Origin of the sequence: Rubripirellula obstinata (assembly GCF_001642955.1) — a bacterium.
GTDB classification, from domain to species: domain Bacteria; phylum Planctomycetota; class Planctomycetia; order Pirellulales; family Pirellulaceae; genus Rubripirellula; species Rubripirellula obstinata.
The window spans coordinates 1-43604 of the sequence record NZ_LWSK01000045.1 but is presented as its reverse complement, the minus strand read 5'-3'; the positions used below and the strand labels follow the sequence as shown (position 1 = coordinate 43604).

Annotated in this window: 40 protein-coding genes; 16 read left to right on the top strand and 24 right to left on the bottom strand. The window is 54.4% G+C overall.

Translation table 11 applies throughout. The annotated features are described in order from the left end of the window. Positions 1-248: 248 nt before the first annotated feature. From RC85_RS12880 to RC85_RS12870, 3 genes are read right to left on the bottom strand one after another with little or no spacing between them, the layout of a single operon-like run. On the bottom strand, positions 249-749 hold the full coding sequence (locus tag RC85_RS12880) for a 6-pyruvoyl trahydropterin synthase family protein (RefSeq protein WP_068263286.1): 501 nt from the start codon (positions 747-749) through the stop codon (positions 249-251). Between the two features lie 16 nt (positions 750-765). Further along, positions 766-1605, bottom strand: coding sequence for a triphosphoribosyl-dephospho-CoA synthase (locus RC85_RS12875; protein ID WP_068263283.1), 840 nt, complete (start codon positions 1603-1605; stop codon positions 766-768). Next, on the bottom strand, positions 1602-2513 hold the full coding sequence (locus RC85_RS12870; RefSeq protein WP_068263315.1) for an alpha/beta fold hydrolase: 912 nt from the start codon (positions 2511-2513) through the stop codon (positions 1602-1604). The genes RC85_RS12875 and RC85_RS12870 overlap by 4 nt, the downstream gene beginning before the upstream one ends. A 222-nt stretch (positions 2514-2735) precedes the next feature. On the opposite strand from RC85_RS12870, the gene RC85_RS12865 reads away from it, so the two are divergent. The 5 genes from RC85_RS12865 (at position 2736) to RC85_RS12845 (ending at position 9034) form a co-directional block, all read left to right on the top strand. Next, positions 2736-3632 carry a class I SAM-dependent rRNA methyltransferase gene (locus RC85_RS12865; RefSeq protein WP_068263280.1) on the top strand — a complete coding sequence of 299 codons (897 nt, stop codon included), beginning with the start codon at positions 2736-2738 and terminating at the stop codon, positions 3630-3632. A gap of 244 nt (positions 3633-3876) precedes the next feature. Further along, complete coding sequence (larE, locus tag RC85_RS12860) at positions 3877-4713, top strand: ATP-dependent sacrificial sulfur transferase LarE (protein WP_235033139.1); 837 nt, start codon at positions 3877-3879, stop codon at positions 4711-4713. 141 nt (positions 4714-4854) lie between these two features. After that, positions 4855-6375: a serine/threonine-protein kinase gene (locus RC85_RS12855; protein ID WP_068263277.1), complete on the top strand. Its 1521-nt coding sequence runs from the start codon at positions 4855-4857 to the stop codon at positions 6373-6375. Positions 6376-6636: 261 nt separating this feature from the next. Further along, entirely contained in the window at positions 6637-6927 is a 291-nt protein-coding gene (locus tag RC85_RS12850; RefSeq protein WP_068263274.1) for a hypothetical protein, read from the top strand. Positions 6928-6967: 40 nt separating this feature from the next. Continuing rightward, the gene (locus tag RC85_RS12845) at positions 6968-9034 is read left to right on the top strand and encodes a hypothetical protein (RefSeq protein ID WP_068263272.1); all 2067 of its coding nucleotides are present in this window, start codon (positions 6968-6970) and stop codon (positions 9032-9034) included. Between the two features lie 14 nt (positions 9035-9048). On the opposite strand, the gene RC85_RS12840 is transcribed toward RC85_RS12845, so the two are convergent. From RC85_RS12840 to RC85_RS12775, 14 genes are all read right to left on the bottom strand, one after another. Further along, entirely contained in the window at positions 9049-9726 is a 678-nt protein-coding gene (locus RC85_RS12840; protein ID WP_157593922.1) for a hypothetical protein, read from the bottom strand. A gap of 183 nt (positions 9727-9909) precedes the next feature. After that, positions 9910-11253, bottom strand: a complete 1344-nt coding sequence (accC, locus tag RC85_RS12835) for an acetyl-CoA carboxylase biotin carboxylase subunit (RefSeq protein WP_068263269.1) — start codon at positions 11251-11253, stop codon at positions 9910-9912. Between the two features lie 3 nt (positions 11254-11256). Next, positions 11257-11739 carry an acetyl-CoA carboxylase biotin carboxyl carrier protein gene (gene accB, locus RC85_RS12830; RefSeq protein ID WP_068263266.1) on the bottom strand — a complete coding sequence of 161 codons (483 nt, stop codon included), beginning with the start codon at positions 11737-11739 and terminating at the stop codon, positions 11257-11259. Between the two features lie 73 nt (positions 11740-11812). Next, complete coding sequence (locus tag RC85_RS12825) at positions 11813-12934, bottom strand: M24 family metallopeptidase (RefSeq protein WP_068263263.1); 1122 nt, start codon at positions 12932-12934, stop codon at positions 11813-11815. Positions 12935-12941: 7 nt separating this feature from the next. Then, entirely contained in the window at positions 12942-13580 is a 639-nt protein-coding gene (locus RC85_RS12820; protein WP_068263260.1) for a hypothetical protein, read from the bottom strand. Between the two features lie 126 nt (positions 13581-13706). After that, complete coding sequence (locus RC85_RS12815) at positions 13707-15254, bottom strand: CehA/McbA family metallohydrolase domain-containing protein (RefSeq protein WP_238383129.1); 1548 nt, start codon at positions 15252-15254, stop codon at positions 13707-13709. Positions 15255-15287: 33 nt separating this feature from the next. Continuing rightward, the gene (locus RC85_RS12810) at positions 15288-16622 is read right to left on the bottom strand and encodes a protein kinase domain-containing protein (RefSeq protein ID WP_068263257.1); all 1335 of its coding nucleotides are present in this window, start codon (positions 16620-16622) and stop codon (positions 15288-15290) included. Between the two features lie 43 nt (positions 16623-16665). Then, positions 16666-17634 (bottom strand): UDP-glucuronic acid decarboxylase family protein, encoded by a 969-nt coding sequence (locus RC85_RS12805; protein WP_068263254.1) that lies wholly within the window; start codon positions 17632-17634, stop codon positions 16666-16668. A 44-nt stretch (positions 17635-17678) separates the two neighbouring features. Continuing rightward, entirely contained in the window at positions 17679-18554 is an 876-nt protein-coding gene (gene panC / locus RC85_RS12800; protein ID WP_338060580.1) for a pantoate--beta-alanine ligase, read from the bottom strand. 1 nt (position 18555) lies between these two features. Next, positions 18556-18969 carry a bifunctional nuclease family protein gene (locus tag RC85_RS12795; RefSeq protein ID WP_068263251.1) on the bottom strand — a complete coding sequence of 138 codons (414 nt, stop codon included), beginning with the start codon at positions 18967-18969 and terminating at the stop codon, positions 18556-18558. Positions 18970-19246: 277 nt separating this feature from the next. Next, on the bottom strand, positions 19247-21526 hold the full coding sequence (glgB, locus tag RC85_RS12790) for a 1,4-alpha-glucan branching protein GlgB (protein ID WP_068263248.1): 2280 nt from the start codon (positions 21524-21526) through the stop codon (positions 19247-19249). A 92-nt stretch (positions 21527-21618) separates the two neighbouring features. Then, the gene (locus RC85_RS28255; protein ID WP_420821386.1) at positions 21619-22296 is read right to left on the bottom strand and encodes a ribonuclease H family protein; all 678 of its coding nucleotides are present in this window, start codon (positions 22294-22296) and stop codon (positions 21619-21621) included. Positions 22297-22654: 358 nt separating this feature from the next. Next, on the bottom strand, positions 22655-23914 hold the full coding sequence (locus RC85_RS12780; protein WP_235033137.1) for a protein phosphatase 2C domain-containing protein: 1260 nt from the start codon (positions 23912-23914) through the stop codon (positions 22655-22657). Between the two features lie 194 nt (positions 23915-24108). Further along, positions 24109-24723: a nitroreductase family protein gene (locus RC85_RS12775; RefSeq protein ID WP_068263242.1), complete on the bottom strand. Its 615-nt coding sequence runs from the start codon at positions 24721-24723 to the stop codon at positions 24109-24111. Positions 24724-24774: 51 nt separating this feature from the next. Here RC85_RS12775 and RC85_RS12770 point away from each other — a divergent pair, with 51 nt between their 5' ends. Both RC85_RS12770 and RC85_RS12765 read left to right on the top strand, forming a co-directional pair. Beyond that, positions 24775-26250, top strand: a complete 1476-nt coding sequence (locus RC85_RS12770; protein ID WP_238383128.1) for an aldehyde dehydrogenase family protein — start codon at positions 24775-24777, stop codon at positions 26248-26250. 229 nt (positions 26251-26479) lie between these two features. Next, positions 26480-28060 (top strand): phytoene desaturase family protein, encoded by a 1581-nt coding sequence (locus RC85_RS12765; RefSeq protein ID WP_068263239.1) that lies wholly within the window; start codon positions 26480-26482, stop codon positions 28058-28060. 95 nt (positions 28061-28155) lie between these two features. On the opposite strand, the gene RC85_RS12760 is transcribed toward RC85_RS12765, so the two are convergent. The 4 genes from RC85_RS12760 to msrA form a co-directional block, all read right to left on the bottom strand. Beyond that, positions 28156-28443 (bottom strand): hypothetical protein, encoded by a 288-nt coding sequence (locus RC85_RS12760; RefSeq protein ID WP_068263236.1) that lies wholly within the window; start codon positions 28441-28443, stop codon positions 28156-28158. A 261-nt stretch (positions 28444-28704) separates the two neighbouring features. After that, complete coding sequence (locus RC85_RS27470; protein WP_160148045.1) at positions 28705-28854, bottom strand: hypothetical protein; 150 nt, start codon at positions 28852-28854, stop codon at positions 28705-28707. Between the two features lie 9 nt (positions 28855-28863). Next, a complete protein-coding gene (locus tag RC85_RS12755) occupies positions 28864-29220 on the bottom strand; it encodes a hypothetical protein (protein ID WP_068263233.1) in 357 nt (118 codons plus the stop codon). 2 nt (positions 29221-29222) lie between these two features. Next, the gene (gene msrA / locus RC85_RS12750; protein ID WP_084422611.1) at positions 29223-29888 is read right to left on the bottom strand and encodes a peptide-methionine (S)-S-oxide reductase MsrA; all 666 of its coding nucleotides are present in this window, start codon (positions 29886-29888) and stop codon (positions 29223-29225) included. Positions 29889-30031: 143 nt separating this feature from the next. Here msrA and RC85_RS12745 point away from each other — a divergent pair, with 143 nt between their 5' ends. Next, entirely contained in the window at positions 30032-30490 is a 459-nt protein-coding gene (locus RC85_RS12745; RefSeq protein WP_235033135.1) for a DUF4345 domain-containing protein, read from the top strand. 122 nt (positions 30491-30612) lie between these two features. Then, complete coding sequence (gene hemQ / locus RC85_RS12740; RefSeq protein WP_200836734.1) at positions 30613-31449, top strand: hydrogen peroxide-dependent heme synthase; 837 nt, start codon at positions 30613-30615, stop codon at positions 31447-31449. 464 nt (positions 31450-31913) lie between these two features. On the opposite strand, the gene RC85_RS12735 is transcribed toward hemQ, so the two are convergent. Then, positions 31914-33692 carry a hypothetical protein gene (locus tag RC85_RS12735; protein WP_068263230.1) on the bottom strand — a complete coding sequence of 593 codons (1779 nt, stop codon included), beginning with the start codon at positions 33690-33692 and terminating at the stop codon, positions 31914-31916. A 562-nt stretch (positions 33693-34254) separates the two neighbouring features. Then, a complete protein-coding gene (locus tag RC85_RS12730; protein ID WP_068263228.1) occupies positions 34255-35241 on the bottom strand; it encodes a hypothetical protein in 987 nt (328 codons plus the stop codon). 321 nt (positions 35242-35562) lie between these two features. Here RC85_RS12730 and RC85_RS12725 point away from each other — a divergent pair, with 321 nt between their 5' ends. From RC85_RS12725 to RC85_RS12715, 3 genes are all read left to right on the top strand, one after another. Continuing rightward, on the top strand, positions 35563-36231 hold the full coding sequence (locus tag RC85_RS12725; protein ID WP_235033134.1) for a HEAT repeat domain-containing protein: 669 nt from the start codon (positions 35563-35565) through the stop codon (positions 36229-36231). Between the two features lie 47 nt (positions 36232-36278). Beyond that, positions 36279-36539 carry a hypothetical protein gene (locus RC85_RS12720; RefSeq protein ID WP_068263222.1) on the top strand — a complete coding sequence of 87 codons (261 nt, stop codon included), beginning with the start codon at positions 36279-36281 and terminating at the stop codon, positions 36537-36539. A 274-nt stretch (positions 36540-36813) separates the two neighbouring features. Continuing rightward, the gene (locus RC85_RS12715) at positions 36814-38421 is read left to right on the top strand and encodes a 30S ribosomal protein S1 (protein WP_084422610.1); all 1608 of its coding nucleotides are present in this window, start codon (positions 36814-36816) and stop codon (positions 38419-38421) included. 141 nt (positions 38422-38562) lie between these two features. On the opposite strand, the gene RC85_RS12710 is transcribed toward RC85_RS12715, so the two are convergent. Continuing rightward, entirely contained in the window at positions 38563-39636 is a 1074-nt protein-coding gene (locus RC85_RS12710) for a calcium/sodium antiporter (RefSeq protein WP_068263220.1), read from the bottom strand. Positions 39637-39890: 254 nt separating this feature from the next. Here RC85_RS12710 and RC85_RS12705 point away from each other — a divergent pair, with 254 nt between their 5' ends. From RC85_RS12705 to RC85_RS12690, 4 genes are all read left to right on the top strand, one after another. Then, positions 39891-40439, top strand: coding sequence for a hypothetical protein (locus RC85_RS12705; RefSeq protein ID WP_068263217.1), 549 nt, complete (start codon positions 39891-39893; stop codon positions 40437-40439). 27 nt (positions 40440-40466) lie between these two features. Then, complete coding sequence (tmk, locus tag RC85_RS12700; protein WP_068263215.1) at positions 40467-41102, top strand: dTMP kinase; 636 nt, start codon at positions 40467-40469, stop codon at positions 41100-41102. Between the two features lie 118 nt (positions 41103-41220). Next, positions 41221-41799, top strand: coding sequence for a hypothetical protein (locus RC85_RS12695; RefSeq protein WP_068263212.1), 579 nt, complete (start codon positions 41221-41223; stop codon positions 41797-41799). Positions 41800-41844: 45 nt separating this feature from the next. Next, complete coding sequence (locus RC85_RS12690; RefSeq protein ID WP_068263209.1) at positions 41845-43347, top strand: aldehyde dehydrogenase family protein; 1503 nt, start codon at positions 41845-41847, stop codon at positions 43345-43347. Positions 43348-43604: the final 257 nt, after the last annotated feature.

Sequence of the window (43604 nt, the reverse complement as noted above, 5' to 3'; positions counted from 1 at the left end):
CTGAAAAATGTAAATTGACCAGCAAATACCGCTTCCCAAGAATTTTCAATTTGCAATGTTCATTTTGCAATTTGCAATGTTCGACTGGTTCGCGAATAACATCACCCACCGCATTTTCATCAGCCCACCGCATTGCCCGAGGCCTCACGGCCAGCGGCTCACCATTGCCTTTCCAATATCGATCTAATCGCCAAGCCGTTTAGCGGCCGTAAATGCACCAAGCATCGATGATCGTAAACCCTCTCCCTTTAGCTCTGCGGCCATGGCAGACGGCATACGCCCCATTGGCCTTGGTTTTCATCAACGGCGACTTCGATCCAGGTTAGCTTGTTGCCGAACGTCTCTTTGGTTCGCTCGACCACACGTTCCGCAATCACTCGTGCCATCTCTTCGGCAGTCGTGTTAACGACCGGCAAGATCACGCAGTCTTCGTTGGGGAAAACCCATCGACGGTCGCGAAAGGTTGCAGTCGTTTCTTTGTCGTCGGATGTGATTTTGATCTCGGCATGATCAGCCGGCAAAACGACGTGATGATCCAACTGTTGCGTCTCCGCCAACACCGCGTCTCGCAGAGCGATGAAATCGACCACGTATCGATTTTCGTCTAGCGGACCTTCGACACTGGCTCGAACGGCGTAGTTGTGACCGTGAATCCGCTCGCATATGTCGCCCGCAAAGGTAATGAAATGTGCAGCGGAAAAGATGAACTGTTCTTTGGTAACGTCAACGCGAAAAGTAGCTTGAGTCATGGCGCAAAATTCGGGGTCAAGAATTTGAATTGAGTAAAACAAACAGAGCGGCAGCGATCACATCAGCCGTCGTTCCAGGGTTAAGCTGTAGGCCTTCGGGATTACCATCCGGCCGCAGAAAGTCGTCCAATCGCTTTCGGGACATCGTGGATGAATGATCGACTTCGCTGGCGAGTTGTTGTACCTGCTTGGCAACCTCGCGTCCGAATTTTCGCTGAATCAACGAATCGGGACTCGATGCCAACAAACGCACATGAGCCTCGCTGATTCCCAACAACAGGTCACCGCGGTTCGTTATTGCATCCAACAGAATAGGAATCAGGTTGTCGTGCAGGTCGGTAAAGTCGCTGGCGTACTGCAAAGCAATACGGTCTCGGTCAGCGGCCAAGCGCATTGCCGCGACAACGTCAATCGTCTCGGAACTCGAATGAACATCCATCTGTTCAACTTCCCCCAAACCGCCCGCTCCGGCAACCTTGATTGCCTCAAAGATCTGCTGCCCGTCGCTTTGGTCGAGCGACGAAAGGACTTCACCAACACTGCGGCTGGTGTGAAACGAATCGGCGAGCGGCGCAAGAAGCAGCACGATCCCAAGATTCACGTTCGTTCCGGTAGCCGACCGACTTGACCGAACACAATCCAACATCCGTTGACCGATTGGTTGGTCAAATCGCGTCAAACAATCAGCGGTGATCTCGGCGGCCTGGACGAAGTGCGTGAAGTTCAGGTCTGCGAACGGGCGACCGGGATAGACGTTGCCCGCCTTGGGCGCGGTCGCTTCCAAGATGCACGCCCAGCGGATCGAATCCGACAGAGTATGGCAATGCTGGCCGATCGAGTTCAGTGACTCGGTCATGACGTTTCGGAAAGGAAACCTGCGATCGCTTCGATGGTTTCGCTCGGTGCATCCTCGATGACGTAGTGCCCAGCGTCAGCGATTTCCAAAGACTTTGCGTTGGGCCAAGCTTGCTGGAAACGGCGCAGGCATTCTGGTCGGAAACACCAATCCTTCATTCCCCAAACCAACAATGACGGCATGTCGGCAAGCGATGGAAGCGCGGACTCCAAATCGGTTAAGGTCTGGAACGTCGGATGCGATTTAGACATCGGAATGTCACGAACAAACGCATCAATCGCGACTCGGTTGTGCCAATTGTCATACGGCGCGAGCAGCCCGGCGGCGATTTTCGGATCCAGCTTGTTTCGCGACATCGCCATCGTGATCGCAGCTTTTGCAAACGCGTTCAGCCCTCGAACAGCCGCAGTTCCCAGAACGGGAAAACGGCAAGCCGCAATTCGCCAGGGAACATACGGTGGCGGAAACGCGGCCGTGTTCAACAACATGATTCGCTTAAAACGTTCTCGACGGGCCACCAGAGTCGATAACCCAATCGCACCGCCCCAATCATGTGCCAGCAAAGTCATTCGATCCAGATTCAGGTGGTCGATCAGCGATAGCATGTTGTCGCGATGCGCAGCCAACGTGTATTCAAATTCCGATTGGCTGGGTCGGTCGCTGCGGCCGCAACCCAAATGATCGACCGCAATGACTCGATGGGTTTCTTTGAAGCGTTCGACGACGCGGCGGTAATAGAAACTCCAGGTCGGGTTTCCGTGAACGCACAGAATCACATCCTTGTCCTCTGGCTCTTCATCGATGGGCTCTTCATCGCTGGGCCCTTCATCGATGTAACGAATCACGCCACCAGCTACCTGGTGCTGTTTCGATGCGTACGGAAAAACGTCCTGAGCCATAAATTTCATCGTCGCAGTTTGGCGGATCAACATCGATCCTGCAATCTGCCGGGCACCGGGCTTCCCAATGCATCCCGTTCCAGTGGCTCACCTGTTTGATGGTTTTCCGCTTTTTGTGTCCCCTGCCTTTGTGTTCCCTGTGCCCTTTGTGGCTAGAAAAACAAGAGCCTCCCAAAATCACCCCGCTGAATGTGGTCGTCGCGTTTGCCGACGATCTCTATACTTTATCAGATGACAGAAGAATCCGGCACCTATCAATTGATCGACTTTGGAAATGGCCGCAAGCTGGAATCGCTTGCTGGTTATGTGATCGATCGCCCCAGCCCGGCTGCGGATTTCGACCAACCTGAAGATCGCCGACTGTGGAATGACGTGGATGCGAGGTTTGACGGTGCGACCAAGCGATGGGAGTTTCGTCGGCCGTGGCCGAAGTCGTTGGTCATCGATTGTGACGGATTCATAATGCCGACGCGGCCAACACCGTTTGGTCACATTGGGTTGTTTCCTGAACAGGCGGACAACTGGCAATGGTTGCGAGGTCAGCCAAAATCCTATTCAGATGTCGCCAGCCATGAACCGCATCCGAAGGGCTTGAACCTTTTCGGTTACACCGGTGCCAGCAGCATGGCGATGTTGTCGGCTGGCTTTGAAGTTGCGCATGTCGATGCAGCAAAGCCCAATGTGGATGCAGCCGCCAAAGCCGCAGAACTGAACAACTGGCAAGATCGACCGATTCGATACTTGGTCGATGATGCAGCTAAATTTGTCGCTCGGGAAGTTCGCCGCGAACGCCACTATCACACCGTCGTTCTGGATCCGCCCGCCTACGGACACAGCCCCAAACAATCCCGTGGAAGTACAAAAACGTGGCGACTGGAACGCGATTTGTGGCCGCTGCTAGACAACGTGCTGCGAATCCTGGATCCATCCAGCGATGTGTCGCCGCGAATTTTGTTCACTGGGCATACCGAGTCGATTGGCCCAGACGAAGTGATTGGATTTCTGAAACAATCGCGTCTGATCGATACGTCAGGTTTGCGAATTGACGCATCCAGGTCACAATTAAGAACAGCATCGGGCCGGGAACTTGACGCAGGTTTTCAGGTTCGTTGCGTTTTTGAACGCTAGTGGTTGGAACCGGACCTGCGGAAGTAAAAAATGGGCAAAACGATGAAGGGGCAAAACGATGGTGCGCTGCACGCGAGGTAAAAGGCGGCGAGATTACTGCGCACCATCGTTTTGCCCCCCTCATCGTTTTGCCAAAAAAGCCTGGTTTCTACCGGACCTACTTCAAACGTCTTCACGGACCACCAAAACTTTCACTAGGAATTTATTCATTAACGATTCTCATTCCAATTCCGGTGCGACAGAATTGCTCGCTGAAAAACTGATCCAGCGAATCGCTTCGCTGGAGCGAGTCGTGGTTGCGTTTTCGGGTGGAGTGGATAGTAGTGTCGTTGCCGCCGCGGCTCACCGGGCTTTGCCGACGAATAGCGTAACCGTGACCGCCGTTTCGCCCAGCGTCGCAAGTTGGCAACGTGAAACGGCAACCAGAATCGCTGCGGAGATCGGGATCGAACATCAATGGATCGAAACCGACGAAGTAGACTTGGTTGATTACCGTCGCAACGACGCTCAGCGATGTTTTCACTGCAAGAAAACGCTCTATGGATCGATTGATGTCGCCGTGAAATCGATTCAATCGACCATGGCCGATGCAACGATTCTTTCCGGCACCAATGCAGACGACTTGGGCGACTATCGACCGGGTTTAAAGGCCGGTTCCGACGCGGGCGTTCAAACTCCGCTGGCGGACCTAGCGATCGGCAAGGCGGATGTTCGTTTGCTCGCCGCCTATTTCGGTTTGTCCAACGACGACCTGCCAGCGTCACCTTGCTTGTCCAGTCGCATTGCTTACGGAGTCGAAGTCACGCCCAAGCGACTCGAACGAATCGACAAAAGTGAATCTTGGTTGCGCGACCGCGGATTCGATGACGTGCGTGTTCGCTTGCTGAAAAAAGATGAAACGGAAATCGCTCGCGTCGAAGTACCATTGCCTGAACTGAATCGATTAACCGAATTGAGATCAGCGATGACTGTGCAGTTTGTCGCGTTGGGTTTTGATGAAGTGGTCATCGATCCGGCGGGACTAAGAAGCGGAAACCTAAACGAAGCTCTTGTCGCAGAAATTGGTATAAAACGTAGCTGATCCCGCCAGGGTTCAGTCCAGCATTGGTTCAGTCCAACATTGGTTCAGTCGATGGTCAGATCAGGCTCGACTGAACACCGTATCCCTCGCTTATGCGTTCGGGTTTAGAAAATTCACAGCAACACCGCGAAAGCAATTTTGATGAGCGAATCAAAACAGCCTGAAGATTTTAGTCCTACCAGTTTGGTCGGACGACGATTGGGTGACTACCAGATTCTGCGAAAGCTCGGTCGTGGCGGGATGGCTGATGTCTACGCCGCTCGGCATCTTTCGCTGGGCCGCGATGTTGCGATGAAGGTTCTGCGGCGTGACTTGGCCAGGGACGATGATTACGTCGCCCGGTTTCGCCGTGAAGCTCGTGCCGCCGCAAAGATCTCGCACCCCAACATCGTTGCCGTTTATGACGTCGGCAGTATCGATGACACCCACTTCATCGTCCAGGAACTGATCGACGGGCCCAACCTGCGCGAATCACTCGATCGTAATGGACCGATCAGCGTCGATGATGCAATTGAAATTTTGATGGCGGTTGGATCAGCGTTGGAAACAGCCGCCGACGCTGGGATTACTCACCGCGACATCAAGCCTGAAAACATCATGCGAGCGACGCGCGGCAGCATCAAGGTTGCGGATTTTGGGTTGGCCCGAATTGGCGTTGGCGATGACGAAAGCCGCGCGAACCTGACTCAAGTTGGCTTGACGCTGGGAACGCCTCGTTACATGAGTCCCGAACAGGTGCAAGGAAAGACCGTCGATGTACGAAGCGATTTGTACTCGCTGGGGGTTTCGATGTATCACTTGCTGGCTGGCCAGCCTCCGTTCATCGCCGACGAACCTTTGGCCCTTGCCGTGATGCATCTGCATGACACGCCAACGCCGCTTGATCGTTCACGATCGATTCGCGATGCATCGGGTAACCCCGATTTGCCAGAATGGTTGTTGGCGATCATTCAACGATTGATGTCGAAGCAACCTGATGACCGTTTTCAGACACCGACGCAACTGCTCGAAGCGATTCGTGGCCAAGCCGATTCCGGTGAAACAAATTTGGGATTTTCTTCTGCGACGATTCGTTTGCAGCGGGCCGCCGATGCCGCAGGGAAAGCACGTCGTCGCAAATGGATACATATCGCTGCGATGATTTGTTTTCCAATCATGGCAGCGTCGGCAGTCTATGCGTGGCAAGCGAATCGCCCTGACCAACCAGGCGTTGCGAAGTGGTTAGCGTCCGAGGAAGTCCCCATGGGAACGTCGGTTGAACATCAATACTTGATCGCCGCCAGCCGTAATGACGAAGCGGGATGGCGAAGCGTGGCCCAGCGATTTCCGCCGAGCGAAAGTCGGGCCAACGCTCGTTATCACAGCAAGTCGTTGTTGCAGCTTTCCCGGCTTCTGATCGCACAAGATCGACCGCAGGACGCCGCGGCGGTGTTGCAAGAATTGTTAAGCGATCCAAAAGCTGACAAGATTCATCAGGTCTTGGCGTTGGCACAGCAGTGCATGGCGGATCAGTCGATCGGCGACAACACCAAGCTGGCGAGTTCCAAATCAAAGCTCCGTGCTCTCGCCAAAGAAGTGATCCAGAACGACCCGCGTGCCGAAGACTTGCTAAAGCGAGCGATTGAAGCAGATACAAGGGCACAATTGGGGCTGGAAATTTAGGTTTACCGTGGTGCAGACACGCCAATCGGCAGACGTTTTTGTAGGCCGTAGCGAGTGGTGCGAGTTACGGCGTTTTGCGCCACCGCCGTAACTCGCTCCGCTCGCTACGGCCTACTTTACGATTTAGCTTGCCTGCGAGCGGTTGCCCTGGGTTTACCTGGGTTTACCCGGCTCGAAATTGCGTTTTTGCGAAGCGTCAACTATCCTGGGGTGACGAGTTCCGTTTCGAGACACCCATTCAGACCATCCCTGCGTTCTTCTATGCTCTATTTCATCGGTTGGGTAATTTTTTTGCTGGTCGTTGCACTTGCCATTCCGGTCGCGTCGTACTTGGAAAAACGCAAATACGCTGCCGCGAATCCGCCAGCAGCAACCGCGGACGACCAAGCGGTGTTTGATGAAGACGCTGCGGCCGAAGGGATGGAATCCGAGGATGGGTTTGGGCAAGACGCAAGTGATGAGTTCGGAGCAGGCGAGGATGAAGTCGAATTCGGCGAAGTCGAAGCGACCGGCGGTGACGATTTTTCAGCATTCGATGAAGAGTTCAAATGATGCTGATGGTTCTAATTCCGCTAATCTCACTGAATTAAATATGAACAAGTTCGCGAAACGGATTTCCACCTTGTCAGACTTCGATTTTCGATTCAGGCGATATGCACGCTTGATTGCTTTCTTCTTTGCTGCGTTGTTCATTGCAGTATCAACGAAACCCCTTGCCGCTGGTGTTAGCGGCGAGAACGTTGTCGTTGTCGTCAACGGTGATTCGGCGGATTCACGCACGCTGGCCAATCATTACGTGCTGTTGCGAAAGATCCCGTCCAACAACGTCATCGTGTTGAATGATGTCCCGACGGCGACCAACTGTAGCCTGGCCGATTTTCAGGCAAAGATACTGACGCCGGTGCTGGAACAGATCGACGCCCGCAAACTTGCCGCTCAAACCAAAGTCGTTGCCTACTCGCTTGGGTTTCCGCTATCAGTCGATGTCAGGTCACACCACAAACGCTTGAAGGATCCTGGGATGCGGAAGGTCCAACGCGGCACCGCTTCGATCACCGGCCTGACTTATTTCTACAACTTTCTGCAAGCCGATTCGGAAGGCTACCTGGGACTCGATGCAAACTTCTACGTTCGTGGATCCTTCAGCCGTCACTTTATCAATCCGTTTGGTAAGGCTGAACAACGTGAGATCTTTGAACAAGCCAACGACGATCGCGCCGCGGGTAAATTTGCGGAAGCTGCCGCAAAGTTTGAATCGCTATACGCCAAGTCGCCGCTGCAAGCACCACTTGCGATTCTGGCTGCCGAATGCCACGCCGAAAATGCGGACAACAAGGCATCGGCGCGAATGATCCGAACCGCCATCGCTGCGGGTTGGACCAGTGGTAAATACTTCGATGAAACGTCGCTGTTTAAGCCCGTCGTTAGTCAACCAGAAATCAAGCCGCTGATCGAAGCGCTTGAACGTTTTCCGACCGTATCGCAAGCACCCGTTGAATTTAGCTCGACGGTGTATTGGTCTCGCAATGGTTGGCCCAGCCTCAATCCTGCCGATGGCGTACGGCACCTGACCAGTTGCGTGCTTGGAATTGTCAACGAACGTGGCAGCACGATGGACTTGGCAATTTCGACTCTTAGACGCGCAGCATCAAGCGACCAAACTTTTCCCAAGGGTGAATTTTGGTTCACAAAATCGGGAGATGTCCGAACGAAAACTCGCTTTACCGGCATTCCCAACGCACTGCTTTGGCTTGGCCACCTTGGCAAGCAAGGTCGGATTACGAGGGGAGCGCTTCCGACACGCGAAGGGGATTGCGTTGGCCTGATGCTGGGAACACCCAACATGAAACTTGCGGGACGCAGGTTTAATCTGGTTCCCGGTTCGATCGCCGATAATCTGACCAGTCACGGCGGAAACTATCGAACAGATTCTCAAACCAAGATGACAGAACTATTGCACTGCGGCGCGGCGATGACATCCGGATCGGTGGCCGAACCGTTTGCGCTGCAGCAGAAATTTCCTCTGCCAGTGATGTACGGTTTCTATGCAGGTGGTTCATCGGCGATTGAATCGTTTTACCTTTCGATCGCATCGCCCTATCAAACACTGATTGTTGGTGACCCGATGACCGCTCCGTTCGCAAGCATCCCAAGCGATCGTGCTGGGTTTCGTCGCCGCCCCAGTGGTGATCAATTCTTGGTTGGCTGGAAACCGCAGGCGATGAGCGATCCAAAATCAAGAGCGGTCGCGTTGGAGTTGTACGTCAATGGAAAACTGCTGCGTCGATCGAAACCCGAGCGAACCAAGACCATCAACGTCAAAGGAATCCCAGACGGAAAATGGCCGCTACGCCTGACTTTGATCTCCGGTGACTCACTGCGCTCTCGCGCCGTTCACACCGATTGGATTGAATTCGGAAACTCGCCGTCGATCCCCTTTGCCATTCCAGACGAAAATAACGTTCGCGTATCCAGTGCTGAATCATCCAGTATCAAGCTGATGCACCACAGCGAGACTGTCGGCGAAATCGAAGGCAACGACGGAACCATTTCCATCGATGCAAAAAAGTGGGGCCGCGGCCCGCTAAGAGTTCGTCCGGTTGCCATCGTCGACGGCAAGCAGGTGTTCGGCAAAGACGTGGTGGTGAATGTTCCGTAAACGCGGGACGACACTCAACGCCAAAACCATTGGCGGAATCCGTCAGCAAGACGGTCTTGGTTGCCCAGGCTGTACCAGCACAGAATGGTGCCCATCAGTAACGCGGACACCAACATGCCAACGCCGCGACGCGTCGCGGGACGCGGCGATTCGCTCAGTTCACCGCGAAGGTTTCCCAGCAGCGTGTTCCAGAACTTCATCGAACCATTGGGCTGAAACGAAAGAACGCGACAATGATCGACGCCGCCGATCGTATCGATCCGTAGTTGGACGTTGAGCGTTGGTAATTGGATCTGCATGGTTTCCAAATCGCCGGTTGCTTGAGCGTCCATTCGTTTGGCCGCATTCAATAGGCCTGGGAAAGTTTCCTGAGCGGTCCGGCCATAGACCACCAACTTTGGCGTCGCCGTCAAGCAAACCAGCGCAAGTGTCAGTCCATAAAACGCGATTAGTGCCAACCAGACAATGCTGCCAAAAACCGTTGCTGCCGTTGCCGGAAAAAACAATTCGGCTGGACCAATCGCAATCAAACCAACGACCGCGATGCCAAGCGCAGCCAAATCCCGTGCTCCTGTCGTCACCAAAGCTCGACCCGAAAACCGAACAAACCCCAGCACCAACAAATAGCCGACTAGCGGCAAAAGCGCCAGCAGCAAAGCAAAGGGTTCGATTGTCTTCAGTAAGGGAAGCACGGGTACCTACTAACTAAAACCTGGAAACATCATTCTGTACACCAACATTCGCCTCCACCACGCAGCGGGCGAGGTCGGCCTCTCATGCACGGCAGGGGGTAGCGCATGCATCGAATGCGCTCTGCCCTCTCCCTCGCTTAGGCTCGACCTCTCCCGCGGGGCGGGAGAGGTGAAATGCAGTTCCTAAGGAAGAAATTCGCGTTCTACAAACTTGGTGTCGTGTTTTCCTGAAACAAATTCTGGATGCTGCAAAACCGCGTCATGGAACGAAGCGGTCGTCGAGATTCCTTCGACTTGCATTTCCGAAAGTGCCCGCCGCATCGTCGCGATCGCCAATTCGCGAGTCGGTTGGTGGACGATCAACTTTCCGATCATGGAATCGTAAAACGGTGGGACCGTGTAGCCGCCGTAGACATGCGAATCGAAGCGAACGCCAAAACCACCGGGTGCATAAAAATGAGTAATCTTCCCGGCACTCGGTTGGAAGTTTTTGTCTGGGTTTTCAGCGTTGATCCGACATTCAATCGCGTGACCGGTGCATTTGATGTCTTCCTGCGAAAACGACAACGGCTCGCCCGCGGCAACGCGAATTTGTTCCTTGATCAAATCCACGCCCGTGATCATCTCGGACACCGGATGTTCCACCTGGATCCGTGCGTTGACTTCGATGAAGAAGAAATCGTCGTTCTGATCGACAATGAATTCGACCGTTCCCGCGTTGCTGTAATCGGCACCGCGAATCATTCGCACGGCGGCTTCGCAGATTTCTTGGCGACGTGCTTCGGGCAGGTTTGGGCTGGGGGCTTCTTCGATCAGTTTTTGGTGGCGACGCTGCACACTGCAATCACGTTCCATCAAGTGACAGACGTTTCCGTGCGTGTCGGCGATCACCTGGACTTCGATGTGACGCGGTCGTCCGACGTAACGTTCTAAGTAAACGCCGCCGTTGCCGAATGCCGCGAGTGCTTCGTTGCGAGCCGCGTTGACGGCGGCGACCAACGAATCGCGATCCTCGGCGACTCGCATGCCTTTGCCACCACCACCGGCGGTCGCTTTGATCAAAACAGGAAAACCGATTTCGTCAGCCGCTTTGATCGCCGCTTCGTCGTCTTCGATCAATCCATCGCTGCCGGGAACAACAGGCACATCGTTGGCGATCGCCATCGAACGTGCGGTGTTCTTGTCGCCAAGCTTTTCCATCGCGGTTGGGCTGGGACCGATGAACTCGAACCCGCTTTCGCGACACATTTCGTTGAACTGCGCGTTCTCCGCCAGGAAGCCGTAACCGGGATGGACCGCGTCCACTCCGGCGACTTCCGCCGCGGCAATGATCTGGTCAATTTTCAGATAGCTGTCGGCTGAACGCGCGGTTCCGACGCAAAAGGCTTCGTCGGCCAATTTGACGTGCATCGATTCGGCATCCGCTTGGCTGTAAACCGCCACGGTACCGATTCCCATTTCTCGCGCGGCGCGGATAATCCGCACAGCAATCTCGCCACGGTTGGCGATTAGAATTTTTTCAAACACGCATCAATCCGGTTGTATGCGGAACATCGGCTTACCGAAATCGACGGCCTGCTGGTCGCTGACCAAGACTTCCAGAATCTTGCCGCTACATTCGGCTGGGATTTCGTTGAAAACCTTCATGGCTTCGACGATGCAAACCACTGTGTCGGGGCCGACGTGGTCGCCGACCTTGACGAAGGCCGGTGATTCCGGGTTGGCCTTGGAGTAAAACGTTCCGATCATCGGGGCGTTGATCGTCGTCGATCCATCATCGACCGCAGCCGATCCGCCGCCACCGGATGATGCCGCAGACGATGCCGCTGGGGCCGCCGCAACCGGTGCGGGAGCGTAAACCGGTGCGCCGCCAGCCTGTCCGCGACCCAATTTGATCTTTTCATCGCCCTGTTGAAGATCGACTTCCGAAAGATCGTGCTCTTCCATCAGTTCGATGATCTGTCGGATGCGTTCGACATCGAACACATCTTTTGGCTTACCGCCCTTGCTCATACTGGACTCGTGGTCAGATAGATTGGAAAAATCAGGTCAATGCAGCGGTTGATAGCCGCGGGAACGCATCAATTTACAGCATCAACCGACAATCATCGAGACCCTTTGGCAGACTGGTCATCACCTCGGCCCCATCCGGGGTAACCAGGACGTCATCTTCGATACGAATCCCAAAATCGCCCGCGAAATAGACGCCTGGTTCCACGGTCACGACCATGCCCGGTTGCAGCGTTTCGGTTGAGATTTCGGCCAAACGCGGTCCTTCGTGGATGAACAAACCGATGCCATGCCCAAGCGAATGCAGGAACGCGTCCGCCAAACCATGCTTCCGCAGCACGTCACGAGCCACCGCATCGATCGATGCACAGCTCGCACCCGGCCGAATCGCGTCAATCGCCGCCAAATTCGCTTCCAAAACGGCTTCATAAGCAGACCGAAACCGATCGCTGGCACCGTCGCGATGAAACGTTCGCGTGATATCGCTGGCGTAGCCCGAAACACAGGCTCCCCAATCAATCAAAACGGTCTGGTGATTCGCCAGCGCTCGATCGGCCGGTCGATAATGAGGCAGCCCGCCGGTTTCGCCGAACCCGGCAATGATGTCGAAACTGACTCCGTCGGCCGAATCCATTCGCATCGCGTTTTCCAGATCCAATGCAAACTGGCGTTCGGTGGTCTGTTCGTTTAAACCAGCCAGAGTCTTTGTCAGTGACCGCTGCGCGATGTCGGCCGCACTTCGGATCAAACCAATTTCGTATTCGTCTTTGATCTGACGAAACAGTTCGACCACGCCGGACGATTCCAACCAAGTTGTATCGGGACTTTCGGTTGACAGTTCCGACATCGCGGCCAGCGTCAAATCGGCTGCTTCGACGGCAACGGTTTTCAACTTCAAATCAGCAATCACCTCGACGGCCAGTTCAGTAATCTTCTGCGTCGGTGGCCTGATCGCCTTGGTCATCGATGGACATTGCCGGGCCAACTGAACGTCGTACCGTCCGTCGCTAAGGATCACGGCGTCACGATCAGTCACCAACAAGTAACCGCTGGAACCCGTGAATCCAGTCAGGTAGCGAACGTTTAAAATGTCGGTTATCAGAAACCCGTCACAGTGGTTTCCGTTTCCATCAATATCGACAAGGCGACTGCGAACGCGTTCAATTCGTGCTGGATAATCGGGGCTAGTTTGAACCATGTTGTCTCTAAATTTTCCTGAGTAGTTTCATACCTTCACGTCCGCCATACGTTAACAACAAAGCACCGTTGGCGGCACACTGGTCAACGACCGTTTCAAAGAAAGATGACTCGCCCGGCCAGGGGAACGCGAAAAACAAATCAAAGTCGTCCATCGCCAAACCAATCTCATCAAAAACGTCACCCGAATCCGTCACGACGTTTTCAATTTCACGATCCAGAGTTGAAAAATCCAGATCGTCGCGCGGGACAAAACTGCCGCAAAAGAAATCGGCTGAGTTACCTAATAACTCTTCCAGCGAATCCGCCAACAAGATCGATTGATCCACCAGTTCCGGTTCAATCTCAATCCCGACGGATTCCATCGCCGGCATCGGTCCGGGCATCGCGGCCAGCAAGGTAGCGCCGCCGACACCGCTGCCCAGTTCGCAAAACCGATCGCCGGCGCAAAGTTGGTTTTGATGAATCCACATCAAAGCCTGCCCGACCAAATGAAAATCGCAAGTCACAAAGTTCTCGATCACCCGGTCGTTGGCCAGCATGAATGATTCGATCGATTCGTTGACACGGTCGATCAATTCAAGAGCGGCGCTGGGCAGTTCGGATTGCGCGATCGCATCTGGGACATGAATGGTTTGGAAGGACATCAAGAGGCCTTGTTGTGATTGGAATAAATGTAGGCCGGAACAAGCTTAGCGCAGTTCCGGCAATCCAAGGCAGTACAATGCAATTGCCGGAACTGCGCTGCGCTTGTTCCGGCCTACGTTGCCGCACTACTGAATCGTCGGCGTCTTCGACGACCAAAACTGGCGGGCGCGTTTTACATGCGGGATGTGTTTTCGCAAATCATCGGCGGGTAAGTCCAGCAAACGCCGCTCGTACTCTTTCAACCAATCCGCAAAAAACTTTACCGACTCTGCGGTCACCCGCGGCTGATCATCGTAAACGATGTACCAAGGCGCACTAAACGCGGCACGCAAATGATCTTCGTGGGCGGTGACAACTCGGACGATCACCCATCCGCTTTCCTTAATTTCCAGCGGCGGAATCTGACCACCGGCCTTGGCGAATTCGTCTAACCTAGCACTGTAGCGTACCGTGCCGTTGTGAATCACGTCGAGATAATCGACTGGATCGCGGACGGCTAATCGAAGTTCCGGACGCAGATTCAATACTTCGCCGGCTGTTGCTTCAAACACATGCCCAGGGATCTTGCCGGCCAACGTGGGACGTAAACAAGGCCCGTTGGTGACCACTGATTGGCCTGCAATTGCCGCCAACCACCACTCGTTAACCGAAGCAGGAGCGGTCGGTTGATCGTCTTGTTCGCCGTAACTGCGAGCACTGGTCGTCACGTAAGTCCGGTTGTAGCCGATCGGTGTTTTGCCTGATCCGTCACCGCTACCGGCCATCGGCGCAATCTGCAGCCCGGCTTCCAACATTTGATGGTAGATCGTTTCAGCCCACTGACCAACCGCCTGCGCGTGGCATTTCATCAAACTTTGAACTGACCGCCCACCCGCAACACGCATGACCTTTCGGTCTAAACGCAACCAATCACCCAGAACAAACACGCCATCAATTTTCTCCGTCGCCAACCACACCGGTAACTGCCAAGCGAACGGGTTTTCGATCACGGAAACGACGTCCGATGATTCTTTGCATCGCAGCAGTGTGTCGATCGGCAACTCATCGTCGATTGCTTTTGACGGTCCGATGATCGCCAGTCCATCCAAGAACGCTGCGTCGTGACGAATCCAGGTTGGATCGAACACGATCGGGTCATCGTCGCCGCGTCCGGCGATCGGACGCGCCGGAATTTCGCCAGCAACGGTTGCCACGTGCAGATCCTCCGACGCCATCCGCAGCGGAAAACTGTAGGCGGAAGGCGGAACCAAACAATCGCCGGACACCCAGCCTTCGGCCAGCATGTTGACCATCCGCGGCAAGTCAACGTGATGGTCGTCCAGGCTAGTCTTCTCCAGCGAAAAATCACCGCTGATGATTCGATACTCTGGCCCTCGAACAATCCGAAACCGATACGCTCCCTCTGGCAACGACAATTCCACGCTCCGATCGACCACCATCCCGATTCCGGCTGGCACGGTTTTTCGGACCGGCATCAAAGCGAGCGGGCGACCTTTCCGCTGGGACTCTGGACGCCACAGTTCAACGCGACTGATCACGGGCTCGGATGTGCTCTCATCGGACAACGAAAAGTTCAGCACGCCACCATCAGCAAAACTGTTTTCAATCGAGCAGAGCGTCGCCAGCACGCAAACCGAAGCACGGAAAAGCAACCAACGAAAGGAAAACGTCATCATGACTTGTTGTGTTTCGTGGACAAAATGGCTTTAGAAAACTTCTCGTGCGACCGCAAAGATAACGTCTTCCTCTTCGATCGTCTTGGCCGTCCATTCTAATTCGATATAGTCGCCCGCCGCGGTTCGATAGCGATTGCGAAACCGAATGACCGGGTTGCCCGCGTCCAAGTCGCCCATGATCGCGAGCGTTTTTTCGTGATCGTCCGGGTGAACAAAATCTAAAAACGGCTTTGAAAGAATGTCATGTTCGTGGTACCCCAGAACTCGCGAAAAGTTTCCGTTGACGCGGCGAAAGAATCCCTGAAAATCGGCGATGCAAAACAGGTCAGACGACAATTCGAAAAAACGATCCATGTCGTTGCGAACTTGGCTGAGTGCCGATTCCTGATGATCCAAAACGACTCTTGCGACGATCCACGCGTTGGCAGGCCGATCGTCTGGATCGGCTTGCAAACAATACTTTGCCAAACGAATCAGCGACGCATCAACGCTTGCCGAATCAAGACGTTGATAAGCCTTTTCTAAACGAGCGCGTGCCGCTGAGCGATAGACTTTGTTCATTGCACTGCCGTCGTATGGTGGCGAACCGGTTAGAATTTCGCACAGAATACAACCGAGCCCAAATACGTCGGTTCGCTCATCCAGTTTCCTGCCCAACGCTTGTTCGGGTGACATGTAGGCCGGTGTGCCGCGAACCGGCGACGGTTCTGCACTCAGGTCGTAGTTAACATTACCAATCGAGTTTGCGACGTCGTGGAATTCTTTCGCAGGAGAACTGTAACGGGCCAATCCCCAATCCATCACGTTGACTTCGCCGAACGAACCCACCATCACATTGCTTGGCTTTAGATCCAGGTGAACAATGTCACGCGAATGAGCGAAGGCAACGATTTCACACGTCTTGGCAAAAACACTCAACAATCTTGCCAGTGGAACTCGACTCTGGTTCATTAATTCCGACAAAGTTGCCCCGTCGATCAGTTTCATCACGTGAAACGGACGGCCATCGTTGGTGTGTCCGCGATCGTAGATTGGCGTCACGCCTGGATGAGACAGAAAGCTCATGATGTGTGCTTCGGTCTCGAAATCCCGCAAGCTCGCGACACAATCAGCTCGGTCGCGCCGCAGCAACTTGATTGCAACCTCGCGACACAGTTGCCGATCGACCGCACGAAAAATCACGCCCATGCCACCGTGCTGCAATTCTTCGACGATCACATAGCGATCTTGGGGCAGTTCCGGAAACGCGTCCGCTTCCCCAACCCAGTCCACGGTCGGTTCCAACCCAAAATCCGAATCCAATGGGTTGCCATGCAACGATCCCGTCGTATCGCCGCTTTGACGGTTGGATCGTTTTCCGGACATCGATTTTCAGATCCAAGAAGGTTGGAATGAATTTCAACTTATCCTAACTGTAATTGGGCGTCGGCGCACGATAGTCGCTCATGTTGATCGACTTGAACCAATCGATCGTCGATTGCAGACCATCGGCCAAGGCGATCTTCGGTTCCCAGCCCAATTTTTCCTTCGCAAGCGAAATGTCAGGTCGGCGACGGGTCGGGTCGTCTTCGGGGAGAGGTCGTTTGACGAGTTTGCTCTTTGAACCGGAAATTTCGATCACCAATTCAGCCAATTCGCGAATCGTGAACTCGACCGGGTTGCCAATGTTGACCGGCCCAACGAAATCTTCGACTTCCATCATCGCCAAATGAGCGTCGATCAGGTCGTCGCGATAACAGAACGATCGCGTCTGTTCGCCGTCGCCAAAGATCGTGATGTCTTCACCGGCGAGTGCTTGACGAATGAAGTTTGAAACCACGCGGCCATCGTAAGGATGCATCCGCGGACCATACGTATTGAAAATTCGCACAATGCGAATGTCAACGCCGTTGCTGCGGTGGTAATCCATGAACAGAGTTTCCGCGACTCGTTTGCCTTCGTCGTAACAGGCACGTGGACCGATCGGATTAACGCTGCCGCGATAGCTTTCGACTTGCGGGTGAACTTCGGGGTCTCCGTAAACTTCGCTGGTGCTGGCTTGCAAAATCCGAGCGTTGCATCGTTTGGCAACGCCAAGCATATTGATCGCTCCCATCACACTGGTCTTGATCGTCTTGATCGGATTGTATTGGTAGTGACCGGGTGCGGCGGGGCACGCCATGTTGTAGATCTGGTCGACTTCCAGAAAAATCGGAAGCGTCACGTCATGGCGAATCAATTCAAAATTGGGGCGATTCAACAAATGAGTGACGTTTGTTTTCTGGCTGGTAAAAAAGTTATCCAAACAGATCACATCGTGCCCGTCATCGAGCAAGCGTTCGCAAAGATAAGAACCCAGAAAACCAGCGCCGCCGGTGACAAGAATGCGTTTAATCATGATTTTGAAATCGGTGAAGGGTAAAGACGGCCGGAACAAGACGGCTAAGAAAAAACGCGATTGTCAATCAACCGAGTTCCGCCAACGTGGGCTGCGATCAGAGCAACAACGCTGCCCTGAATTTTATCAATCGGCAGTAGTGTTTCAGAATTGACGACGACTGCATAGTCGATCTTGTCCAAGTTAGCGAGTTCGCGATGCATGGCTTGGGTAAGGTGGTCAACGTCGCGAATTCCTTTATTAATCAGATCTTCGCAGGCCGACAACGCCTTAGAAAGCGACAGAGCCCGGGTGCGGTCGCTGGGGGACAGGTACCGATTGCGACTGCTAAGTGCCAAACCGTCCGGTTCGCGAACCGTGTCACAAGCTCGTAATTCGACGCCCAAATTTAAGTCTCTTGTCATGCGTTGGATGACTTTGAACTGTTGGAAATCTTTTCGGCCAAAGAACGCAACGTTCGCTGGGGCTGCCGCAAAAAGTTTTAGCACCACGGTGGCTACGCCGCGAAAATGGCCTGGCCGAAATTCGCCTTCCAACGGCATCGCGATCGATGGCGGATCGACGGTGGTGCTGTACCCGGCTGGATACATTTCATCGTTGGCGGGAACAAATGCAATCGGTTTCCGCACATCACCGTTTGAGCTGGAATGTTTTAGCTGGCTCGCGTCTTCCAAAAGCTGCAAGTCGCGATCCAACGTCCTGGGATACTTTGCCAAATCTTCGCTTGGTCCAAACTGAGTTGGATTGACGAAGATCGAAACGACTGTGTGATCACACTGGGCAAGACTCTGATGCACCAACGACAAGTGACCATCGTGCAACGCACCCATCGTCGGAACCAAACCAACGGTCTGTCCCTGGCCTCGCAATTTTAGAACGAGGTCGCGAATCTTGTCGCATGTTTGAATCGTCTCAATCACTTCAAGCGTTCGAAGTTGCTTCCAGCAGCACGTGCTCGGAAACAAAAATGGGTAGCTGAGGATCAAACGTGACGGCGACTGCGATGGCATCACTGGGACGCGAATCAATTTCGATTTCGGTTCCGTCTTCTTTGATTAAAATCAATCTCGCGAAATAGGTGCTCTGGTCCAGATCGCTGATCAGCACATGGTCGATCGTTGCACCAAGCGATTCTGCGACGTTGGCAATCAAGTCGTGCGTTAAGGGACGCGGCGGTTCGTAGTCTTCTTTGACTCGCCGATCGATATTGGTCGCTTCAAAGATTCCAATCAAAATCGGAAACTCGCGTTCGCCATCGACTTCTTGCAAGTAGATGACTTGATTTTCAGTCAGCTCAGAAATGATGATCCGAGCGAGTTGCATCTTGACGGGCATAGATCCGTTGACCGCGGGAGCTGCGAGGAAAAGATTGTCTGGTTACGACGATCATAAGTATAACCACAAAGCCCGGCTAGAAGTGGGCTGTCGGCGATGGGGGCGTTTTGCCGATGAACCAGGCCATGATTGCAAATTGCGAGATCAACATGGCAAATTGCAATTCCCCGCCCGCCTCAGGAACGTGCGACTTTTTATAGTCGCCTTTCGCTCCGCGAAAGCAGCGGATTCGCTACTTTCGCGGAGCGAAAGGCGACTATAATTTCCCGCTCGTTTCTTAGCCCTCGAATCGCATGATTGACACGCCGAGTGGTGGCATGGTGATTTCGATCGAATCGGGGCGATCGTGATGGCTGACGCCGGTGGTGTTGCAACCGGGATAGTTGCCCATGTTGGTACCGCCGTAGGCTTCGCTGTCACTGTTGAAAATTTCTTTCCAGTGACCGCTTTGCGGAACGCCGACGCGATAGCCTTCGCGGACCACAGGCGTGAAGTTGCAACAAACAAGAATCGGCGCGGAACCGTCCAGGCCTTTTCGCATGTAAACCAACGCACTGTCTTGCCAGTTCATGCTGTCGATCCACTCGAATCCTTCGTGAGAGAAATCGAGTTGGTGCAGCGATGGGTTTTCGATAACGATCTTGTTTAGATCAGCGACCAATTGCTGGATGCCGCGGTGAGTGTCGAAGTCCAACAATTCCCACTGTGGGCCGTCATCGTCGTTCCATTCGTTCCATTGGCCCATTTCGCCACCCATGAACAGCAATTTCTTGCCGGGGTGAGTCCACATGTAACTGTACAGCAAACGAAGGTTGGCGAATTTTTGCCACATGTCGCCTGGCATCTGCGACAGCAACGAACCCTTGCCGTGAACGACTTCATCGTGCGACAGCGGCAACATAAAGTTTTCGGTGAACGCGTAGATCAGACTGAACGTCAGATCGTTTTGATGGTGAGCACGATGGATGGGTTCTTTGTGAATGTATTCCAGCGTGTCGTTCATCCAGCCCATGTTCCACTTGTAAGTGAAACCGAGACCGCCGTCGTAAACGGGTCGCGAAACACCTGGGAATGCCGTGGACTCTTCCGCCGCTGTTACCACGCCAGGATACTTTTCGTGGACGGCGACGTTGAATTCTCGCAGGAAATCCATCGCTTCTAAATTTTCGCGACCGCCGTATTGGTTCGGCACCCACTCGCCGTCTTCGCGGCTGTAATCCAGGTACAACATTGACGCGACCGCATCGACTCGCAATCCGTCGATGTGATACTTGTCCAACCAGAACAACGCGTTTGCGATCAGGAAGTTGCGAACTTCATTGCGGCCGTAGTTGAAGATCAAAGTGCCCCAATCGGGATGCTCGCCCTGACGAATGTCCGAATGCTCGTACAACGCTGACCCATCGAATTTGGCCAAGCCGTGAGTGTCTTTGGGGAAGTGGGCAGGAACCCAGTCGATCAGAACGCCAATTCCGTTTTGGTGCATGTAATCAACGAAGAACATGAAGTCCTCGGGCGAACCATGGCGACTGGTTGGCGCAAAATAACCGACCGCTTGGTAGCCCCAAGATCCGCTGAACGGATGCTCGTTGACGGGCATCAGTTCCACGTGAGTGAAGTTCATGCGGTGGCAATAATCGACCAAGCGTTTCGCTAAATCGCGGTAGTCGAGCCAACCGTGGGCGCGGCCCGGGCCTTTTTGCCAACTGCCCAAGTGAACTTCGTAAACGTTCATCGGCTCGTGCATCGCATTCCACTCAGCACGCTTTTCCATCCAATCGGAATCGCCCCAAGTGTGAACCGTCAAATCAGTCACGACCGATGCAGTCAGCGGCGGCAATTCAGACGCAAAGCCCATCGGGTCGGTTTTGTCGACCCAGTGTCCGTGTTGATCCAACAAACGGAACTTGTACTTGTCGCCAACCTTGGCACCTGGAACAAACAGTTCCCAAATTCCAAGCTCGCTGCCCGACAAAGCATGCTTGCTGCCTTCCCAACCATTGAAGTCGCCGACGATTTGAACCATGCGTGCGTTGGGAGCCCAAACCGAAAAATGGACTCCTTCGACTCCGCCGACGACACGCACCTGCGCACCCAATCGATCGTAAAGCTGATGATGCTTTCCTTCGCCGATCAGATAGCGGTCAAAATCGGTCAAGATTGACGGAACAGCGCTGGGATCAATGACGTTTGATTTTGAAGGTTCCACCGTTTCACCGTTCTGGTTGTTCGTCTGATTGCTGATTCGCGAATGAGCGTCGTGGCTGGCATCTGCTTCCGCGCCGTTATGATCGATTTCGTATGCCAAACCAGCTTCCAGTGTACCTTCACAAATAGCCTCAAAGAACCCTGCGGGGTGGATTTGCCGCATCGGACGTCGCTGGCCGCTGGCGTTGTCCATAATCCAAGCCGACTTTGCTTCGGGCAGATAACTTCGCACCGCTGTTGCCGGTTCGCCCTGATAGCTGATCGGGTGTGCCCCTAGCAGACTTGCGGGGTTTTCGTGCTGGCCGTTAATGATTTGCCCGATGGCCGAAAGCGAAAGTTGTGTCTGCATTTTGAAGCGTTGAGGTTAGATGTGGTCGGTAAAAGGGTTCGGTGATTCACGTCGCTGGCAACGTGAATCCAATTTGCAGCGAAAAAAATTCGCTAAGCCGACTCGGCCAAGTCGGCGGCTGTGAAGCGACGTCCGCCGCCGCGAGTGGCGTGCGAGGTGGCACTGTCAAGCAACCACCGCCGCAGCGAGTCTTTCGGGCGAGCGGTCGATGCTCGTTTTGGTGCGGGAATCGCAGCTTTGCCCGAGACATGGTCTTGGTGCCCCGCATCGATTCGCCAACTGGTGCCGTCGTTGCTGGGCGGTTGCACGATCGTTGACTGCTGAGCCATCATGGGACTGACACGCCGCGATGAAACCAGGCATGCTTCGACACAATGGATCGACAAAGCTGTATCGACGCGTCGCCAAAGGTCAGCATGTTGAACATCGATCCGACGTCCAAAATGTTCCCAAACAAAATTGTTTTCGCGCCAACGGGGCAGCGAATCCGATAGCGATCGGATCAGGTAACGATTGTGGCTTAGCAAAGTGACCACCGACGCACCGTCAATCGCTTCCAATCCGCGAACTGCGGCAAGCAATGTCAGCCGATTCAGGTCTCCCAGATCTTCGTCGCCCGCTTCCAAGACAGATTGACCGTCAACGGATTCAAGCGAAAAGTTCCATGATCCTCGATCGATGGCAAACGATGACGCCGTACAAACGAGTAAATACTCAGATGCATGGGCAGATTGGGGTACGTCTTGTTCTGCAATACTCACAGGTAACATTCGATGGGTTAGACGTTTTGACATTTTCGCTGCTGACCAAAGCCATGTCATGCGGCGAAAAATCAAATGGGTAGGACGCGATCCATCGCGGTGTCTGCGGAAATCGATTCAAGAAGTGAACCGGTTCACCGCATAGAGAACCTGTTCGGTAAACTCTACCCGGTCGCCAGAGCTTGACTGAAAGAAAACGTCGGAAGCGATCGAGTCGCGACCGTCGAAAAGTCACAGGCGGGAGAATTGGGAGAAAGGGATTAGGTGGAAGTGGGAAGGTTTGTCGTTTTGTGAGTACCAAGTACCGAGTACTCAGTACCAAGTACTCAGTACCAAGTACTCAGTACTCAGTACTCAGTACTCACGCCTACTCAATCGCGGTTTCGCTGGCGGAACGATCGTTTTGTTCTCGCAATTGGTTCATGGTCTCGATGACGGCTTCGGCCTGAACGCGAATTGCTTCGCTAATCTCGCGATTTCCAAGGGCTGAGACGCCTTGGGCCTGTAAATCTTCCACCTTGGACCAGTCCATCATCCAATTGTTCATCTCCGCTGCTTCGCGAAGTTTTGCAACGGTGTCACCCAACTGCAGGAACAAATCAGGTCCGGGCGTGGCGTCGTAGCGTCGATAAGGACCGCCGGTTGTACCGCCTGATCCAGATACCACGGCGGCAGGGTTCATCTGCACCCATTGCACGATTGTGATGATTCCGGCGATCACGCCCAACAGTAACGCAATGACCATGGGACCAAACATTCCGACCAGACCTAAAATTCCGGCGGCAACGAAACACGCGATCGTTGTGAAAATCAGGGCCGATGGTTTCTCGGCGACCGGAGCACTCGGCTGCACGCTAACCTCAGGATCGTTCGACGCGACCGATTTTACTCGCGCGACCACGACCGAGATGTTATCTGGACCGCCGCGAAGATTGGCTAAGTCAACGAGCACTCGAACCAGTTTTTCTTCTGGCAAGCACTCCATCAACGGGCCAAGTTCGTTGTCTTCGACCAATCCAGTCAAACCGTCGCTGCAAACCAAGTAGCAATCGCCTTCTTCAACCGGCAGCGGGCCTTCGATATCGACTTCGACCTGCGGACTCGGGCCAAGTGACCGCGTGATCACATTCTTGGGAAAGTGCTGACTGGAATTCCCAGCCGCTTCCATCTCCCAGACCAACGAGTGATCAAACGTCAATTGTTCCAGCACTCCGCCACGCAAGCGGTAAACCCGCGAATCACCGACGTGGCCGATGATCGCTCCCTCCGGTGCAATCACCAGTGCGCTGGCGGTGGTTCCCATGTTGTGAAATTCGGGATTGCTTTGGCCACGCTGGTGAATCGCTTCATTGGCTTCGACCAGGGAACGGCGGATCGCATCGACGCGGCTTGATTCGGTACTGCGGAAATACTGCATCGCAATCCGCTCGGTCGCAATCTGGCTGGCCAATTCGCCCGCCGCATGGGCTCCCATCCCATCCGCCACGACCAGCAGATGACCTCGGCTGTGAAACCGTTCGGCTGAATTTGCGGGGATACAGGCCAACGAATCCTGATTGTTGGCACGCCGCATGCCGACGTCCGTCAGTTGAGCGAATACGATTCCAGGATTCCAGTCGCTCGACACCAGTAGTTCGCTTCGGGAATGTAGAAAGGAAGGCTATGACAGACGCAGATCGAAACAGTGGCGAATGTTTCGAGACTTGGCTCGCGACAATTCGCAAGCGACAAGCATACACCAGTCGTTCCATCGTAAGGGTTTCAATCGTTGCGACCTACCCCCGCAGGCCAAGGTGATCCCAAGAAACAAATGGTTTGGCGTCAATCCTTCGCCGCAATCGGTGCGGTCTTTCCCCACATTCCGCTGAAAACCTGTTCGCTAAGCGGCATGCGTTTCCGGGCTCCCTGTTCACGTTTGGCGAGGTCTTTTTCTGCGTCATCGCTCGGATCGCTGGTATCGGGATAGCCGATTGCGATCGCGGTTTGCGGGACGTGATCGTCGGGAATATCGTAGGTTTGACGCGTTTTTTCTTGGTCGATCCCGGCCATTTGATGGACCTGCAGACCAAGATCGGCCGCCTGCAACGACAATTGTGCCGCCGCCTGGCCCAGATCATGCAGCGCCACGCGATTGGGGCTGCCGTTATAGCGAAAAGTGGTCCGAGACACCGACAACAGCAACACACCGGCTCCGCTGGCCCAACCCTGATTCGCTTCCATCAAACAACTAACGATCCGCTCGAACTCGGCCTCGTCTTCTCGTTTCGCTATGATCCAGGACCAAGGTTGATCGTTGAACGAACTCGACGCCCAACGAGCCGCCTCTAAACAGCGTAAAATTTTGGCGTCTTCTACTGCTCGGTCTTCAAAACGGTAGGGGCTGTAGCGGTTGGCGACTGAATCGATGACCGGTCGTCGGATAGGATTGGTCGTCATGAGTGCGTTGTTTCCTAGGTTTCAAATTTCCGAGTTTCAGAGTTTTGCAGCGTGCGTGATTATAGAGTGCCCATCAATAAGCTTGGAACCGGATCGCCCAGCAATTGGCAAGACCTGGAAACGGCACAACGCTGTCGGATCATCGGCGATGTTGCCAGCCATATCGCGGCTGATTCGCAGAACTTGATTGACCTGTGCGCGAGTCCGTGGCGAGTCGATCCGGTGGAGACGATTACGGCTGAACTGTTTCCACTGTGCGGTGCGATGCAATGGATTGGTCGCCGCGGCCCGAAGGTTTTGACTGAAAAAGTCCACGGTGTGCTCGGCCGCCCAGCCTGGTTGTGGGGGGTGCAGAGTCGGGTTCGACGTGTACCGATCGGGAAAGTGCTGATTTTGTCGGCCTGGAATTACCCGATCTTTCTACCAGGCGTGCAAACCGCACAAGCATTGGCGGCAGGGAATACAGTGTTACTAAAACCCGCGCCGGGTTGCGAAGCGGTCACCAGCGCATTGGTCGCATCGTTCTACGCCGCCGGAGTTTCCACCGACGCTTTGACGCAGTTGGACAGCGACGCTGAATCCGCAAAGTCGGCGATGAAACAGGGCGTTGACCTGGTCGTTTTGACTGGCGGTGCATCGACTGGTAAAGCAGTGATGCAACAAGCCGCGGAAACACTGACGCCCACGATCATGGAATTGAGCGGGTGTGACAGCGTGATCGTGCATCCGCGCGGCGATCTGGATCGCGCCGCGCGTGCGATCGCGTTCGGCATGCGTCTTAGCAGCGGGGCGACCTGCATCGCACCGCGCCGCGTCTTTGCCGAACCAGCGACCGCGGACGAACTGCGCGACCTGATCATGTTTCACCTTCGCGAATATGCCGGTGGAAACACCAGCGAAGAAAATCAACCGATGCACGTTCACTCGTCATCCCGTGTCGCGGCGGCCGACGCGATCGAAAACGCGATCCAATCAGGTGCCGTGGATGTGATGGGACAGTTTGATGGGAACAAACTGCGGGACTGCGGCGAAATGTCGCCGACGTTGCTGGACCAGGTCTGCAGCGATTTTGACGTCGCGTGCAGCGACCTGTTCGCGCCGGTCACCTCTCTGATTCGCGTCGACCACATCAAGGACTGTGTGGCGATTGTCAACGAATCGAAGTATCGCTTGTCCGCCTCCGTGTTCGCTCCCGACGATATCGCTCATGTGATTTCGGAGCAGATTGCTGAGCGGTTGCAGGTCGGATCGGTCGCGATCAACGACCTGATCGTGCCGACCGCGGACCCTCGAGTACCGTTCGGCGGTCGCGGGAACAGCGGTTTTGGGGTGACCCGAGGCGAAGAGGGCCTGTTGGCGATGACGGCGGCCCAGGTGATTGGCCACCACCACGGAAATTTCTTGCCTCATCTGCGCAAACGGCAAACTGGTGATGCAAAGACGTTGCAAGCAGCCCTGTCGGCAACTTATTCTTCCGGCTGGAAAGATCGACTCGCAGCCGTTCGCCGGATGGCGGGCAAGGGTTGATTGCGTAGGATAATGAGAATGCCGAAGGGTGGCGAGTTTCGGTTCCGGATTGCAAGTTGCAAAATGAACATTGCAGATTCCAGAATGCTGCGGCAAGCATTTCGGCTTTTTCATTTAAAAATTTGCAACGTTCATTTTGCAATTTGCAATCGCCACGTTAAATCGCCATCTTCTCCTCAAAACAATCTCCCAGTTCTCCTCAAAACAACCACCCAGCGCACGATATCTTATGATCGCACCCACGACTCAAACCGCTTCTCACGTCGTTGTCATTGGCGGTGGCTTGGCAGGTCTTTCCGCTGCCTGTGTTTTGGGAGCTCGCGGTCACCGCGTCACTTTGATCGACAAAAACGATTGGGTGGGCGGCAAAGCAGCGGTACACGAAGCCGACGGTTTTCGGTTCGACATGGGGCCCACGATCTTGACCCTGCCCAGTGTCCTGAAACGCATCTTTGCCGAAGCCGGTGAAGACGTCGCTGACCACGTCGAGATGCTGGAACTGGATCCGCAGTGGCGATGCTTCTTTGAAGGTTCCGGAAAGCCCGGTGCGATCGATCAGGAGAATTCAGTCCTGGATCTGGTCAGTAATACTGAAGCGATGATGCAGAACATCAATCAGTTCACCGACAGCCAGACCAAAGGCGACAAGAGTAGCCGTGGGTACGAGCGATTCATGAAGATGAGCAAGCAACTGGACGGAGTTTCCGAGCGGTTCTTTTTTTGGCGAAGCGTTGGCGGGCTGCGCGACACGATGGACGTCGGCGGTGCGTTTTCCGCAGCGGTTTTGAAGGACGTTTTGTCGTTGAAGATGGGGCGTAGTGTCGCATCGGTCGTTCGGTCGCATGTGCCCGATGATCGTGTCGCCCAGATGATGGATCACTTCACGCAGTATGTCGGTTCATCGCCCTATCAATCGCCAGCGGTCCTGTGCAGCATCGCTCACATGCAAACCAACGAAGGAATCTGGTACCCGATCGGCGGGACACGCAGCGTTCCGGTTGCCCTTGCGGCTCTGGCTCAGCGGGTCGGTGTCGAGATTCGGACCGGGACCGACGCGATGAAGATTGAAACACAAGCCGGTGCCGTCACGGGAGTCACCACCGCCAGCGGCGAAACGATCGCCTGTGACGCCGTGGTCAGTAATTGTGACGCAGTGCGAACCTACCGCGAATTGCTTGGCGGAACCGATGAATCAGCGAAGTTTGAGAAAAAGAACGACTACGAACCGGCCTGCAGCGGCGTGGTTTTGTATCTAGGCCTGAATCGCCGGTACGAACATTTGCTGCACCACAATTTTGTGTTCTCCAAGGATCCCGAAGCCGAGTTCGATTCGATTTACAAGAAGGGCGAACCCGCGCCGGACCCGAGTGCTTATGTTTGTGCACCAGCGGTCAGCGAACCGGGTGTTGCACCGGAGGGTGGGGAAGCGTTGTACGTTCTGGTTCACACGCCGTACTTGCGTCCTGGTCACGACTGGAAAGAGATGCTGCCGAAGTATCGCGAAGTGATTTTGGACAAGCTGGAAAGCACCGCTGGCCTGACCGGGATCCGCGATGCGATCGTTCACGAAAATGCGTTGACGCCCGAAGGCATCCACAATCGTTATCGCGTGCTCAACGGCGCGATTTACGGTTTAGCCAGCCACGGCAAATACCTGGGCGCGTTCAAACCAGCGAATCGTCGCAAGGACATCAAAGGTTTGTACTTGGCCGGCGGAGCGGCTCACCCCGGCCCTGGAATGCCGATGGTGATGATGAGCGGTTGGATCGCAGCAGATTCGCTGGACCAAGACGCCAAAGTTCTGGCATAACTGTAGGCCGTAGCGAGCTTCTAGCGAGTTACGGCAATGCACAGGTCGCCGTAACTCGCTGGAAGCTCGCTACGGCCTACTTTCTGGCCTACGTTCTACGCGGCCAGTGGCGTTTTGAATTTCATTGGGGTGCTTTCTTTGCGGATTCCGTCGCTGCCGTAGAAGATGATTTGATCTTTTTTGAAATCGCAGATCGCCGTCATCTTGACGCTTCTGGGGCCGTGGACGCAAAAGTAGACGCCGACCACTTTTCCACCACGAATGACTTCTCGCTGAGTCATCGGGAACTGGCCTGAAAGCAGGTGGCCAAGCTCGCAAAGACGTTGCTCAACCCGTTCGCTGAGCGCTTCAAAGTTCATTGCCTTGGTTGTGAAACCGATCATAAACGTGAGTGCCGTTATCGATGGAAGAAGGACTTATGAAGTTGTTCGAGGTTGTGAACCTCGGACAGAACAGGCTATCGGCGGTGCTTCCTGGTCAGATTAGCACGCGATCGAAGAGTTCGACTTGGATTCCGGATTCGCTGGCAAGCCGTGCCGGTTGTGCCACTTGTCCGTTAGCCCGTTTTTTTGCTCTCCCCACACCGGTTTCACGTAGGCCGTGTGGATCGGAGCGAAATACGGCAATGAAGGAATCTGCCGTTTTTATCCATCGATTCGATCAAACACCCGCTGGTATTCGGCAACGGCGAGTTGTTTCAGTCGCCCGGTCAGCACCGTGATCGCGACCTGGTATGCACTTCGTGACGAAGACAGTTTCCCGGCACGGTATTGCTGCCTGGCAAACCGGACCAAACGCTTGCCTTACTCTTGAGACTTCGCGACCTGCGCGTCTCGTCGAACTGCATCGCGTTGAATGTCCGCACGTCGGATTTGTCGATCCATTTCATCCAGGTCGATGATGGTCGCTGAAACGACAGCGCCCGATGCAGCGTTCGCTTGACCAAAATTGCGTGATAATCCGCGACGCTGTGATGACACAGCCGAACGATTGACACCACCTAAGTATGCCGATCCAGAATCAGGCACCAGCACGGGTCCGGAATAGGAAAACGTTCGCACCGTCGGCAGTTGAATCACCTGAGCGGACGCGTTACTGAATAACGATCCGCAGGAAATTGAAAAGGCGAAGCTGATTGCCGCGGCACGCAAGCTGATCATTGCTATTTCTTTTTGTCCTGGAACAAATTGTTAAACTTCTTAACCTTTTTGCTCACGACCGCTCGGCAATAACCAGCGGTTGGATTCTTTCGGTAATAGTCCTGGTGATAAGCCTCGGCTTCCCAGAACCGCGACGCCTCGGCAACTTCGGTCACGATCTTGCCACGGAATTCTCGCGCCGCTTCCAGCTTTTGAATGTACTGCTCCGTTGCAAGCTTTTGTTCTGGAGAGTGATAGAACACCGCGCTGCGATACTGAGGACCAAAATCGTTGCCTTGCCGGTTCAGGGTCGTTGGATCATGCGTCTTGAAGAACACCTCCAAGATTTCTTCGTAAGTAACGACGCTGGGGTCGTAGTAGACTTCGACCGCTTCGGCGTGGCCGGTTCGCTTTCCGGTGACCTGTTCGTAGGTGGGGTTTGGAACGGTTCCACCGATGTAACCGGACACAACATCACTGACGCCTTTCATGCGTTCAAAGACTGCTTCGGTACACCAAAAACATCCACCCGCCAATGTCGCGACCGCTTCGGTCTGCTGCGACGGTGCCATGCCTTCTTGGCCGTAAGCCGGTTTAAACGATGATGTACCGATCAGCACAGAAACAGACGCGAGTGCTGCCGCGAGCGAGATGGCGATGCGGCGAGATTGAGTATTTTGTTGGTTCATGTTTTTTACCTATCGTTGCCCGATTTCGAGTAGCCGTTTGCTTATTATAGACGCCGGTGTTGAAATGGAACCGGCGTGGTGTCAACGCCCAACCGCGAAACTCGTTTTCGCCCCCCGCACGGAGAAAGGTTTTCGCACTTTAAATGCCCAATTTAACAACCAGCCCGCCCGGGCAACGTCAACCATCACAGTTTAACAATCGTGATCAGCAGAGATTAATTCTGCTTTTGCGTTTGATTGCACTGGTCACTTTCCTGGCCTTTGCTGCTGCGGTGATGCCAAGCCATTGGATTCGCGAGGCTTCGGAGTTTCTAGGCTTTGATCCATTTCCAGAATCTCCGCTGACCTTCTATCTCGCACGCCACCTTTCGCTTTTGTACGGGTTTGTCGGAGTGCTGTTGTGGATCGCGGCTTCTGATTTTGATCGCTACCGGCCGCTGGTTCGAAAACTAGGTGTGCTGACGATCGTCTTTGGTGTGCTGCAGGCGATCATTGACGTGATGTCGGGGTTGCCCGGTTGGTGGTCGGTTGGCGAATCGATTTCAACGGTTGCCGGTGGCGGGTTGTTGATGTGGATGGAGCGTCGGGTTGGTGACTGTTGAAAAATCGGGTGAACGATTATCGTAGGTCTTTGCGAGTCAAGCGAGTGACGGCAGACGCAATGCCGTCACTCGTTTGACTCGCTACGGCCTACATCATTCGCACCATCAGAACTTTCTCAACCATGAACGCTCCTGGACGTCCCGCCGCTGCCGCTTTGCCTGAACCTTCGACGATTCCGGAATCGGGATGGCACGTCGGCCACTTTTTCTATCGCTTTCGACGCGACTTGATCGACGGCAGTATCAGTGATGCTGATCGTCAACAATTGATGTCGGCACTGGACCCAGCGTCCAATGGCGATCCCAAGCGATGTGCGTCGTATTGGGTCAGCGGCCATGAGGTTGATTTTGGAATCATGGTGATGGATCCTGATCCGCAAAAAGTGGATTCGATTCATCAACAAATCATGGCCCCTGGTTTTGGACGGTATGTCGAGCCCGCTTGGTCGTTTGTTTCGATGAGCGAGATTAGCGAGTATGTGCCATCGATCGAAGAGTATCGCGAGCGGCTGATCCGCGGTGGCGAAGACGCTGATTCACCGGGCTTGGCTGCGAAGGTGGCCGGTTACGAGCGTCGGTTGCCGATGATGAACGAGCAGCGGCTGCACCCCGATTTTCCGGATTGGCCGTCGGCATGTTTTTATCCAATGAACAAGAGCCGCGTGCCGGGGGCGAACTGGTTTACTGAACCGTTTAGTGCCAGGAATGCGATGATGGCCGAACATGCCCGCAGCGGGATGGCGTTCGCTGGAAAAGTTAGCCAGTTAATTTCGGTCGGCGTTGGCTTGGACGATTGGGAATGGATGGTGACGTTGTGGGGTCGCAATCCTGAATACCTAAAAGAAATCGTCTACAAGATGCGTTTCGACGAAGCGAGTGCGAAGTACGCCGAGTTCGGTCCGTTCTATGTTGGGTATAAAGCAGACGCCGAGAAAATCTTGAATCATTGCCGGGTGTAGTTGAAGTTGGGGGGCAAAACTCAAACTCAAACTCAAACTCAAACTCAAACTCAAACTTAAACTTAAACTTAAACTTAAACTTAAACTTAAACTCTCCCAGCGGAGAAAATTTAGAGCATTGTCGGGTTTAAGTTTAAGTTTAAGTTCGGGTTTAAGTTTGAGCTCGAACGCCCTTACTCAAACTTAAACTCTCCCAGCGGAGAAAATTTAGAGCATTGTCGGGTTTAAGTTTAAGTTTAAGTTCGAGTTTAAGTTTGAGCTCGAACGCCCTTACTTAAACTTAAACTCAAACTTAAACCTAAACTTAAACTTCTCCCCTTCCTCCTAAAATAGACCGTTCGAAACGAAAAGCGGGACGAGTTCCTTTTTCAAGAAACTCGCCCCGCATCGAAGGTCGCATACGTCCGGCGAACTTGACGATGGCTCGGGCTGGTTACCAAACCTTTTCTTCATTCAACTTCTTCTTAGCAACCGCAAGCTGGTGCAGCAACTTCGCAACCACATGATGGTGCAGCGTCGCAGCCACAGTTGTTTCCGCATCCGCCGAAGATGCTCTTCAGCAAGTTGCGGATAGGAGTCTTGGGTGCACAGCAAGGGTCACAAGCTGGTGCTCCGCAGCCACAGTCAGCAGCAGGAGCCGAGCAACCGCAGTCGCCCATGTCCGAAGCCGAGCTGATTCCGCTGTTGCAGCCACAAGCAGGTGCTGGGCAGCAAACGGTAACAGGAACTTGCTTGCAAACTACTCGTGGGACACATCGTGTGACGGTGTAAGGCTCGCAAACTTTGCGGCACTTAGCAACCTTGATGGTCTTGGTGTAGCACTCTTTGCGGCAGCTAGTTTCGCAAACAGTCTTGGTGCGGCATTCTGGAACCATCTTGCACACGGTGTAGTTGATTACCTTGGTGCGGCATTCTGGAACCATCTTGCAAGTGGTGTACGAGCAAGTCTTGGTGCGTGGCTCGCAAACCATACGGCAAACCGTGTAGTTGCAAGTCTTTTGACGGTTTTCGCAAACCATTTCGCAAGTCGTGTAGTTTACAACCTTGCTACGTTGCTCGCAGACGGTGCTGCAAACGGTGTAGTTAACGGTCTTGCTTCGGCATTCTGGAACCATCTTGCAAGTTGTCCAGTTGACAACCTTGCTGCGGCACTCAGGAACCATTCGGCAAACGGTGTAGTTAACAACCTTGGTCTTGCACTCGGCAACCTTGCGGCAGACGGTGTAAGGAATGTCGCGGGTGCGGCATTCGCGGCGGTACTTGGTGCAAGTTACTTCTTTTTGCTCGCAAGTAGGAACCCAAACTTTCTTGCAGATCGTTTGAGGGCAACCTTGGACGCACTCGGTGCGGCAGCAACCGGGTGTGTAAACGCACTTGCATGTGCAGGGATCGTATGACCAAGTACCTGGCTCACGAACGGTGCGACGCATCATCTTCCCAGGGATGGTCTCAGTCGTTGTTTGCCATGATCCACCTTTAACGGTGACCATCTTGGTGTAAGTCTCAGGAACTACAACGCTGTAGTTCTCGGTACGAACTTTTTGCTCTTGCACGGTGTTGTAAACCGTGTAGTTGATCGTACGCGACTTTTGCTCACGAACAGGAACCATCACTGTGTAGTTAACGGTCTTGCTGTGTTGCTGGTACACTGGCTTGTTGACAGTGTAGTTGATCACGCGAGTCTTGGTCTCACGAACAGGAACCTTAACGGTGTAGTTAATGGTCTTGCTGTGTTGAGTGTAGACAGGTTTTTTGACCGTGTAGTTGATCACGCGAGTCTTTGTTTCGTACACAGGCTTTTTGACTGTGTAGTTGATGACTCGTTGGTGAGTTTCGTAAACGGGCTTGTTGACGGTGTAGCTGACCGTACGAGACTTTTGCTCGCGGACAGGAACCATCACGGTGTACTGAACTTCACGTTGGGTTGTTTCAGGAACCATACGAGTGGCCTGAACTTCCTTCGTTTCGTAGTACGTTTCGTTCCGTGTGCGGTAGCGAGTTTCTTGAACTTGCTCCATCACGGTTTCTTTGACAGTTCGCATCACGGTGTAAGAACCGCCTGCAACTGCGCCGCCGTCAGCAATCATGCTGCCGTCAGCAACTGCACCGCCATCGACGATGCTTGAACCACAACCGCTACAGCCTTCATAGCTGACAGCACCACAATAAGCGGCGCTAGCGGACTTTCCACCAGATACAATCGCGATCAAAGCGACGACTGGTACTAACCAAAGCCTTTTCATCTTTTAAATCTCCACAAGTAAATACAACCGTTAGGTTGCGTTGGACGCAGCTAATCTTCCTCACCGTGCTCCATGCGACGGTGAACGTTTTTGTTCGATCCCTGCTTTGCGTTGCTGGCGCTGACAGGGTCTCTCGAAAGGTCGGTGCATGATTTGGGTTAGCAGGTTTGCTTGACACCAAAGGATCAATGGACCGGTCTCGGGACCCTGTGCCGATAGGCAAAGAGGGAGTCGATGCATTGAGTTCATCGACTACGCAAGAAGGGTTACCCACGCAAAAGAGAGCGAGGGCGTAATTTATGCCGCTTAGGGCATCCTGATGCACTGACCGTTTCGGTCGTAACGATTGCGCCGGTTCTCAGAAGCCTGAACCCAAGAAAGGTGAATAGACATTCACCAAAAGCAGCGCGCCGCCCCCCGCCGCCAAGCCGCACCAACAAAAAGTAGCTTGGCGGCCCCCCGCCGAGGATCACCGCTAAAAGTAGCTTGGCGGCCCCCCGCCGAGTCGCACCACAAAAAGCAGCCCCCGCGCCAAGCCGCACCTCGATTCACAACCACCGCGCTACTTCATCGAAACAACGGTGCGGCCGTCTTCCCAAGTGACCTTCACACCAGCCTGTTGCGCAACAATTTCAATCAGCGAACGTAGCGTGACATCTTTCTCGCTAATCGAAACGACACGCTGACACGCCGCGTTGGCATCGGCACTAATCACGCATGGCCGGCCAGCAGCGGCGCAAAGTTGTCGAAGCACGTCTGCCGCACGCGTTTTGGTCGTCAGCGAGAACTTCGATTCCAGCGGATCGGTTTTCTCAATCGTCTCCGATGCTTTGACGAGCTTCCGATCCAGTGCAATCCTTCGCTTCGCCGCCTTCGTTAGTGTTTCTGCTGGTAAGCCGTTTCGTTTCACCATTTGAAACAGAATCAACCTCGCCGCGACGGAAGATTCAATCTCTTTCCAATCAACGGCCGGCCACAAATCATGCTCCATCGTCGAATCAACTACCTCGATCGTTGCCGGATCGGCCTTGGCCACGATCGCCAATGCCTGATCAGGCGTCGTCAGCATCGGCCAACTAATATCGACTGGTTTGCCACGCGAGGCTTTACCGAGGGCCGTCGCCATGAAATCCACCCAATCTTTCCTTCCGACCAGCACAACCGATCGAATCGGCATCACCACACAACCGTGATCCGATGCCAATTTCTTCAGAGCCATATAAGCCGTCGGCCCCAACTGTCCTGAATCGATCACCCGCGATGGATCGACGTGGCGGTCGATCCAAACATTGACGGAAACAGAGTCCGCGATGCGAGTGATTCCTTCGCGAAATGATCTGCCATCGACGATTGAGGTCATCGGGACCGTCAATTTCGCAAAGAGTCGCGAATCCGCTGAATTTTTCTGGTTCGTTCCTTCCGCAGCGTTTGCCGGGGCACCCACGGGCACCAGAACCAAGGCAAATAGGAATGCTTTCGCTGCAAAACACGGTGTCAAAGCTGATAAAGCAGGCAGTTTTGAGCGATTGGCGATTTGATGAAGTTCCAATCGAACCCCTTAAAGCAATTTATCGGACATCGATCGGCCGCATCGTGGATTCATGCTCGACTTGTTGTTTCAGAGCATGCTGCTGACTAAACTCGACCCGAGATGTTTTTGACGCCAGTGTAGCTTGTTAACAAACCGTGTGCTGGCTGCTCTGACCGAGATAAGAGCAATCAGTAAGACCGCCTGCGGGTTGCCTCGATCGATCGGATGATTACGATGCTCGCGCTGGACCATTTCCTCGAAATGCTTCACAGGTCGCACCTGAACATTTGAATTGGCGACGTTGGACGACCCAAATTTTTTAATTCACTGGAACTGCTTGTGACCGCACCCCTTGTTCGGACCACTCGATTGGCCACGGCTTATCGCCGTTATCTGACGACTGCGGATTCGCCAAAATTTACTGCTGACGTAGACGTCAGCTACTCGGCCGAAACCTTGGTCGCGCTGCTGGCGCGTGGCGACGTTGAACTGCGTCGCGCCGCTGCGCTATCGTTGGGGACGCTTGGCAATCACGATTCAATCGAATCGCTCGGCCGTTCGCTGTCGGACGACGACCGCGGTGTGCGATTGGCCGCCGACGATTCTTTCCGAGCCCTCTTGGTTCGCGATGCCGCTCCGTTGCACCACCAGCAACTGTTGCAGGTCATGCATTTGAATGATGGTTACGAATATGCCGGGGCACTCGCACCGACAATGATTTTGGTGGACCAAGCACCGTTGTACGCTGAAGCTCATCATCAATTGGCGACGTGTTGGCACGGATTAGAAAATTTCCATCAAGCCGCCGCCGCTTACAGTGCTTGTTTGTGGAATTGCCGTTTCCATTATCCGGCATGGCAGGGCCTGGCCCGTTGCCGAACAGTGTTGGGTGACAAGACCGGTGCATTGGCGGCGCTGCAGCGCTGCGTGGAGATCTGTCCCGACATGGAATCTGCACGAGCACAGATTCGTGTCTTGCAGCGAAGCCTTCGACGTGCAGGCGAATAGTGCCCGCGGTTGTTTGTAGAAGTTATTAGAAGAAGCTGAGGAATTGCATGACTTACGACGAACCCTTGGTGGGCACGCTTGCGATTTTGATGTCCCTGTTAGCGATGGCGATCGCGGCCGGTCCGTGGCATGTCCCCTACCAACTGAGAACCTTCGCAGCGATTTGTGACCGCTACGGCAAACCGGTCGCTCGCAGCATCTGGCTAGCGATCGCGCTGGCCGCCTTCGGATCCGGCTTAGCGATCTTGTCCGGCGTCCGCCCCGGGTACGCCGACCAGCAAGTACCAGCGAAGCCCACCGGCAAGTAATGACGCAGAACCGGGTGGAATCCCATCCTGATCGCCGAGCTTTCGTAGGCCGTAGCGAGTAAAGCGAGTTACGGCATCCCACCGTGCCGCCCTGCCGTGCCGCCCCTCCGTGCCGCCCTGCCGTAACTCGCATTACTCGCTACGGCCTACTTTGCGCGATCCGCCGATCCGCTTGCCTTAACCCCAGGAAAACCAAGCCTAGCCTTGTCGCGCAGAGGTGGTAAACTCTGGGACGGCACTTTCGCTTTTCATCTTCACCAACTCAGCCCTTCTGATGACCGAAACCGATCCAAAAACCGTCGCAAACGAAGCTCCAGAAGGCACACCCGACGCGTCGGCAACTCCCGCGGCAGCACCGCCTGCCGAAAATCCGCCTCCCGAAAATCAGGCTGCCCAAAAGCCGTCTCGCGGGCCTCTTGCCGCCCGAGGCCAGGGCGTCGCGAAACCTGCATCGCCGTCCGTCAGCACCGAAGATTTAGAAAAGCAAACGGGAACGCAAGCCAGTGAAAAGGGTTCTGCAAAGCCAAAGAAGAAACAAGCTCCGCGGCCACGCGTCGCCGGCGACAAACCAGCGGCCGAAAAAAGCGAAGCTCCCAAGCGAGCCGCCACGCCCTCCAAAATCGCCGTACCCAAAATTGCCGTGCCCAACCGCCGCGGTGCTCTCGACGCTGACCTGCAAGCCGAACTCGACGCCGAGCTTGCCGAAATGGATTTCGAGAGCGTGCTATCGGGCGACGCTGGTATGGCCGACCGCAAAGAACCGTTGGCCGAAGGCGGCCGCGTCCAAGCAGTCGTATTGAAGATCCATGAAGACAGCGTCTTTGTCGCACTTGGCGGACCTGACGAAGGCGTCGTGCCGTTTGAAATGTTCAAAGAAGAACCGGTGGTTGGATCGACCGTGGAAGTCATCGTGCGATCGTTCAGCAATGCCGACCAATTGTTTTCGCTTGGATTGCCCGGTGCCGCGGTCGAAGTTTCTGAATGGGAAGACATCGAAGAAGGATCGGTGGTCACCGCAACCGTAACTGCATCAAACACCGGAGGCCTGGAATGCACCGTTGGTAAGATGAAAGCGTTCATGCCAATCAGTCAGATCACCGATTACCGCGTCGAAGACACATCCGAATTTGTGGGCCAGACTTTCCTGTGCGTCGTTAACGAATCCAACGAGCGCCGCGGGAACCTGGTGATCAGCCGCCGTGCGATCCTGGAACGCGAACGCGAGGAAAAGAAGAAGGAACAGCTCGAGAAGATCGAAGTTGGTCACGAGTGCGAGGGGATCGTTCGCAGCATCAAGGACTTCGGTGCGTTCGTCGATCTTGGCGGACTGGACGGTTTGATTCACATCAGCAAACTTAGCTGGGACCGCGTCAAACACCCCAGCGAAGTGCTGGAAGTCGGCCAGAAGGTGACGGTGGTTGTCGAAAAGGTTGACAAGGAAACCGGCAAAATGTCGCTGTCCTATCGCGACCTGTTGGAAAACCCTTGGGACACCGCCGAAGCCGAATTCACGCCGAATTCCGTCCACACTGGCACCGTCACACGGATCGCTCCGTTTGGTTGCTTCATCAAGCTTGGGCCGGGCATCGAAGGTCTGTGTCACATCAGCGAACTGGCAAACCACCGCGTTTCCAATGTCGATACGTTCATTAACGAAGGTGACACGGTCGAGGTCAAGGTGTTGACGTTTGACCGCGACACGCAAAAGATCGCATTGTCGATCAAGCAAGCTCAATCGATCGGCAGCGGTGACGCGAAGCCGGTTGCCGAGGAAGAAGAAGAGCCGCAACGCGAAGTCGCCGTCAAAGCGACTCACACCGGACCGCTTAAAGGTGGCAACAACACCGACACCGGCGGCGAAAAGTTCGGCCTTCGCTGGTAGTGTCAGATGCACAGTTCCGGGTGCGTATCGATACACCGGCGGCAATGGTGAGCCGCTGGCCGTAAGGCCTCGGGCAATGCGCTAGGCCCGGCCGCTTACGCGTCGCGGCTCACTGACTCACTTTAAGAACGCCAATTCAAACTAATCTTTTGCACCTCGACGGCTCATTAACATCGACACTACGAACGTGCCGATCGACAACGGGATGACGCCGTACCAGATGTAGGTGCCGTAGTTGGCTGAAAGCTCGGGTGACTTTGCAACCAGCACCACGATCAGGGTGTAGACCGCGTAGTAGATCAGGAACAACGCGCCTTCCCATCGCTGCACTCGGTAACCGGTCAAGAAGATCGGAAAGCAAACCAGGGCGACTGCGATCATGACGGGAAAATCAAACGCAACCGCATCGGCCGAAACAGGAATTCCGCCTGGCGAAAACGTTGCGGTCAGCCCCAGAACGCACAGCAGGTTGAACAGGTTGCTGCCAACCACGTTTCCGACCGCGATGTCGCGTTGACCACGGTAACTGGCAACGATCGATGTAACTGCCTCGGGCATCGACGTGCCGATCGCGACCACGGTCAAACCGACGACCAAATCGCTGATGCCAAACGATGTTGCAACCGCGGTTGCACCGGTGACCAACCAATTGGCCCCCACGCCTAACAACGCCAGACCCGCGATCAGGAAAAAGACCTGCAACGCCACCGCCTTCTTTCCTGAAAGAGCGACGCCCAGATCTTCAAACTCTTTCTCGGAAGCCAGGTTTGCTCTTCGGCTGGTCACGATGGAATAGCTCAAATAAATACACAACGACGCAAACAGTAAAATGCCCTCGATGCGAGCGATCGTACCATCGGACGCCATGTACCAAACGGCAAACGAAGCTGCGATCATCACGGGGACGTCCTTGCGGACCAAGTCGCTGTTGACGATTAGCGGTGCCACCAACGCGGCCGCACCCAACACAAACAACACGTTGATGATGTTGCTGCCGATGACGTTGCCAATCGCGACCCCAGCGTTACCTGAATTGGCGGCTTGCAGGCTGACGCAAAGCTCCGGTGCACTGGTTCCGAACGCAACGACGGTCAAACCGATCACCAGCGGCGAAATTCGGAACGCCGCCGCCAACGACGCAGCACCTCGAACCAACAATTCACCACCAACCACCAGCAAGACAAGTCCGGCAACAATTTGAAGGGCAATCAACATAGAATTCAAACGGGACAGTTGGGGTGGTAAGCTAAGGAACTGTCCTGAAACAAGTTCCGTATTTGGCGAACTCTCTCGTAGCTGGGCCCGCCAGGGTTCAGTCGGGTAGAACTCCTGATGGTCTGAACCCTGGCGGGCCCAGCTACGGGAAAACCGGGAAGATATTTCGGGACAGTTCCTAAGTCAGCCGAGAAACTACCACAGTCAACAAACCAGTGGGATAGCCTTCCCATCAGTACCGCGAGCCAACCACCATGATCAACCTGCTTTCTGAACAACCGTTGCTGGTTTCGATCATGTTAGCGGCCTTGGGCGGTGGACTGATTTTCGCTTGGCTGCAATCGGGCAAAAAAGCGGCCGCGGTCTCGGGCCTGGTTTGCATCCTTTTGATTCCGGCCGCTTGGGTGTTGGCCGCCCGATTGGTGACCGACCGCGAACGGATCGCCGAAATCATTGATTCGGCCGCAAAATCAGTCGCCGCGAACGACCACGAAGCAGCCGTCGCGGTGATCGGGGACGAGAAAACTCGCCGGATGGCAATGTCCGAACTACCGAACTACGTTTTCAAGACTGCCGAAGTCAATCAGATCACCAGCATCAACGTTGACGAAAACGCGATCCCGGTAACCGCTCAAGTCGAGATGACGGTGAAAGCCGACGTCAGTGCCAAGCGAGGCGGATTCAATAACCTACGCGTGCTGCGAAAGTTGGAATTGGAATTCGAGCAGCGAGGCGACGATTGGGTCATCACCGCTTATCAACACAGCCCCGTGATCGGCCCCGATGTCAGCAACGGTCTGTAAAACAAATTCAGGTCCATGACCCACAATATGACTCAACCAAAATTCGCCGGCCAACTGATCACGCTCGATGGCATCGACGGTGTCGGCAAGTCAACTCAGATTGATCGGCTGACCGAATTTCTGAAAGCGTCCGGGCACGACGTGCTGAACGTTCGCGATCCCGGTTCAACCAAGATCGGGCTGAAGCTTCGCGAACTGCTGCTCGACAGCGACTTGGAACTGCACCGCCGCACCGAAGCGATGCTGTTTATGGCTAGCCGCTGCGAGATGATCGAAACCATCATCCGTCCGGCATTGGCAGCGGGCCGAACCGTGGTGTCGGATCGGTTTTTGTTAGCCAATGTGGTTTACCAAAGTGTCGGTGGTGATGGTTCCAGTGGCCGACAAGAAGTCGACGCGGAAACGCTGTGGAAACTTGGACGTCTCTCCACCGGTGGGCTCGATCCAGACATCACCTTGCTGTTGGACATGCCCGCAAAATCGGCTCTGGCAAGACTCGATCGAGCCACCGATCGAATGGAGGAGCGTGGTGAAAGCTACATGGAATCGGTACGTCAAGCATTCCTGAAACAGCGACACCATGCGGGCGGCCGATCCTTTGTCATCAACGCCGATGCAGAACCCGACGCGGTGTTTGCACAGATGGCGTCCGCGATCGGTTAAGATTGCTATTCACCTCTCCCGCGGGGCGGGCAAGGTGAATAGCTGCAAACAGCGACTTGAAAACCTGAGCTCTCCCTCTTCGAAACTCGCTCATAAATCCAACACGACAGGATCGCCAATGAAACCGCTGACGATGCAGCCGACATTCGTGATCGAGTTAAAGGTTTCACCAGAGATTGCGATTCCCAAACTTCGCGCCGCCATCGCGACCGAAGAACTGCGTGAATACTCTCAGGCCGCGGGCAGTTGTCTGGACTATCTGGTGGACACCGAACAGCGCCGGTTCTGGTCGCCGCATCTGTCGGTTCAAATCAGCGAGACAGTGGAACCAGACCGCGAACCAAATGACCGCGAACCAAATGACGGCGAACCAAACGACAGCGAACCCCAAACCAGCGAACTGCATTGCCGGTTCTCGCCCAGACCTGAAATCTGGACAATGTTCATGGCGATCTACGCGGTCATCATCGCATTGATTTTCATCAGTGCGATCTATAGCTATGTTCAATGGTTCATGGGTGACACGCCGTGGGCGCTGGCGATCGTGCCGCTGGGGATGTTGCTGATCGCTGGATTGCACATCGCCAGCCTGACCGGGCAACGACTCAGCAGCGACCAAATGCAAATGCTCCGCGATCGATTGCTGCGAACCATTACCTTGGCGTTTGGTTCGGATGACCAAGTCAAAATCCGCTAAGATGAACCAGTTCTGTTAAATCAATCTCGCACACAGGAAAACGTTATGTCGGTTGCCACGCCATCCTCCGTCCCAACTTCACTGCAATCTTTTCTCGCTTCGCCAAAACAATTGCTGATCAACGGCGTTTGGCAAAACGCAAAATCAGGCAAGTCGTTTGACGTTTACGATCCGGCTACCGATCAAGTTGTCGCCCAGGTTGCCCAGGGCGAAGCAGCCGACGTGAACTTGGCCGTGCAAGCCGCGCGGCAAGCATTCGACAACGGACCGTGGTCCAAGATGACGGCCTCGCAACGAGGTCGGTTGATCTGGAAGATCGGTGACCTGATCGAACAGAACGCTGACGAACTTGCTCAGCTTGAAACGTTGGACAACGGCAAGCCATTGGGTGTTGCCAAAGTCGCCGACGTCGCATTGGCTGCGGATATGTTCCGATACATGGCCGGCTGGGCGACCAAGATCGAGGGCAATACGATTCCGCTAAACGTTCCGTACGCACCGGGCGGCGAGTTTCAAGCGTTCACGTTGAAGGAACCCGTCGGAGTTGTTGGGCAAATCATTCCCTGGAATTTCCCGCTGTTGATGGCAGCCTGGAAACTTGGTCCAGCTCTCGCGACCGGCTGCACGATCGTGTTGAAACCAGCCGAGCAAACGCCGCTCTCTGCGATCCGTTTGGGCGAACTGGTCCAAGAAGCTGGCGTGCCCGACGGCGTCGTCAACATCGTCACCGGCTTTGGCGAAACCGCCGGTGCCGCGATCGCGTCGCATGACGATGTTGATAAAGTCGCGTTCACGGGATCGACCGAAGTTGGCAAGCTGATCATCCAAGCCGCCACCGGAAACCTGAAAAAGGTGACACTTGAATTGGGCGGAAAGAGTCCCAATGTTGTCTTTGATGACGCCAACATTGACGAAGCGGTCGCGGGTGCGGCCGACGCAATTTTCTTTAACCAAGGACAAGTCTGCAGCGCCGGATCGCGTCTGTTTGTCCAAAAAGGAATCTACGATGAAGTGGTCGCAGGGGTCAGTGAGATTGCCGCGAACATGAAAGTCGGCAGCGGATTTGACGAGTCAACGCAAATGGGACCACTGGTTTCCAGAGAACAATTCGACCGAGTGACTGCGTTTCTAAAAGCCGGCGTTGCCGAAGGAGCCGAAGCGTCGGCTGGCGGCGCGGCGATCGATCGGCCTGGTTACTTCGTCCAACCCACGGTTCTAAAAAATGCGTCGTCAGACATGTCCGTGGTCCGCGAAGAAATCTTCGGGCCTGTTGTCGCGGCGATGCCCTTCGGTGATGAATCCGATTTGGTGTCGCAAGCGAACAATTCCAGCTACGGTTTGGCCGCAGGCATTTGGACCCGCGACATTTCCAAGGCTCACCGATTTGCCAAGCAAGTCAAAGCCGGCACGGTATGGATCAATTGCTACAGCATCTTTGATGCGGCGCTGCCGTTTGGCGGTTACAAGCAATCGGGTTGGGGCCGCGAAATGGGCCACGCAGCGCTGGAAAACTATCTGCAAACAAAATCAGTCTGCATTAGTTTGTAAAAGAAATCCCTGCGACTAACCCGTAGCTGATCCCGCCAGGGTTCAGTTAAGCGCTGTGAAGAGTCAAGGTCGCCGAAAAACGCATTAGTTCGTTTAGCCGCGTTGGGCATCGCCCCGCGCGTTTCGTTCTGGGTGGACGCGCGGGGCGATGCCCCAGATCGTGAAGGGTTTTGGTCCCGGAAAACATGTGTTAGGAACGTACGACTTTTTATAGTCGCCTTTCGCTCGGGACGTCGCATCAGTTACTGCGCAATAGA

Excerpts from the sequence above, each read along its gene's own strand:
- RC85_RS12775 (WP_068263242.1), bottom strand. The coding sequence starts at position 24,723 with ATGACGACCAATCCTATCCGACGACCGGTCATCGATTCAGTCGCCAAC.
- RC85_RS12755 (WP_068263233.1), bottom strand. The coding sequence starts at position 29,220 with ATGATCAGCTTGCGTGCCGCGGCAATCAGCTTCGCCTTTTCAATTTCC.
- glgB (WP_068263248.1), bottom strand. The coding sequence starts at position 21,526 with ATGCAGACACAACTTTCGCTTTCGGCCATCGGGCAAATCATTAACGGC.
- RC85_RS12690 (WP_068263209.1), top strand. The coding sequence starts at position 41,845 with ATGTCGGTTGCCACGCCATCCTCCGTCCCAACTTCACTGCAATCTTTT.
- RC85_RS12870 (WP_068263315.1), bottom strand. The coding sequence starts at position 2,513 with ATGAAATTTATGGCTCAGGACGTTTTTCCGTACGCATCGAAACAGCAC.
- RC85_RS12745 (WP_235033135.1), top strand. The coding sequence starts at position 30,032 with ATGCCCAATTTAACAACCAGCCCGCCCGGGCAACGTCAACCATCACAG.
- RC85_RS12765 (WP_068263239.1), top strand. The coding sequence starts at position 26,480 with ATGATCGCACCCACGACTCAAACCGCTTCTCACGTCGTTGTCATTGGC.
- RC85_RS12805 (WP_068263254.1), bottom strand. The coding sequence starts at position 17,634 with ATGATTAAACGCATTCTTGTCACCGGCGGCGCTGGTTTTCTGGGTTCT.
- RC85_RS12810 (WP_068263257.1), bottom strand. The coding sequence starts at position 16,622 with ATGTCCGGAAAACGATCCAACCGTCAAAGCGGCGATACGACGGGATCG.
- RC85_RS12825 (WP_068263263.1), bottom strand. The coding sequence starts at position 12,934 with ATGGTTCAAACTAGCCCCGATTATCCAGCACGAATTGAACGCGTTCGC.
- tmk (WP_068263215.1), top strand. The coding sequence starts at position 40,467 with ATGACTCAACCAAAATTCGCCGGCCAACTGATCACGCTCGATGGCATC.
- RC85_RS12815 (WP_238383129.1), bottom strand. The coding sequence starts at position 15,254 with ATGACGTTTTCCTTTCGTTGGTTGCTTTTCCGTGCTTCGGTTTGCGTG.
- RC85_RS28255 (WP_420821386.1), bottom strand. The coding sequence starts at position 22,296 with ATGTTACCTGTGAGTATTGCAGAACAAGACGTACCCCAATCTGCCCAT.
- msrA (WP_084422611.1), bottom strand. The coding sequence starts at position 29,888 with ATGAACCAACAAAATACTCAATCTCGCCGCATCGCCATCTCGCTCGCG.
- RC85_RS12855 (WP_068263277.1), top strand. The coding sequence starts at position 4,855 with ATGAGCGAATCAAAACAGCCTGAAGATTTTAGTCCTACCAGTTTGGTC.
- RC85_RS12720 (WP_068263222.1), top strand. The coding sequence starts at position 36,279 with ATGACTTACGACGAACCCTTGGTGGGCACGCTTGCGATTTTGATGTCC.
- accB (WP_068263266.1), bottom strand. The coding sequence starts at position 11,739 with ATGAGCAAGGGCGGTAAGCCAAAAGATGTGTTCGATGTCGAACGCATC.
- RC85_RS12760 (WP_068263236.1), bottom strand. The coding sequence starts at position 28,443 with ATGATCGGTTTCACAACCAAGGCAATGAACTTTGAAGCGCTCAGCGAA.
- RC85_RS12715 (WP_084422610.1), top strand. The coding sequence starts at position 36,814 with ATGACCGAAACCGATCCAAAAACCGTCGCAAACGAAGCTCCAGAAGGC.
- RC85_RS12695 (WP_068263212.1), top strand. The coding sequence starts at position 41,221 with ATGAAACCGCTGACGATGCAGCCGACATTCGTGATCGAGTTAAAGGTT.
- RC85_RS12845 (WP_068263272.1), top strand. The coding sequence starts at position 6,968 with ATGAACAAGTTCGCGAAACGGATTTCCACCTTGTCAGACTTCGATTTT.
- RC85_RS12705 (WP_068263217.1), top strand. The coding sequence starts at position 39,891 with ATGATCAACCTGCTTTCTGAACAACCGTTGCTGGTTTCGATCATGTTA.
- RC85_RS12850 (WP_068263274.1), top strand. The coding sequence starts at position 6,637 with ATGCTCTATTTCATCGGTTGGGTAATTTTTTTGCTGGTCGTTGCACTT.
- RC85_RS12865 (WP_068263280.1), top strand. The coding sequence starts at position 2,736 with ATGACAGAAGAATCCGGCACCTATCAATTGATCGACTTTGGAAATGGC.
- RC85_RS12710 (WP_068263220.1), bottom strand. The coding sequence starts at position 39,636 with ATGTTGATTGCCCTTCAAATTGTTGCCGGACTTGTCTTGCTGGTGGTT.
- hemQ (WP_200836734.1), top strand. The coding sequence starts at position 30,613 with ATGAACGCTCCTGGACGTCCCGCCGCTGCCGCTTTGCCTGAACCTTCG.
- RC85_RS12795 (WP_068263251.1), bottom strand. The coding sequence starts at position 18,969 with ATGCCCGTCAAGATGCAACTCGCTCGGATCATCATTTCTGAGCTGACT.
- RC85_RS12875 (WP_068263283.1), bottom strand. The coding sequence starts at position 1,605 with ATGACCGAGTCACTGAACTCGATCGGCCAGCATTGCCATACTCTGTCG.
- RC85_RS12735 (WP_068263230.1), bottom strand. The coding sequence starts at position 33,692 with ATGAAAAGGCTTTGGTTAGTACCAGTCGTCGCTTTGATCGCGATTGTA.
- RC85_RS12820 (WP_068263260.1), bottom strand. The coding sequence starts at position 13,580 with ATGTCCTTCCAAACCATTCATGTCCCAGATGCGATCGCGCAATCCGAA.
- RC85_RS12880 (WP_068263286.1), bottom strand. The coding sequence starts at position 749 with ATGACTCAAGCTACTTTTCGCGTTGACGTTACCAAAGAACAGTTCATC.